Origin of the sequence: Streptomyces anthophorae (genome assembly GCF_049310305.1) — a bacterium.
Taxonomy (GTDB): Bacteria; Actinomycetota; Actinomycetes; order Streptomycetales; family Streptomycetaceae; genus Streptomyces.
The window spans coordinates 1640769-1698439 of the sequence record NZ_JBLWQQ010000001.1 but is presented as its reverse complement, the minus strand read 5'-3'; the positions used below and the strand labels follow the sequence as shown (position 1 = coordinate 1698439).

The following is a 57671-nucleotide window of genomic DNA, read 5'->3' as shown; positions in this document are numbered from 1 at the left end:
GGCCGGGCGCAGACCGCAGGGGCGGGGCCAGTACGACGCCTCTGCGGTCTGCACGCCCACATTGATGCGCCGGGGTCCAGGGCGTGTTGGGGGAGGCTAGGCCGCCCATCGGACGGCGTCGAGGGTCATTCGGCCTAATCTGCGCCCGCACGGTGGCCGGGATGCGCTGAGCACGGCAGTGTCGGGCGACCCATGAATCCCGCTCGCCCAATGATCGAAGCCGCACTCGCGATATTTGTACGAGGAACGCTACTGCCGATGATCCAGTTCATGGCAGCCGCAGTGGGCCGCACTCTACGAGGGAAGGCGGGCGGTCTGACGGCATCGTCGAACGCGGGCGGACGGTGGGGACTTCTACCGGTCCCCCCCCCCGGTAACCGCAGTGCCAATCGCTGGCATATGCGATACGTCAATGACGCGCTGTGGACGCATATATCTACCAGGTGACACGTCAACAAGCGGCATATGACAGCATGTTTGTGTTGCGGTGCGCGGGGTAGCTCATGCGCTCGTGGACCCCCAGCCCCCGGGTCATGCCGACCTGAAGTCGGCCGGAGCCGCACCGCCGACATATATGCGACTCCGGCGCTCCGCCGCGGACGCGGCCCTCGGGGCGAAGTCCGGATCGCTCCCTGGGTGCATGCCGCCGGGCGGAGAGCACGAGGTGTGCGCGGAGGGGAGCCGCGCTGCCTCGCAGGTGGCCCTCGCCGATGTTCTCTGCGATTTCCGGCGGGGGTCACCCGGCACTTGCCCAACGCTCGCACCGCCAACACGAACGCCCCGAACATCGTGGGCTTTCAGCCATGGGGGACGGGTCGGTTCACTCGGCCCGACAAGGCCGGCTGGCTTGCTGGGGGCCGTCCGGGGGGCGGCGTCGCGTGTCGTTGTTGTGGAGTCGCACGGCCAGTGTCACCGTGCTGCCGGTGGCATCGGTGCTGATCTCCATGTCATCGCTGAGTTCCTGGCAGATCCACAGGCCTCGCCCGTTCTCGTCCAGGGCGTCAAAAGGACGATGAGGGAGCAGGTTGTCCTGCATGCCCGGCCCCTCGTCGGAGACTTGGCAGTGCAGAACGCACCCTTCCTGGACGACCCGCAATCGGCCGCGGCCACCGCCGTGCACGATGGCGTTGCAGGCGAGTTCGTGAACGGCCAGTACGACTTCGTTGCGGCGGGGCTCGGCCACGCCGCAACGGAAAGCGCAGTCATTCACGGAATGCCGTACCTTCTTCAGATCCTCCTCGGTGAACTCGATGTTCACAAGGGCGCGGCCTGTCAGCAGCGGTCGGTCGTCCATATCAGGACCTCGCCGTCTCGACCAGAGCCAGCTGTTCGACGGCATCCGCGCCAAGGCGTCGCAGCAGCGATGCGTGGAATGCGCTGCAATGGATCTCCACATGGGTGCGGCCCGAACCGGAGGCGATCATCCGGAGCAGGCCGGTCGCGCATCCGACATCCAGGAAGCACAGATCTGTCAGGTCCAGCAGCACCCGTGGGGCGGCGGCATTGGTCGTCAGGCACGTGCGTACGGCGTCGGTGAACGGTGCGCGGTTGACCAGATCCGCGTCCCCGGCCATCCGCAACGCGGTAACGCCATGGACGCACGAGAGGCCGCCGAGACGCTCTACCAGGGACACCGGATGTCCCTGGCGCATCGCCTCGATGACCGCCGGGGCGAAGCGTCGTCGGTCGTAGGCGCAGATCTCCGCGTATCGGCGGTTCTTGAAGAGGGCGTCGGCGTGCGTCTCGCGGTGGACGACCGCCGTGACATCCGTCCCGAGGTCCTGCACCCAGCCCATGTCGATCACCGTCCGGAGGCCGCTGTAGCCCTCGAGTCCGGCGCGCCGGGTCTCTTCCCACAGTCGGCTCACCTGGCGCTGCGCGGTGAACTCGGTGTGCGGGGCGATGAGTTCACGCATGCTCGTGTACTTGAGTTGGGCCGGGTCGTTGCGGGTCGCCCAGTCCGTCGTGTCGGTGGTGATCCGTGCGCGAATCTCTTCCTCGGACAGCTTGGGATCGGCCAGGACCGAAACCTTCTCGCCACGGCGGAGCCCCTCCTGGACGAATGCGGCAAGCACTTCCCACCGTGCTTCGTCATCGTCGTAACTGACAAAGGCGTGGTCGCCGGGGCGCATCAGCTCGACAGGGAGGACGCGAGGTGGCGACGAGTACATGGTGGGCAATGCGGGCTCCAGGGCCGATAGGGATATAACGGCTGGCAACAGCGACGCTACGGCCTGCCGCTGGGGTTCTTTGCGCATGTCCTCTATTGGCCCCGGGCGGCCGACTCTGAAGAGTGTTGGTCAGGCTCTGTCGTGAACGGGGGCTGTGCTGACTGGGGACGGGCACTGTCGGGCCGACGCGCCGGATTGCGGGTGCCGAAAACCCCGGCTGTCGTAGTTGCGGACAGAACGTGGTCGTCGCGGTACTCCGTTGTTATGAGGTACGCGCAGGGTGGCGGTGGCGCAGGACCTGGGACAAGCGCGCCACGCGGGCCCTGCGGTCGGCCGGCGCCTCCGAGGCTGAGTGAGACCCCGGTTCGCCCAGTTGGCGGGGGAGTTGGCCAAGAGCCTGCCGCCGGTTTTACGAGAGCTACACCCTGCAAAGGGTGCGCAAGCTGCTGATCCGGCACGTGTTCTCCTGCCAGGTGCCGGCCAGGCGTGCCGTCGAACGCGATGAGGAGCAGGCCACTGGCTGGAGGAAGGCGGCCTGGCCGCAGGTGGAAGCAGCGCGGCGGCGCTCGACGCGTCGCAGCCAACCAGTCCCGGTTCGCGGCCCGTTGTGCGGGGAGACCACCGAGCCCCGATTCGATCCACTCGCGCAGGTCGGGCTGGCAAGCCGGATGCCGCCGTTACAGCATGCCGGTCACGCGGAACCTCCCATCCGATCGAGCGGATGGGCTGCCTCCCCCGAGTCCGCCCTGGGGCTGTGCGCGCCCAGGGCCGTTCCGGCCCGAGTCCGGGACGGCCGCCGGCCCCTTCTGTATCTCGGCATTGCCGTGCGCGAGACAGGCCTTGCAGCATGCTCCACTCGTGTCAGCGCACGCGACCCGCCCGGGAAACCGAGGCCCAACCGGCCTGCCACGGTCATTCGGGAGCGGCGTGCAGCGGGACGGCCCAGTCGAGGGCCACCCCGGACGGGCTGCCCGGAGTGACGGTGCAGGTGCCGCCAAGGCTTCCCGCGCGTGAGCTCATATTGGCCAGGCCGCTGCGGCGTGTGACTGAGGGGGCCAAGCCGCGGCCGTTGTCAGTGACCCGGAGCCGCAGCCGGCCGCTCGTCGCGTCTGCCGAGATCTCCACCGCAGTGGCTTCGGCATGTCGTGCGATGTTGGAAAGTGCCTCGTGGAGCACGGCCAGCAGGTGCTCGGCGTGCTGGTCGGGGACGGCGGTGTCGAGCAGCCCGCTCATGCGCAGCGAAGGGGTGAAGCCCAGCGTCTCCGCTGCCCGGTTGACCTGGGTGACCAGGCGCGCGCGGAGAGAGGCCGTGTCGGACTGGTCCGCCTCGCGCAGCGCGTAGATGGTGGAGCGGACGACCTTGATCGTGTCGTCGAGGTCCTCCACCACGCGCCGTACGCGCTGGGCGGTGTCAGGTTGGTCCGTGAGGCGGTTGAGGACGGACTGTAGGCTGAGGCCGCTCGCGAACAGCCGCTGGATGGCCAGGTCGTGCAGGTCGCGGGCGATTCGGTCGCGGTCGTTGAGGACGAGCAACTGCTCTGCCTCGCGGCGGTGTTCGGCGATCTCCAGGGCGAGCGCGGCATGGTCGGCGAAGCCGCTGATCATGGCGATGGTGGCGTCGGGGAATGTCTGGCGGCCCGGCAGGTGGGCGACCTGGAGGACGCCACGTATCCGGTCCGGTGTGCGGAGGGGGACCAGGAACGCGGATGCGAGGCGTGGCGTCGCCGCGCGCTCCGAGTCGGCCCGTGTGTCGTCGGCGAGGGCCGGGCTGACGATGGTCTCTCCCGAGCTGAACACCTTGGCGAACAGGCGCGTTCCGCCGGGCAGGGCCAGGCCCTCCTGCTGCTCGGCGTCGACGCCTGCCGCTGCCTCGACGACGAGGTCCCCGGTGTCGCTCACCGGAACGGCGAGGGTGACGAGGTCGGCGGCGGCGAGCTCCCGGATGGTGGCGGTGAACGAGTGCAGTACCTCGCCGGGGTCCGCTCCGGACAGGAGGGTGCGGGTGAGCTCGCTGCTGGCCGACAGCCAGCGTTCGCGGCGCCTGGCGTCGTCGTACAGGCGCGCGTTGTCGATCGCCATGCCGGCCCCGCGCCCAGTGTGCGCAGTATCGCCTCGTCGTCCTCGTCGAACTGCCGGCCGCCGCTCTTCTCGGTCAGGTACAGGTTGCCGAAGACCTGGTCGCGGACCTGCACGGGAGTGCCGAGGAACGTCGTCATCGGCGGGTGCCCGGCGGGAAAGCCGACCGAGTCCGGGTGGTCGCTGAGGACGGGGAGGCGCAGCGGGCGCGGGTCGCGGATCAGCAGGCCGAGAATGCCCTCACCACGAGGGTAGTGCCCGATGCGCGCGATGGTCTCGTCGTCGATGCCGACGGTGATGAACTGCTTGATGCCGCCTTCTTCTCCGACGATGCCGAGCGCCCCGTAGCGGCAGTCCACCACGTGGATCGCGGACTCGACGATGCGGTGGAGGACCACGTCGAGATCCAGGTCGCTGCCGATGGCCAGGACCGCGTCGAGGAGGGTGTGCACCCGGTTCTGGGTGGCCCGCACCCGCTGGACCTGTTCCTGCAGCTCCTCCAGGAGCGTGTTCAGGCGCAGTTGGGGCGTGGATGAGCCGGGGCGGCCGCCCCCGCCAGCGCGAAGCCGACGAGCAGCGTGCCTGCCCGGCCGACAGCCACCCGCCGGTCCTCAAGGAGCGCGGGCATGCGGCCGGCTGTCGTTCTACGGCGCGAGGGAAAAATAGTTCTCTTCCTCCTGGGTGAAGTGCAGACGCAGGACGGTGTTCAGGCCGTAGAGGCATGAGCGCAGGTCGTCGAGTTGTTCGGGGGCCAGCCCCCCGTTGGTGTCGGCGAGTTGGAGGTGGGTGGCGATGCGGCGGGAGAGACGTTCGATCTCCGTGTGGGCGCGGCTCATGGTGGCGGTGGCTTCGGGGCCGCCGAGGGAGGGGGCGAGTGCGGGGTAGAGATGGTGTTCTTCGGCGTATTCGTGGGGCAGGAGTCGTTCGCTGAGCAGGCGGTGGGTTTCCTCGACGGCGGCCAGCGCCTCGGAGGCGGTGGTGTCGCAGAGGCGGTCGGCGGCGTCGCGCACGGAGTCGAGGACGTCCTGGAGGTCGTCGTGTTCGGCGGCGAAACGGTGGATGAGGGCCTCGGCGGCAGGGGTGAGGGTGGGATGTGTGGCTTGGCCGACGTGCAGGGCGCGCAGGGCGTTGAGGATGACGGCGACGTCGATTCCTTCCTGGAGCAGCGCGCCGACGGCGGGCGGGAGCAGGCCGACGGCAGCCGCGGCCATGGCGGCCAGGGACATCAGTAGGCCGCCGAGGGCGCTTTGGACGGCGATGCGGCGGGCGCGTTGGGCGATGGCGACGGCGTCGGCGAGGCGGTCGACGCGGTCGGTGGTCAGGACGATGTCGGCGGCTTCGGAGGAGGCGGTGGAGCCGCGGGCGCCCATGGCGACGCCGATGTCGGCCGCGGCGAGGGCGGGCGCGTCGTTGACCCCGTCGCCGACCATCGCGGTGACGGCGTGTTCGCGTTCGGCCCGCACGGCAGCGACCTTGTCGGCCGGCGTGAGTTCGGCTCGTACGTCGTCGAGACCGAGCACGGCGGCGACTTCGCGAGCCGGTGCGGCGCGGTCACCGGTCAGCATCAGCACCCGCTCGATGCCGCACGAGCGCAGGTGGCGCAGGGCGCGTGGGGCATCGTGCCGCAGAGGGTCGCGCAGCAGGACGGCCCCGGCCGGCTGTCCGTCGACGGTGAGCCAGGCGACAGCCGCGCCGTCGAGAAGGGCGCGGTTCTCCATCGCCCCGGCCCAGGCGGGGCGTGCGGCCGCGCGGCCCAGGCGACCGATGCAGACATGGTGTCCGTCCACGGTGCCGATGGCGCCCTGGCCGGGTTCCTCGGTGACATCTGTCGGAACCGACAGCTCCAACTGGCGTTCCCGGGCGGTGTCGACGATGGCCTGGGCCAGAACGTGCGGCGAGTACTGGTCGAGCGAGGCCGCCAGGCGCAGCACCTCCGCAGGCTTCAGGCCGGGGACCGCGACCACGTCGAGAACGCGGGGGCGGCCGCGGGTGAGAGTGCCGGTCTTGTCCAGCAGGAGGGTGCGAGCGCGGCCGAGGTTCTCCAGCGCGCCTCCGTCGCGGATGACCACGCCGAGGCGGGAGGCGCGCGAGAGGCCGGAGACGATGGCGATCGGGGCGGCCAGCAGCAGGGGGCAGGGGGTGGCGACGACCAGGACGGCGACCGCGCGAACCGCGTGGCCGCTGATCAGCCAGGCCAACCCCGCCACCACGAGGGACAGGGGGAGGAACCAAGCCGCATAGCGGTCGGCCAACCGCACGACCGGTGCTGTCTCGGCGCCGGTCTGCTGGGCCAGGCGCACGATGCCGGCGTAAGTGCTGTCCTGCTCGGTGGCGGTGGCGCGCAGTTCGAAGGCACCACCCGCGTTGACCACACCGCTGGGCACACTCTCGTCCCGGACCCGCTCGACCTGGAGGGGTTCACCGGTGAGTACCGACTCGTCGAGGACGGCGGCGGCACTCTCCACACGGCCGTCGACGGGCACGACCTCACCCGGGCGGACGACCAGCAGGTCGTCGCGGGAGACGTCGCCCAGGGGCACTGTGGCCGTTCCGGTGGCGGTGCGGCGATGTGCGGAGCGTGGGGCATGTTCGAGCAGAGTACGCAGATCGTGGGAGGCCCGCCGCTGGGCGACGGCTTCCAAAGTGCGCCCGGTGGCGAGCATGAGTGCGATCAGGGCACCAGCCAGGTACTCGCCCACGGCCAGAGTGCCACCGAGGGCCAGGACAGCGATGAGGTCGACGCCCGCGTGTCCGCGACGCAGGGCGGCCAGCACCCATCCCACCGCAGGAATGACGGCGGACACGGTGCCCAGAGCCCAGAAGAGTTCCGCGAGATCAGTGGCGCTCGTGAACCGGGCGACGCCGCCGGCGATCAGGGCTGCCGTCGTCACGGCCAGAAGGACCGTTTCCAGTCGTGGAGTTGCAAAGGCGGCAAGCAGACGGCGCGGCCGTGCTGCCGTGGGGGCGGGATGGACCACGGCGTACCTCCGTCCCTCCAGGGCGACCACCGTCGGGGCGGTCTGCCTCCATCACATCGCGGTAGCGGAGCGGGAACCAGGGGACGACCGGCCTCGCTTCCGCCATGGGGTGGGTCCGGCGGCAACGGTACGGCCGACGTGGGCGCTCAGAGGAAGCTGAGAACTTCCGGTGCCAGGCTTGGCATGGCTCTTTGACACATCGCGTGCGACCGACCTGCTGGAGGAACTCTCATGGGCCTGATCAACGGCCTGCCCGCGCATGTTTTGATCGTGCACTTCGTCGTCGTGCTCGTTCCGCTCACCGCGCTGGCACTCACGGTCTGCGCGATCTGGCCGCGTGCGGCACAGCGCATGGGCGTGGTGCTGCCGGCGCTGGCCCTGGTCACGCTCGCGAGCGTTCCGCTGGCCACGGGGGCCGGGGAGTGGCTGGAGGAACACGTCGACAGTGATGCGCTGGTGCGCCGGCACGCCGCCCTCGGCGATGGTCTGTTGCCCTGGGTCGGGGGCCTGTTCGTCCTGACGGTCCTCGTCTGGTGGGCAGCCCGTCGTACTGCCGCGTCCGGGGACGACAGCTCGCAAGGCACCCGACGGCCCATGGCTGTGCTGCGCATCGTGGTCGCGGTCCTGTCACTCGTCGTGGCCGTGGGAGCCGCTGTGGACGTGTACCGCATCGGCGATTCGGGGGCGAAGGCGGCATGGCATGACGGCTTCTCCAAGACTGTGTCGGGCGGCGACAAGGACGCCGACTGAGCACGTACGGCGGCAGCGGGGTGCCCCGTGACTTTGAGCAAGGGGCACCGACCGGCCCGCCGACACGCGCTGTTCGCCGGGGCGCTCGCGTGGTGCGGGTGGTCCGCACGCTCAGATCGTCACGGCGCGAGATACTGAGCGGCCGCGTTCAACAGGGCTTCCCAGGCGGCCAGGTCGTCCGCGTCGAGGGCGTCAGTGGCGTGGGAGCGCAGCTTGGCCAGGCAGATTTGGGCGTAGTCGTTCAGGGCCGGCCCCGCCTGGGCGCGGCCGAGACGGATCTCGAAGGGGCGCCGCTCCTGGAGGGCGAATCCGGCTGCCGTCAGTTCGTCGTTCGGGGCGGCTCGGTGGCCTCGGGAGGTCGCTGGTGCCGGGCACGGTGCGGCCGATGCGTGTGGTAGCGCCGGGTGAACTCGGCCAGTATCCGTGTGGCGCGGGCCTCGGTAAGGATCAGGGAGTGGTCGAGGGCTTCGCGGCGGACGGTGTCGATCACTCGCTCGCAGTGCGCGTTCATCCGTGGCGCGCGGGGTGTGCTGAGCAGCACCTCGGCCTCCTCGGTTTGGAAGACGGCGTCAAAGACGGCGGTGTACTTCGTATCCCGATCGCGCATCAGGAACCACGGTGGCCGGTCGCGTTCGCCGAGGCTGAGGGTGGCGTTTCGGGCCTGCTGCACCGCCCACGAGGCCGCCGGATGCCACGATGCCGTCGGCTTGCGCGGTCAGGAACTTGCCGGGACCATCCGGAAGGCGGTCCCCTCGGTGCTCTCTCCCCCGTCGTTCATGCCCATCCCTCTTCGGCACGTGCCGACATTATGGGCCCGGCGGGGCGCCTTGGACAGGCGCCGGGCACACTGCTTCCCGCGCATGTGTCCTGGGGGAGAACCCGTCAGGAGTTGCGGTCCCGCGTCGCTGTCAGTCACCTGCCCCGTCACATACCCGGCCACCTCCGACACCAGGAACGAGCACGTCGCCTCGATGTCCTGCCGCCCGACCGGCCCGCCGCACCGGAGTCACCTTCGCGATGTCGTCCACCGCGTTCCCCAACAGGCCCCGCTACGCCGAACCACGCAGCATCCGCGTGTCCACGAAGCCCGGCGGGGGGCGTTAACGGTGAAGACCTTGGGGCCGAACTCCAACGCAAACGACTTCGTCTACAGAGGTAGAACAGGCCGTTGAGGTTCAGGACAATGATGGTGTCCCAGGGCCTCGGCGGCGTCCTTGTTCAGATCCAGGACGGCGGACGCGAAGCTGCGGGCCGGTCAGGTGACGAGGAATCCGCTGACGGTGGCGGCGATCGTGTTCATGTGCTCCTCCGCCCGCCTACGCGGAGACGTCACGTATCGGCGTGGCGCCGTTGTGCCGGGCGAGTGCGATGTCGAGGTCGGCCGCGATGTCGAGGACCTCGTCGAGTCGGGTCAGCCGGAGTACGCGCAGCTGGAACGGGTTGTCGAGGACCAAGGTCTGCCGCCCGTGCCGTGTCCTGAAACGGTGCTGGAGGCGCACGAGCATCGACAGGGCGCCGCAGTCCATGAACGTCACAGCGCGCAGGTCGAGGACGACGGAGTGACACCCCTCGGGAAGCAGGGGGAGCATCCGGTCCGGTACCTCATGGGCGGTGAGGATGTCGAGTTCGCCCCACACCTCGACTATCGGCACAGCGCGTCCCAGGTGGATTCTCAGACCGAAGGTGACGGAGTCCTCGGACATGGCTTCCTCGCAGTGGTGTGGCGCGCGGTGCCCGTGCATCGACGGGCATGCGCGGCGTCCACCGGGGTCCGGGGTGGGGCTGCATTGATGCCCCTGGCATACCCGTTGCGGGTGCCGCGTCAACCTCTCGACTGTGTAACGTGGTTGAGGGGTGCAACTGGCGTGGCCTGCCAGGGGAGGCCCCACTTTACGTGCGCACGAGAGGGCGGAGTAGCGCCGCTCGGCCCTCGTATCGGGCCGAGCGGACCGGCCTGTTCGTCAGCCGGTCTCAATGGTGCTCTTCGGCGGACTGTCCAGGGTGTTGTGGACCGTGCAGTGCCGCTGAGGCGGACGGCGGCGACGCGGGCCGGCCGGTCGGGTCCGCTGGTTCACGGCTGGGCGGACCAGCGGTGGCCCCTGGCACGGATCAGGACGCTGATCGGCCGGCTCTTCCACGTCTCCTGCACAGTCGAGGACACCTGGCGGCTGCTGAAGCGGCACGGCTGGAGTTGGCAGCAGCCCACCAGACGCGCGATCGAGCCCGATGACGACGCGGTTGAGGTCTGGAAGAAGAAGGCCTGGCCGAGGACAAGAGCACCGCGGCGGAGCGCGGCGCCTGGATCGTCTGTGAGAGCGAGGCCGGGCAGTCGATGACTCCGCCGTGCGCCAGGGCCTGGGGCCGGATCGGCCGGACCCCGGTCGTGAGGGTGAGGGGCCGGGGCTCGGGACGCGTATCGATGGCGGGTATGGCCTGCCGCAAGCCGGGCCAGCGGTCCCGGCTACTACGCAATCCGCGAGTACCGAGGCCGCAAGGACTCGCCGAAGGGCTTCGGCCAGCGTGACCTCCGCGCCCTGATCGTCCGCGCCCGTATCCAGGTCACCTCGCCGCGGCCGACCCCGGCCAGATCACTCACGCCGTGAGGCGCAAGCTGCACAGGGTCAGCCGGACGGAGAGTACGGCGGGTCGGTGCCGGGTGGGTTGAGGGCGTAGGTGACGCCGGTGGCCGTGTCGGTGTCGTAGCCGGTGTGGAAGGCGGCCTGGTAGGCGTCGTCGCCGATGAGGCGGCGGGCCTGCTGTTCGCACGCTTCACGGGCGGCGATGAGTTCGGGCATGCCCTTCTGGGGCGGGCCGAGGGTGTGCCAGGCCTGCTCGGCGGTGCCGAGGAGCCGGGCGGCCCGCTCGGCGTGCCCGGTGGCGATGGCCGTGGTGGCGAGCAGGTCGATGGCCATGGCGATGCCGATGCGGTCGTGAAGACGATGCTTGCAGTCGAGAGCGGTGCGGGCATGGATCGCGGCCTCTTCCGTGCGTCCCACTCCCAGCGCGGCGAGGGCGCGCAGGTAGTCGCCCCACGCGCGGCACCAGATCTCGCCGCGCCGGTCGCATTCGGCGCACAGCTCGTCGGCGACGGCCGCGGCCCGGTCGAACTGCCCGAGGTGGAAGTGGACGAAGGCCCGGCTGCCCAGTGCCATGAACCACGCCCCGCCGTAACGCCCTTCTGGCGGCGGCAGGTTCGGTACCGCGTCGAGCACCTCGGCCGCCCGTAATTGGCGACCGCTCTCGGTCAGGCCGATGCCCTCAAGGCAGATGGCTGCGATAGGAGCGGTCTCGTCGGTGTCCTCGGCCACGGCCTGCCTGAAGGCGGCGGTGAGGCGGCGGCGGGCCTCGTCGTCACCCTGGATGGAGGCGGCGCACCCGCAGGCCCACAGGGCCTTGGCTCGGGCCGGTCCGGCTTCGGTGTCGATCGCCAGGGCCCGCTCCAGGTAGTGGCGGCCTTCCCGGATGAAGCCGCAGGCGATCCAGAGGAACCACAGTGCCCCGCCGATCTCCAGCGCGGTGTGCCCGTCTTCCTCGGCGAGGCAGAAGTCCAGTGCTGCGCGGAGGTTGTCGTGCTCGGTGGTCATCCGGTCGCGCCAGGCAATCTGGCCGGCCCCCATCCAGGCGGCATCCGCGCGATGGGACAGTGCATGGAAGTAGTCCCGGTGCCGGTGGCACAGGGTGCGTTCCTCGCCCAGGCCGCGCAGCCAGCCCGCGCCGTACTCGCGGATGGTGTCCAGCATTCCGTAGCGCTCACCGTCCCCGGTCCGCTGCCGGGTCAGGAGGGAATGCGCGGTCAGCCGGGACAGCAGGGCCGGGATCGTCTCGTCGGGCAGCCGCTCGTCCGCACACACCCGGCGGGCCGTCTCCGCGTCGAAACCGCCCGCGAACACTGACAGTCGTGCCCACAGCAGCCGTTCGTGCGGGGTGCACAGTTCGTGGCTCCAGCCGATTGCCGTGCGCAGGGCCTGGTGCCAGGGAGGGTCGGCGTCGGGCACCACCTCTTCGGTGGTGCCCAGGACGGCGAAGCGGTCTTCCAGCCGTGCGGTCAGCTCGGTCACGGACAGCTCGCCCAGCCGTGCCGCGGCGAGTTCGATGGCCAGGGGAAGCCCGTCAAGGCGTCGGCACAGGCGTATCAGATCTGCCCGGTCGGCGTCGGTGACCGCGGCCCCGGGGGCGGCCTCGGCGGCCCGCTCGCTCAGCAGGACCACCGCGTCGGACTGCCACGCCGCCGTGTCGTCGTAGCAGCCGTCGCCCTCGGGCAGCGGCAGTGGGTCGATCGTCAGCACCCGTTCTGCGGGCAGGCCCAGCGGGAGGCGGCTGGTGACCAGCACGTGCAATCCCGGCGCGGCCGCCAGCAGCAGCTCAACGGTCAGGGCGCAGCCATCGATCAGGTGCTCGCAGGTGTCCAGGACCAGCAGCAGTTCGCGGTCGGCGAGGTAGCCGGCGAGTACGTCGATCATGGGGCGGGTCGTCTGGTCGGCCAGGGGCAGGGCCTCGGCGATGGCGTGTGCCAGCAGCGTGTCCTGCCGCAGCGGTGACAGCTCCACCAGCCAGGCCCCGTCCCGGAACCGGGGCTGCATCGCGCGCGCCGCCTCGAGGGCCAGGCGGGTCTTGCCGACCCCGCCGACGCCGGTCAGGGTCACCAGCCGCCCCCGCCCGCACGCCTCCCGTACCTGCGCGAGCTCCGGCCCGCGGCCGACCAGCCGCGTCGTCTCAGCGGGCAGATTCCCGATCCCCTGGTGCAGCTTCGTCGTCTTCATGACCGTCTCACGCCAATTCGATCCGGCCCCGTGGTTCATGCCACGGGCCTGTTCCGGGGAGGAGTCTCCCGAGGCACCGCACGAAGCATCAGCGGAAGGACGAAAGTGCCCAAGAGCAGGTGATGGCGGATGTTGGCGCAGTAAGGAGGCGGTCATGCCGTGCAAGGAAGCGGACAGACCGAGTGGTAATTCGGTCATGGCCGACATGCACGACGCACGGACCGCAAGGGGGCCCGACGTCACTGCCGGACCGAGAAGGACCATCACCTCGCGATGGTCTCGCCACCGGCCGCCCCGTTTCGGTGTTCGGTCCGGGAGTAACGACTCAACCCGCGCACTGCGCGTCAGTCAACGCCACACCGGACCAGCGATCAGATGATCCGAACGAAACGGCCCAGTGGTGCTTCGTCAGGTCTGGTCGTTGGGTCTGATCAGGAGCATGTTTGGGTGTGTGGGCGCACATGAAGTGAACTGTCTGCGGGCTGGAACTCTTCGTTGCGGATGTGTTCGCGTCGGTGCCGCGCGCGGACCAGCGGGGCGGGGCGAGTGCTATCTGCGCGGGCTGATGCTGGACTGGCGGCGCAAGTCGATCCAGCCGATGGCCTACCGTCTGCCAGACGGGAACATGCAGGCCCTGCTATCGCGAAGACGCCCGGCCCCTGAGGGACTTGATCGATGCCACTACACCGTTCGAGCAGGTGACCTGGCGGCGCGGCAGCAAGGGCCCGCTGACCTCCCGCTTCGCTGTCCTCCAGGTCCGGCCCGCGGGCGGAATCGCCCGCCGCACCGCCCAGGAACAGGTCGGCGGACGGGCGCGCTGGGACGGCGTGCTGCCCCTGCGGACCCTGCTGGTCGAACAGGGCGACGGTCCCAGCGGGCCGACCGGCTACTGGATGAGCAACCTGCCCGTCACCACACCGATGGCCGACCTGGTGCGCTTCGCGACGCTGCGCCGGCGCAGCGAGCACGACTACCGCGAACTCAAACACGGCCTGGGCCTGGACCACTTCGAGGGCCGCACCTGGCGCGGACGGCACCACCACGTCACCCTCGTCACCGCCGCCCAGGGCTTCCTCACCCTGCGACGGTACGACCCCAAAGCCCCGACCGAAGCCTCAGCTTCTACCACGCCCTCAACACCCTGCGGGACCTCCTGCGGTGCTGGACCGGCATCTGAGCCACCTGCGGCCAACCACTCACCAAAGCCAGAACCTCACGAAGCACTACTAGGCGGTCGCCAGTCGGGGGTAGTTCTCAAGAATGAATGTGTGGAGGAGGGCGTGGGCTGCTTGCAGGTCGCGCAAGGTCTCCTCCAGGCGATCGACCGCCGTCTCGACGTCCGCCACGGGAGCCTCCCCGAGTCGGGACAGAAACCGGCCCCTGTGCTCGGTGATCCAGGTCGCACGGTTCGACACGGCTTCTTCGAATGCGCCCAACAGGTCAGGGCAGTAGATGCGCAGCATGCTGCGGAGGGTGCGTCGAGAGGCGGCCCGATTCCGCGAACGCCGCCATCGCGTCCACCAAGGAACCGCAGGATCGACCACAAGGTCGATGTCCGCCGTGGTGATCTCGATGTAACCAGCCGAGAACATGCCCGGTGTCGTCGTTTGGGCAAGGACCGGCCCTGCCATGCGGACCGGCCCCTCGAATCCGATCCGCCGCGCTTCGAGCACCTGGCGAGCGTATGCGTTGGTCACTTCCGCGCTCTTGCACCAGTCGTCGAGGATGACGAACAGCTCCATCAGGCCTTCGCGTGCGTCGGGCCAGCTTCTTTCCGGAGGAGCGAGGGTGCTTTTGATGCCCTGCACGATGCCGGTTCCGGCTTTCGCCACTGCTGAAGCTTCCGGACCTGTCAACACGGCTTCCCCCAACTCTGCGTCCACTTAGGTCACTTCCAACCGTCTCGTGGTGTGTCCGGGGCGTCCAGAGCAGTGCCGTACTCGGTGCGACCCGGAGTCCGCTCTTGACGGGCTGATGCCGGAAAAGTGGTTTCCCCTAAGGGAAAAGGTTCTGTCAGGGCAATGAGTGGATGGCCCCATGTCCGAGCCTCACGAGCCCACAGCTCAGGAGGCCGCCGAGGGGACAAGGCGCTCCGGAGCATCGAGCAGCGCCGCGCCCAGGCCCACGACGGCGCCGGTGCGGCGCGCTGGGGGACGCGGTGTTCGGCGTCGCGATCTTCGTGATGCTCGCCGCAGCGGACTTCTTCGGTTCCGGCGTCACGGGCTGGGTCACCCCGTGTTCGCGGCGCTGACCGTCGTCTACGTCGTCATGCTGAACACCCGCCCTGGCTCGGCGGTGCTCGGGCATCGCGCTCGCCCTGCCCCCCCCGCACCTCGGCGTGCACGCGTCGTACTGGCGGACGGCGACGGGCGTTGTGCTGGGGGGGTGCGCTGATCCTCTTCGGGCGACGGATGCAGCGTGCGCTGTCCTCGGTGGCGACACGTGAGCGGCACACCGCGGGAAGTGCTCTCAGTGGCCGCACTTGAGGGGGTACGTCGGCAAGCGGCCGCGCACCTGGGTGAGCCCGAACGATGCGGGCCGGGGAGCGCTGGAGAGCCATGTCGCCGCCCTGGAGCGGGTCGTCGAGACATCCCGCCGCCTCTCGGACGACGCCGGGAGCTGACGGCGGACGGGCTGGAAGCCGTGGTGGCACACTTTCGATCTGGCACATCGGCGCGAGGGGCGTCCGGGGACAGGGGCAGGGGGAGGTGTGGCCGGTGCGCGGGCGAGTGCATGACGTGGTCTGGGGGGCGGTGCGGGTGGTGTTGGCCGTCGTGCTGCTGGGGGCGGCGTGGCAGCTGGCACGGAGCGCGGAGCGTGACCGCTCCGCCGACCTCGACTTCCCACGCCTGGCGATACACGACGCCCAAGGGCGGGACACCGGCAGGCTGAAGGTGTGCGGGGACCGGTACCGGGAGCCGTTCTGCATGCGGGCGGAGCAAGTGGCAGTGGACGAGGTGCTGCTGAAGCTGAACAAGAAGACCGGGGCCCGCTACGAGTTCGAGTTCGGCCGGTCCGGCGGGCGCACGCTGGCCATCAAACTGGACATCGACTCCGCGGACCGGGACCTTGTCGAAGCCGCCGACGGTCGCGGAAGGGCAACCCTGTTCTGGTGGCGCGATTCGGTGCGGCTGCTGGATGTGTCGGCGGGCGGTGAGCAGCTGACGCTGCGCACAGCGCACTACCCGGGCCGGGAGTTCGTGCTCCCCGCCGCGTTCGGGGCGGCCCTCGCCGGGCTGGGCGCGGCGTTCCTGTGGTCGGGCCTGTGGCGGATCGGACGTGGGGGCGTGTCCCGGTTGAACTGGCCGTGGCAGACGGTGGTGCCAGGGGCGACGTTCATCATGGCAGGGCTGGGCGGGGCCCTCGGCGCGATGTTCGCGGAGAACCGGCCCTGGACGATGGCGTGGACCGCGGGTGCCGTGGGTGCGGTGAGCGCGATGGGCATGGCCTGCTGGGCGATCCGGTTGATGCGGCGGAAGCTGCCGGCACTGGCGCGGATGGAGCCCATCGCGCCGGTGGCCGAGCGCCGCTTCCAGGGCACCGTGTGGGGTCCGGGCCCGTGGCAGCTGCTGTCGATGGGATGGCTGCGGACCGGGCCGCAGGGGCTTGCCGCCGTATCCGGACCGGCCGCCGGCACCGGCAGTTTCGGGATGCGGCTCTTCCCCGGCACTCTGCGCCTGGTTCGGGTGCGGCCACCGCACCGTGACGATCCGCTGCGGCTGCGGTTCGGCCGCTACGGGCGCACGGACGGGGCGGAGGAGGCGCAATTCGGGCTCGTCGCCGAGTGCGAGGCACTGGACGGACCGGTGCCCGGCGCGCGCATACTGATCGGCGCGGGCAGCGAGGACCTGCCGTACGTGCTCGGCGCCCTGTCTGCCGCCACGCCCTCCCCGCTCTCCCCGCCTTCCGCCTAAGGTCCGTCCCATATCTGCCCGGGCGTGGGTGGTCCATGGGCAGTCCGTCGCTCTCAAGCGGTGAGTTGAGAGACTCCTGTCATGGGATCTTGGGGAACCTTGGGGCCGGCGCTGTTGTCTCTGGCAGGCGTTGCGCTCGGTGCAGTCGGGTCACTATTCGGCCAGTACCTGGTGTCGCGAGCAAGCGGCCGGCAGCTTGAGATGCAGGAGTCGGCCGCGCACCGTGCGGAGCTGAAGAACGTGATCCTGAAGTTCGTGAGCATCGCGTCGCAGGTGGAGAAGGCCGCGTTCACGCTGCCGTTTAATGGCGGGACCGTCGCGGATCCCGTGCTCGACCAACTCGTCGATGACCTGTGGCTTGCGCAGGCGGAGATCGACCTGACGGCCAGAAGCGAGTCTCTGCGGGGCGCTACGCATCGTTATGCGGCGCGCCTCGCTGAGGCGGCCCGAGGCGAGATAGCCAACGTGTCGTCACTGCGTGGGCCGCAGGTGCAGTTCATGGACGCCTCGTATGACGACCTGTGGCCCGGACAGCGACGCGCGGCCGGGGATTCCCCGGCACCTCCGTGAGGCGGGACGGCGGGTGAGACGATCTTGCCGTTGCTGGTGTGATCACGGCGTCGGAACCCTCCTGGACAACCCCGTTTTCCGGGCCGAGCCCGTCCTGCTTCCGCAAGCTGATCACGGCGTTGCGCCGCGAAGGCGTGGAGCCGGTGCGCAAAGGCCGTCCCTGGAGCCTTCCGCTGGAAGACCGCGTGATGCTGGTGAACGCATACCGGCGCACGAACTTGACGCTGCGCCAGCTGGCCCCGCCGTTCGGCATCTTGAAGTCCACGGCCGACCGCATCATCGACCATCTCGGGCCGTCGCTTGCGCTCCGGTCCCGCAAGCGGTTCCGTAAAGACACGGTGCTCATCGTGGACGGCACTCTCGTCCCTACCCGAGACCACACGCTCGCCGAACAGGCCAAGAACTATCGGTACTCCACCAATCACCAAGTCGTCATCGAAGCCGACACCCGTCTGGTCGTCGTGGTCGGCCGGCCGTTGCCGGGCAACCGGAACGATTGCAAGGCGTGGCAGGAATCCGGGGCAAAGGCCGCCGTCGGCAACACCATGACGATCGCCCATGGCGGCTGTCCGGACACCGGACTCGTGATGCCGCACCGCCGCAGGGCCGGTGAGGAGCTGCCCGACTCGAAGAAGGAACACAACCGTTCGCACAGGCAGCGACCTTGTCGAGGATCTAGTTGGCTGTCGTGGCCCGGATGGAGGTCTGCGGTGCGGCTCGGCGTCGGCGCGTAGGGCGGGGCCATGCGATGGGCACCGCCCGGGGCCGTCGTGGGGCCCGGGGATGTCACGGCAACTCGGCCGGATGTCAGTGGCGTTGGTTAGTGTGTACGCAGTTGACGAGACCCTTGAAAGGCACGGTGCATCGGTGCGGACGGCGAACCGTCGAGGCGCGGCTGCAGAGTACCTATAGGGGCGCCTGGCCGGCGCTCTCCTGTGGCGACGCCCATCGGGCGGCGACGTCGTGACACGGCCCCGGCAGCGGGACGACTCCTGCCCCGGTATCCGTGACGGCGCTCTGACGATGCCGTGGAGGGCCCTTCTTGTCCGCAAACACTTCCACCTGCGACCACCGCGTGCACCACGTAGTGGTCGTCGCTCTGATCTCCGTCATCATCGGGCTCACCTCCGGGATCGGTCTTGCCGCTCTCGGACAGTCCCCGCTCGCCGCTGTCGCTTCAGGTGGGGCGGTCGTGCCGGTCGTCTTCTCCGCCGGCATGATCGCGGTCACGTACGTGAAGCGGCAGGCGTAGCAGGCGACTTCGTGGGGTGTCTTCTTCAGGCCACCCGGTGGTCCGGAGCGTGACCAAGCCGGGAGTGCGGGGTTGAGCAGGCGATGTCCCGTCGTCGTCGAAACAGGGAGAACTCCCAGATGCACATCCGCTCCGCCACCGGCGCCCTCCTCCTGGCCCTGGCCGCCTCCGTCGCCTGCTCCACCCCGGCTCCGGCCGCCGACCCCGAGCCGGGCACCGGCACGGTCGTCCTGTCCAACGAGGCGTACGACAGCCTTGTCCGCGCCGATGAGGACGAGCAGGAGCTGATCCTGACGAACCCGTCCTACCGCGAGGCATGGCTCTTCTGCCTCGGCTCCACGGAACCCAGTCACGTGGAACGGAACGCATGGGGCCAGGGGTACGTGTGCATTCCGGACGGCGCGGTGCAGTAACCGCGCCGTCCGGCTGACGGACACCGTGGGGGTTGTTCCACTTCCGGCCGACCGATGTCCACCCGGAGGTCCACCCATGGGTCCAGGTGGTCGAGGCATGGCCGCAGCAGTCTTATGGGCATGACTACGACCGAGTGGATCACCGACATCGCTCTCCTCCTTGTCGTTTTCCGGCAGCTGCGGGAGGGCCGGCTGGACTGGCGGACCTTCCTCATCCCGCTGGGGATCGTGGCCTTCGTGGCCCACCAGTACCTCGAATCCGTACCGACCGGGGGCAACGACCTGGTGCTGATCGGCACCCTGGTGGCCACGGGCGCCGCACTCGGCATCGCCGGCGGCGTCTACACCAGGGTCCGGGTCTCCGGGGAGCACGTCCTGATCAAGGCCGGCGCGGTCTCGGCGGTGCTCTGGGTGATCGGCATGGGCGCGCGCATGGGATTCCAGCTGTGGACCGAGCACGGCGGCGGCGACTACGTCGCCCGCTTCAGCATCACCCACCAGATCACCAGCGACCAGGCGTGGGTCGCCGCGTTCGTCCTCATGGCCCTCACCGAGGTCGTCACCCGGCTGGCCACCATCTTCGTACGCGGCCGCATGGTGGCCGGGCGGCCGGCGCCGGAGACGCGTCCTGCCCTGAGCGTCGATCGCAGCGCCTGATCGTGGGCTATCGTCGCGCCGTGCCAGTACCTGAGCGCCGTCCGGACCCCGCGCCCGCCCCGGAGTCCGGGCACCCGGCGCTTCCCCGCAGAGACCCCAGGATGCACTGGGCCGTCACGCTCGTGGTCATCGCCAGCGGCTTCCTGACGGTCCGCCCCCTCGGCCTCAGCGGCCGGGGCCTCGCGGTCGCCGCGCTCCTCGTGCTGTGCTCGGCCGCGCTGCTGGTCCGTCAGCTGCCCGAAGCCAGGTTCTCCCCGCGCGTCGTCCTCGTAGGGATGTCACTGGGTGTCGTCGCGTCCGCCGCGTTGATCGGGGTCAGTCGCACCGGCTCCAGCTATCTGTTCGCCTACTTCCTCGTCGGCCACATCGGCTACCGCTTCCCGCTCAAGTGGTCCCTCCCGCTGGCCGCGTCCAGCAGTCTCCTGTGCGCCGCGGTGCTCCACTTCCACTTCGGCCCGGGACACCACCAGCTGGCATGGGGCCTGGGACTCACCACGGGCCTTCCTGTGGTGGCGGGCATCCTCAGCCGGAGCAAGCAGCGCGCGCTGGAGGCGGTGATCGTCGCGGCCGAGTCCTCCGAGCGTGCCGCACGAGCCGAGGCCCGGACCGCCGTGCTGACCGAGCGCAGCCGGATCGCCCGAGACGTGCACGACGTGCTGGCGCACTCGCTGGCGGGGATCAACATGCAACTGGAGCTCGCCGACGCGCTGCTGGAAACCGGCGACCTGGACAAGGTCCGCGAGGCGAACCACAAGGCGCACAGCATGGTCAAGGAGAGCCTCAAGCAGGCGCAGTGGACGGTGCACGCGCTGCGCGAGGACGCACTGCCGCTGGTCGCGACCCTGACCGCGATGCTGGAGTCGTCCGGCCACCGGGACGCGCTCACGGTCATCGGCCCCGTCCGGCCGCTCTCGGCGGGAGGCACCCAGAATCTGCTGCGGATCGCGCAGGAGGCCCTGACCAACGCCGGGCGGCACGCCCCCGGCGCGACCGTCGCGGTGCGGCTGACGTTCGCGGAGGCGTCGACGACGCTGACGGTCCGCAACGGGCCGGCCACCCGTGAAGTGACCGCGGGACTCGGCAGCGGGATGGGGCTGATCGGGATGCGCGAACGGGTCGCCCTGCTGGATGGCACCCTTACAGCGGGACCGGTGCCGGAAGGACCGGACGCAGGCGGCTGGCAGGTGGAGGCAGTGATCCCGGATGAGAGTGTTCCCCGATGAGTGAACAGGCCGATCAGCAGAGCCGGTTGAGAGTGATCGTCGCCGACGACCAGGCCGCCGTCCGTGAGCCTCTGGCCGCGGTGCTCGCCCTGTCCGAGGACATCGACGTGATCTTGGCCGCGGCCAATGGCACCGAAGTGCTGGCCGCGGTGGCGGCCGGGCCGGTCGACGTGGTGCTGATGGATCTGCGGATGCCTCAGATGGACGGCATCGAGGCCACCCGCAGGCTGAGTGAGGAACACCCCGGTGTGGCGGTGGTCGTGCTGACCACCTTCGCCGACGACGACTCCATCCTGGCCGCCCTGAGCGCCGGAGCCCGCGGGTACCTGACCAAGAACGCCGGGCGGCAGGACATCCTCCGGGCGATCCGCGCGGCCGCCGCCGGTCAGTCCGTCCTCGACCGCGAGGTCCAGGACCGGCTCCTGGCCACGGTACGCACCACCGCGCCGGCCGCCACCCAATCGCTGCCCGCGGACATCACACCGCGCGAGCGCGAGGTCCTGACGCTCATCGGCCAGGGCCTGCCCAATCGAGCCATCGCCGAGAAGCTGTTCATCAGCGAGGCCACGGTCAAGACCCACATCAACAACCTGTTCGCCAAGGCCGACATTCGCGACCGCGCCGACGCCGTCCGCCGCGCCATCGCCGCGGGTCTGGCCTGACACGCCCGTACGGAGGGCCACGCCACAGGTCCGACCGGGGCCCGCCGACACGCGCGGGCCTGTCCTCGCCGAGGAACTTCGCCGCCTGCCGGACGATCCCCAGCTCGGTCTCCAGCTCGCGGATCCGCCGGCGCGCGGCCCGCAGCTCGGCCGACTCGCTCGACGGCGTTCCCGGCCGCCGCCCGTGGTTGATGTCGTCCTGCCGCAACCACTTCGACAACGTGACGGGATGGATACCGAGTTCGACCGCGGTCTGCTTGGCCTGCTTGCCGGCCCGGACCAGGGCGATGGCCCGCGCCCGGAACTCCGGAGGATAGGGACGAGGCATGTTTGAGGATTTCCCACAGGGTGGAGATGGTGCGACTCGGATGCCGAAGAGGGCGAATTCGCCGTGGGTGCGACGGTATCCCCGGCCAGGGTTCTCGGTGGCGAGGCGGAGTGTCAGGCGGCGGATCGAGGCGTGAGTGCGGGGGCGGCCGGGGCGTCGCCTGATACATGCGCGGGCGTGGCGGTGCTTGAGTAGCTCGCGGTGCCAGCGCAGGACGGTGTCCGGGCTGACCAGGAGCCGGAGTCGGCGCAGCGTTGCGCGGGGGAGCGGATTGTGCGGATGTAATTTCCGGCACGCACAGGTGCAGGAACAGTCCAGCAGGACGTCCACTCCCTGATGCCGCTGTAGATCGGCGGCGAGTCGGCTGCGGCGACATCGACAACTGGCGCGCCGCCCCGCGCGCTTCGTTGCCGCCTGCCGCCTGCCGCCTGCCGCCTGCCGCCTGCCGCCTGCCGCCGAGCACGGGCCGTGACGGCATGTCATGAGGCCTGATCCTGTGGGCTCGAATATTCATCGCCGCTGCGGTGGGCGCGGTGCGCGTTGTAGCGCCTCTGTATTCGGCTCGGACCTGGCGCGTATCGGCCTCGTCGAGGACGAAGACGTGATGGAGGACCTCTCGACGGAGGGTGCCGGTGGCTCTCTCGCAGTGGTGTTCGCCTCGGTGCGCGGACCGGCGTCTTGATGATCTCTAGGTTCTCGTCCTGGAACACGGCGTCGAAGGCGGCGATCGAGTGTCCGAGCCGGGCCGGTTCGCGGCCGTCCTGGACCGCGGCGCTACTGGGAGTGGTCCCACCGACGGGCGACCAACTTGCCGTGCCATGCGAGCAGTGTGCCGGTCGTGACCGGGAAGACGTGCGTCCAGAGGCGGAGAACCGCCCGTTGGAGGCGATGGCGATCACGCTGTTGGGGAGCGGGGAGCGGGGAGCGGGGAGCGGGGAGCGGGAAGCCGGTGTTTCCTCCGGAGGTATGGCGGAAGCGATCAAAATCGGCCATTTGGCTGTTTATGGATTTATGGATTCCGTTTTCCTTGTCCTTCTGGCTGTGTGAAACCGGTGTTCAGCCTGTTAAACATGTGTCTCTTCTCGCTGTTTTCGGCCAACCCTTTAATGCCTTCTGTGGATTCCCGAGGGGTGTCGTTACGCTCATTTGGGAGCGCGACGGGGGCGGCCTGGCGCGCCGTATTCTGAGGGAGGGAAAATGCGCGAGTCGAACGACGAGCAGAAGATCCTTGAGGAGATTGAGGACCTCGACTCTCTGGAGGTTCTGGAGGCGGAGGACCTCGACGACAGCGTCGCGTTCCACGCGTTCCGTTTCAGGAGCTAGCGCCAACGCCAGTCAGGCGTGATGCCGGTGGGCGGGACGGGCGACCGGCCCGCCCACCGGTGCGGTGAGATGGTGCGTACAGCGCTCGGCGCGTTCTGCCAGAAAGGTTTCACGGCCCCGGTGGGAATTTATTTTCGGTTGTTCCGGCATCGGCGTTTCGCCGGCCTCTGTTCCGGTCAGATTGTTTCTCTTATCGGCGACGCGTTTTTTCCCATCATTGTCGTGGTGGCCGCCGCGAAGGCGGGAACTCCCGCGGAGACCATCGGCGCGGTGTTCGCCGCGCGTTTTGTCGCACTGGGGGGTGTCGTCCTCTTCAGCGGTGCGCTCCTGGACCGATTCGATCCGGTGCGGGCCGCAGTCGTCGCGGACTCCACGCGGGTCGTCGCCCTGGCCGTACTCGCCCTTGTGTGGGGCGGACGGCTGGACGCCGTCGTCGTGGCCGTCGCTGTGCTCGTCGGTCTGTGCGAGGCGGTGAGCGAACCCGCCCTGCTGGTCATCGCGCCCCGCGTCCTCGACGGGACGGGCCCGACGGCCACGGACGGGACCGCCGAAGGCCCCGCGCCCGCCGAGGACGCCGAGGTCACCGCCGCCTACGGACTCCTGGAAGGCCTGCGCAACGCCTCGGGGATGGTCGGCCCGGCCCTGGCCGCGGCCGTGGTCGCCGGGCTCGGCTCGTCCGCCGGCGCCGTCCTCGCCGCGGTCGCCTTCGGCCTGTCCGCCGTCGCCACGCGCTGGGCGGGCGCGCACCTCCTCGCGGGTTCCCGGGCCGGCGCCTCGGCGGAGAAACCGGACCCCACCCGCGAAGAGCCGGAGACATCCCGCCCCGATGGCGACGGCCCGGGCGAGCCCGAGCCGTCCCTCCTGCGCTCCGCCCTGCAAGGGCTGGCCGTCCTGTGGCGCATCCCCTGGCTGCGCAGTGTGCAGCTCCTCGCCGTCGTCCACGTGGTGTTCGCCGTCGGCCCCTGGATGGTCGCCCTGCCCGTCTTCCTGGTCGAGCGCGGGCACAGCGCGACCCTCTACGGATTCGTCCTGGGGGCCTTCGCCATCGGCAGCGCCGTCGGAGCGCTGGTCGGCGGCAGGATCGGCGGCCCCCGCCGAGGCCTGTACGCACTCGCCCTGCTCGCGCTGTACGGCCTGACCGTGCTGGCGCCGGTGGCGAGCGGCTCGCTCGTGTTGCTGACCGCCGCCTTCGTCGCGGGCGGCATCGGGCAGCAGGCGTTCGACGTGGTCAAGATGACGGGACTGCGCAGGGACGTTCCGGAGGAACTGCACGGCCGCGCCTTCTCGGCGGACTTCTTCTTCTCCTTTGCCTCCCTGCCGCTCGGCCAGCTCCTCGGCGCTGCCCTGCTCCGCTTCACCGACCCTCGCACGATCATGCTGTGGGGCGGCGCCCTCGTACTGGTCTCGACCGCCGCGGTGATGCTGCGCCCGGACGTCCGCCGCTTCTCCTCCGCGCCGGCGGCCGCATCCGTCCCTGCCGCTCCGGCACTCCGCGTGGAACGGTGATCGGATGCCGGTGGACGTCGATCTCTTCGAGGAGCACGGCGAGGTGGCGGCGCTCTGGCCCGACCGCCCCTACCACGGCCGTACGGTCGTGTGCTTCGACCGCCATCTCGACCTCAAACCACTGGCGCCGGGCGGCGAGGAGGCGCTGCGTGCCACCGCCGACAGGGGCGCCTCCCCGGCCGAACTGGTGCGCAGGCTCCCGGTCCGCGGGGTGCCCGGTGCTTTCGGTCTGGACGACTTCTGGTCCGCCGCCGCGATCGTCGCCGGCCTCACCGACCTGGTGTGGGTGCCCAGTTGGCGGTCGTACCGGGGCTGGCAGGCGCACGCGGTGGACGCCGTGTCCCTCATCGCGACCGGCGGCGTACCGACCGAGCCCAGGACGCGGCAGTGCTGCCTGACGGTCACCCTGTGCGGCGTCCGGCTGGCCGTCGTACCGCCTGATCTCCTCGCCCGGCACCTGGACCGGCACGTGCACACGGACGTCGTGACGGACATCGACCTGGACTGGCTGGTCGACGAACACGGTGGGTTCGAGCACACCGCGCAGGATCTGGCCGCACTCGTCGGCGCCTGCGGCGGCGAACTGGCCGCGATGACCTGGTCGACCCGGTCCGGCTTCCTGCCCTCCGAGTACCGGACCGTGGGAGCGGACATCGCCGCCCGGCTCGGACTGCGCGCACGGGAGTCGTCCTTCCTGCCCGCCACCCCCTGGCCGGAGGACCTGATGCTGCGCGTCCACCGGGGCACCGCGGCCCCCGGACCCGGCCCGGCGGACGAGGACGGGGGGCCGGAGCAGGGCATCGCCGTCGCCCTGCACGGCCTGGCCCAGGCCGCCCTCAGTCCCGACCGGGCACAGGAGTGCTTCGAGCGGGCGGCCGCGTACGGCTACCACTCCAGCTGGCTCGCCTACAAGATCGGCGCCGCCCATTACGCCAGGGGCGACCATCGCACGGCACGCGAGTACCTGCGGGAGGCCGTCCGTCTCGACCCGCAGGACACCCTCGGCGCACACGCCCGGATCATGGGCGCCCGAGCCACCCTCCGCCTGGAGGGAACGGCCGCCGCCCTGTCCGAATTCCGTTCTCTGGGCGCCGAGTTGCCGCTGCGCAGAGGGGTCTGGAAGACGGTACGGGTACTCGCCCGCGCCGAGGGCGACGCGGACACGGCACGGACCGCCGAGGGACGCCTGCGGCTGCTGGACCGGCTGACCGGGCCAGGCGCCGCCGAACCGGACGGGGAGGGCGCGTGATCGACGTACTGCTCGTCATGCCGCCCGTCAGCGAAGCCGTGCAGTTCCCCTACCTGGCCCTGCCCCAGCTGACCGCGGCCTGGACCGCCCGCGGCCACACGGTGCGCGCCCTCGACCTCAACCTGGAGTACCGCGACGCGGTGCTGGGCCGCCGCGGGCCTGCCCGGGAGCGGCCGGACGACGCCCCCGCGCGGACCGCCGGGGACATCTACCGCAGCGTCAGCGAGCGCTACCGATCGGATCACGGCGCTCTGCTGCTGAGCACCGCCCGGGACCGCTCTGCGGGTTTCGCCCAGGAGACCGCCATCCAGGCGACCGGTCGCTATGTGGCCCAATGGGCCGCCCGGGACGGCTGGATCATCTCCGGGGCGCCCCGGCTGGGACAGCTCGACAAACTGGTCGAGGCCGCCCGAGACACCTGGTCGGCGCGCTGGTGCACCGACCGGCTTGAGGCGGTGCTCGACGAGGAGCGGCCACGCGTGCTGGCCTTCTCCGTCCCCTTCTTCAGCCAGGTCGTTCCCACCCTCGTCCTGACCAGCCTGCTCAGACAGCGCCGACGGGACCTGAGGATCGCGCTCGGCGGGCCGACCGTACAGATGTGGGCGGCCCTCCTGCGGCGCCGGACCGAGGCGGCCCGCTCCGTGGACCACTGGTGTCTCGGCCACGGCGAGGACTTCCTCACGGACATCCTGCCGCCGGGGCCCGCAGGCACGGCGGCTCCGGTCCGGGAGCGGGGGCCCCTGCCCGAACCGGCCGCGGAGGGCCTGCGCGACGCGTTCGTGCTCAACGACCAGTCGATGCCGGACTTCGGCCAGTTCGACTTCGCCGACTACAGCAATCAGGCCCACCAGTTCCCCTACCGCCTCACCGTCGGCTGCTACTGGGGCAGATGCACGTTCTGCTCGTACGGCAACCGCTACCGCGACGCCCAGGCCTTCCAGCAGATCCACCCCGACACTGCGGCCGGCCACCTGATCGCGCTCTCCGAACAACTCGGCATCACCGATGTGGCAGTGGCCGACGAGAACACCGGGCTGCGGCATCTGCTGCGGGTCATGGAGGCGGTACGCCGAAGGGGCGCCGAGCTGACGTTCCGGGTCCGGGCGCGGCTGGAGCCGGAGCTCGCCGACCCCGACTTCTGCCGTCGGCTGCGGGACTCGGGCTGTGTGCAGCTCTCGACGGGATTCGAGACCGCCCGTCAGGAGATCCTCGACTCCCTGGGCAAGGGACAGGACGCGGCCCACGCGGAACGAGCCGTGCTCAACCTCACCCGCGCGGGCATCGTCACCAACCTGTCCTTCATGGACGGCTACGACCATCCGCACGCCGTCGACGGCCACCACGACACCGTTGGGGTGATCCAGCGGCACCCGGCGGAACTGGGCTTGGACACCATGCAGTTGATGGTGGCCGAACCCGGAAGTTATCTGTGGGCGGACCGGGAGCGCCCCGACGACGAGCCCCTCGTCACCAACGACGGTCTGGCGTTCGCCGCGGGACGGGTCGGGGGAGCGGTGCTCGACGACACCGCGACCGAGGCTGCCCGACAGCGGTTGCTGCGGATGACCGTCGAGGCGGTACCGGACGCAGAGCGGGCCGGCCGGCCGGACCTGCCGCACCGCGCCGGCGGGCCGCCCTTTGACGGCCCGCCCGCCGACCGGCGGCTCGCCGCGGAGCCGGCGCCGCCCGCCCGCCCGCGCTTCGCGGTCGCCCTGGAGCAGGTGGGCGGCCGCTGGTACCTGGCCGACGTGGCCTGGCCTCGGATGGCGGCCGTGCCCGCCGCCCTGGCCCCCGACCGGGACGGCCGGTTCACTGCCGACGACCCGGCCTCCCGCCGCTGGCTGCACCGGATGCTCGACAAACGCCTGCTGGTGGCGGAGCCGCCGGTACCCGACGCCCTCGAAGGGGGGAGTGCGTGATGGAGAAACTCGGACTCGGGCTGGGGATGGACCTGGTCTGGGGGGAGCGGATCGGCTTCGACAAGACCGGCTCCGGCCGTCCGACCGACCACGTGGCCGCGTTCCTCGAGCGCAACGCCCACGCCTACGACTACATGTTCGTGGCCTTCCAGCCCATCGACTACGGCCCGCTCGCCGCCGAGCGCTACGTCCCGGCGTACGACCGGCTCTTCGAGCTGTTCGGCGCACGGCGCCCGCGCGCCTTCCACCACACCCTGCTCAACACCGGCAGCCCGGAGCACTACGAGCGGGCCGCGATCGCGGACTTCACCAACGCGCTCATCGAGCGCTACGGATTCCGCTGGGTCATCGAGGACCTCGGCATCTGGTCCCTGGCCGGCCGCAGCCTGCCCTACCCCATGCCGCCGGTGCTCACCACGGAGGGCCTGCGGCGGTGCGTGGAAGGCGTCGCCGACTGGGTGCGGCGACTGCGCGCCCCGCTGTCCGTGGAGTTCCCCGGCTTCACCGAAGGAGGCAGCTTCCTCGTCGGCGAGCTGGACGCGTTCGCCTTCTACGACATGGTGATCCGCGAGACCGGTGCCCTGGCGACCATCGACATCGGTCACATCCTCGCCTACCAGTGGCTGAGGGGACGCACCGGGGAGCGGATGTTCGAAGGGCTGGAGGGGCTGCCCCTGGACCGCTGCCACGAAGTCCATCTGTCGGGATGTCAGATCGTCGACGGGCGCTTTCGCGACCTGCACCACGGCGTGCTGCTCGACGAGCAGCTCACCCTGCTCGAGCACCTGCTGCCGCTGATGCCGAACCTGGCCGGAGTCACCTACGAGGACCCCAAGTCCACCGCCGAGGGAGAGCTGGTGCCCAAGTCGCGCCCCAACGCGGAACGGCTGTTCGCCCTCGTCCGTTCCTGGAAGGAGGATGGCGCCCGTGCCGCATGAAACCCTCAGGCACGACCGCATCCTGCGGGTACTGGACCGCCTGCTCTACGACAAGGACTTTCGCACCGCGTTTGCCGAGGACGGCCCCGCCGGCGAACGCGTCGCGCTCGACGAGGACCTCCGTGACGCGTTCGGCCGGGTGGACGTGTACGAACTGGCACTCGTGGGACGCAACATCCGCTCCCAAGTGGTCTCCGGTGGCGCCGGTACGGGGCCCGGGCTCAAGGTGTCCTTCCCCCGGACGCTGGACGCGCTGCGGCAGGGGCGCGGTGTCCCGGTCAACGAGGTGGCCGAGGCGTTCATCGCCTCGCCGGCCTTCCAGGAGTTCCGGGACGTCCCCTTCTCGCCCCGGGGCAGGGGCACGACCCTGCCCGAGTGCTTCCACCGCTTCCTGGCCGCACGGCCCGTCGCCCTCGACCCGTCCGGCGAACTGGAGCCGCTGGTCCACCACGAGGCCGCCGCCGCCGTCACCCGCGCGGTCGCCACCGGCGCCCACGCCACCTTCGATGTGGGGCTGCGGGACACCGCGTTCCACGGGGACGTGCTGTGCGGGTTCCGGGAGTACGCCGAGGCGCCCGCCGAATGGCAGCTGAAACCGACGATGTTCCTGGCCGGCGCCGGGCGCTGCGTGATCGGCCCCGCCCGCCGCCCGCTGTTCGACGCCCTGACCACCCTCCTCGACGGCCGACCGGACGCGCTCACGCCGTCCGTCCGGGCCTCATTGGAGGACCGCCTGCGCTCATGGGGGCTGCGATGAACGAGCCGGCGCAGATCGACACCGTGACCATCGCCGGACGGCCCGACGAGAGCGACCGGTTCGAGCCGGAGCGCTTCTACCGCGACCACTGGCGTCGGCGCCCCCTCGTACTGCGCGGCTGCGGCAAGGACTTCCTCGCCCCGGCCCTGGAGTGGTCCGACGTCGAGGCGCTGGAGGCGCGGCTGGACGGCGACACCTCGGGAGCCGGTGTGAACCGGCGGCCCGACGGCACGGTGCTCTTCGTCAACCAGGCCCAGCACACCATGCCCGAACTGGCCGCATCCTGCGCACGGTTGGCGGACCTCATGGGCTGGGACGAGTGCACGGCCGACCTGTCCGTCACCCGCGGCAGCGGCGCGGGGATCGGCTGCCACTTCGACCACAGCGACAACTTTGTCGTGCAACAACAGGGCTCGAAGAGCTGGCTGGTCGGTCGCCCGGAACACACCGGCCGCGAACGGCAGCGCAAACGCATGCTGGAGACCAAGGGGTTCGTCCCCTCCGGACGGTTCCCCGAGCCCCCGTGGCAGGTGGTGCTGCACCCCGGCGACGTCCTCTACCTCCCGCTGTTCGCCCCGCACGAGGGCGTCGAGGGCCCCGACGGCTCGGCGCAGGGCTCGATCAGCGTCTCCTTCTCGTACAACGCGCGCAGTGCGCTGGGCAGCCACCTCAAACCGCTGCTGCGTGCACTGGCCGCGGAGGACGCCTGGTGGGAGCCGCTGCCCCTGGCCGGGGTCGACGTGGACCGACTCGAAGAGGCACTGCTGCGGGCACTGCGCAACGTGACCCGCTCCGCGAAGGGGGAGACATGAGGCTGAAGGAACTCGCCGCGGACAGGTCCGCCCAGGGACTGCCCGACCTCTCGCTGATCGTCCTCGCCGGGGACGCCGAAGCCGTCGCCGCCAACGAGCAGCTGCACCGGGTCGTCGCCCGGCAGTACCTCGTGCGGCTGCTGCGCGGAGTGAAGCGGCTGCGCGAGGACCGGCCCGGCGCTTCCGAGCCCTCCCGGGTGCTGGAACTGGTGGACGGCTGGGACGTCGACGAGGCCCTGAGCTGGGCCGTCCGCCCCGATGTCACGGGCTGGACCTGGCGCAGCACCATGGCCGACGCGGACCCCGCGCAGCTTCTCGACCAACTCGGCAGGTGCCTGGCCGCGGAGCAGCCGAAGGTCTCCGTACACCTCGGCCCCTGGCGCACCGCGGCCCCGGTGATCACCACCGGCGTCGGAGCCCGCTCCGCTCAGCTGTTCGCCTGGGCCTGCGAGGGCGACGAGGATCCGCTCGACCTCGCCGCCGAGCGAGCCCGGGCCTTCGCCGCGAGGGTGCGGGCCGGGGCGGACGCCCTGGCCGCCGTGTGGCCCGAGGGCCGGGACATGGCTGCCATCGACATCCAAGCGTTCGCGGCACTGGGCAACCACCGCGGGCTGCGGCCGCTGAACTTCAGCATTCACGGTCTGCGCGGGCTGGTGCTGACCAGTGAGCGGCCCGCCTACATGCTCGCCCAGACGCTGGTCCACGAGGCCACCCACCAGCGCTTCAGCGGGATCCTCGACAGCGTGGCGGTGGTGCGCAATCCGCAGGCCACGCATCATTCGCCGTTCGTCGACGCGGAACGCCCGCTCGGGCACATCCTCCACGGGATCCTGTCCTTCATCAACGACGTCCATGCGGCCGACCGCCATCGGCGGACCGAGACCGACCCGGTCGAGCGGGGGCGCCTGGAGCGCTACTGCGCCCTGAAGACCGATCAGCTGCGCGTCGCCGAGAAGAACCTTCTCGAAGTGGCGGAGCCGACCGAGCACGGGGCCCGGATCATCGCGGGGTGCCGGGAAGCGATCAGCCGGCTGAACCATGCCTGACGGCACCACCGGCCTGCCCGCCGTCCCGCACTCTGCCGGGGAACAGGCCCTGTCCGAGGCACTTGAGACGGCCCGCACCCGGCTCGGCCCGCGGGCACGCATCGTCCACGACGAACCGGACGGGCTGTGCCGGGTGCGCATCACGCTCGGACCCGCGCAGCACGGCCGCACGCCGCAATGGGGCGTCGCCGCGTACGACCGTGCCTATGTGGCCGGCGAAGTGGCCTCCGGGACAGGGCATTTGCTCGACGACCGCGCGCTGGTGGCTCGACGCCGCCCGCTGCCCGGACCGGTGTCGGGCCCGACGCTGCTCACGCCGTCGGCGGCCGGAGTGCTGGTGCACGAGTGCTTCGGGCACACCAGTGAGGCCGACAACTATCTCGTCCACCGCAAGGCGCTCGGCCTGGGCCTCGGCGACAGGTGGACCCGGGCCCCGCTGACGGTATGGGACCGCCCGACGGCACATCCCTACGCGGGCAGCTATGTCCGTGACGACGAGGGAATCCCGCCCCGTACCGTCCCGCTGGTGCGGGAGGGCCGCTGGGCCGGCCTGCTCACCGACCGCGCCACCCGTGCGCTGAGCGCGGGACGCAGTACCGGGCACGGTCGGGGTGCGCCCGGAGCGGTGGTGCCCCGGTGCAGCGTGCTCGAGGTGGACCCGGGAACGCGGTCCGAGACCGAACTGCTCGGAGGGATCGACGACGGCTGGGTCCTGGGGACCGCGATCGGCGGCTTCTCCGTTCGCGAACACCTGATCATCGAGGCGCTGTGGGCCCGCCGGGTGCGGGGCGGCCGCCGGACGGCGGAGGTCGTCGGGCCGGTGGCCGTCTGCGCACCCAAGGTGGCGCTGGCCCGGCAGATCACGGCAGTGGGGCGCGAGATACGGGTGCACAGCTCGCCGTACGCCTGTGTCAAAGACGGCCAAGAGGTCGGTTCGACCTTGATCAGCCCCTCCCTGCTGCTGGGCCGCTGCGTCCTCCGGCCGCTCGGGCAGGTGGAGCGGCTGCTGGCCCGGACGTCCGCCCCGGTGCGCTGAAAACATCCCATCCACCACCAGGCGCTTGAGTTCGGCCGGTTCCAGCGCTTGGACCTCCCACTGGACGGGGCGCTTAAGGTGGAAGCCCAGTGGCGGGCGAACCCGGGCCGGCGTGGATCGTCCCTCTTCCCCTCGGGCGGCGGCAGCTGGTACTTGAGGACCTACCCGTCCGCCAGCAGCACGCGTTCCACCCGCTCCCAGCAGTCGGTGCGTTGCACCCCGTCGCCTTCGACGGCGGAGCCGCTTGCGTCGTAGTCGCCGAGGTAGAGCAGCGCCGCCGGCCGAGCGGGGCCCGGTCCGGAGAACGACCCGGTGCCGGGCGGTGGGGTCGCAACCATCGGACCCAGCTCGCCAGCAGGTGGCAGGCGGCCGGATTGCGGGCGATGCCGGTGGGCTGGTCGCCCGATCCGCCGTCCAGCCCTCGTGCGGGAAGTCGCCCCAGCACTCGTGCGGTTCGAAGACCCGGACCGACTCCCGCCAGAACGGCACCGGGAGCAGCGGCAGCGGGGCGTCGCTCGCCCGGTCGGCCAGCAGAATCGCCGTCCTGCCGGACGCCACGCGGTCGCGCACCTCCGGCGTCCACCTGGTGGCGACGACGACCGCGGCCGGGCCGTCGGTGGTCGGGCAGCCGGTCGACGTCAGACCGGCGAGCCGGTCTCCCGGGTCGACGACCGCGACCGGGGCGACGCCCTCCCACGGATCCCGCGGGAACACCCACAACGACCAGGAGTTGGCCGTCTCCGTGCCCGCCCCCCCGGGGCGGTGAAGGCGGCGATGCCCAGCTCGCGCACCTCACCCACCGCCGCCGTCGCTTCGAGAGCGCCCTCGGCGAACGGCGGCCCTCTGCCTGCCTGAAGACCTCGAGGATCCGGTTGACCGAAGGAGTCCGCCGGACGCCCACGCACGCCAACACCTGTCGCGATTGCAGTGACGATGTGCGAGGGCACCGGACGCCGCAGCCAGGCGTTTCGCCGCCGGGCTGAATCAAGGCGTCACGGTCCTGCACTCGAACATCCCGGGAGGGCACCAGCCCGCTACAGAACGTCCTTAGAAACGGATTAGGCGTTGACCGCCACCCAGTCGGTGGGCTTGTGCACTCCGGGGCGGGCGACCAGGACGGAGCAGGCGCCGCATTCCCCTTCGGCGCAGCGCAAGCGACACAGCAGCGACAGCAGCGGTGGCATGCCGGAAGGCGATGAAAAAGACGTGAAGGTCGAAGCTGGGGCGGCGGCTAAGCAGCCCTGCGCTGAGCGTGGCGGGCGAGGTCGGAGTAGTGATGCATCCGGGGTCGCCTCCTTCGCGCGGTCGTCATGGATCAGATCAGCAGTCGCCGCGAACTAGCTGCTGACGAAGCGGAGATCAAGAGGTGGGCTCGGCGCTCGCCGCAACAGCCGTACGCCACGAGGGTGACGGACAAGGACGAGCAGTGACCATGAAGTCGTGATCACGCTGGATGCCGGACGGCCACGCCCTGACCGAGGCGGCCTGCGCGGAGGCAATTTCCGGCACGCACAGGGCCGAACCGGTCTGCATGGGAGTTTTCACGTAGCGGGTCCGACGGCCGGGCCGAGCGGCTTCAGGATGGCCGCCCGGGTCTCCTCGAGTGGTTCCCGCTCCGCGGAGAGCAGTGCGTGCATGATCATCCCTTCCAGCAGTGCGTCGAGGCGCGGAGCCGTCTCCGGCCCGGTGAAGCGGGCCAGTACCGCCTGGCTGGACCTGGTCCGTTCCTGGGTCAGGGCGCGCAGGGCGGGATCCCGCAGCGCGGCCAGGTGCAGAGGTCACCTCGGCGAACAGCGCCTCGTACGCGGCGTTCCGCTGCTCGACGTACCAGGAGAACGCCTGGGTGCACAGTTCGCTCACGCTCGCGAAGTGGTACGTGACGGAGCCCAGCGGTACGTCCGCACGGGCGGCGACCTTGCGGTGCGTGAGCCCGGCGACCCCGTCTCCGACGAGCACGTCCAAGGCGGCGTCGAGCACGCGCTGCCTGCGCCCTGGATCGTGCCGGCGCGCGCCGCACCTCGCCGTCGGGAACGGACGTTCCTATCTGCTCCTGTGTGATGCCGTGCAGCCCGCACCCGCCGCTCCGCGCGAGTCGCCGCCGGTTCAGGCCGCGGTGAAGCCGCCGTCCGCGGCGAGCACGGCGCCCGTGACGAAGGAGGAGCGCGGCGAGACCAGGAAGCACAGAACCTCCGCGATCTCCCGCGGCTGCGCCACCCTGCCCAGGGGATGGGCGTCCGCGAAGGACGCGAGGTACGCGCGGCTGTCGGCGCGGAAGGTGTCCAGGAAGTCGGTTTCGACGACACCCGCCGCGACAAGGTTCGCGCGGATGCCCACAGGGCCGCCCTCCAGCGCCAGCACCTTCGTCAGCTGGGCCAGCGCGCCCTTCGACGCGCTGTACACGACTCCCTCGGGCAGGCCCACCGCAGACGCGTAGGAACCGGTGCTCACCATGGCGCCGCCGCCATGCTTCTCCATGGCGCGGAAGGCCTCCCGGGCGAAGAAGAAGGCGCCGCGGGCGTTGACGCCCATCACGCCGTCCCAGTCCTGCGCGGTGGTCTGCGTGAGGGGCTTGTTCAGCGTGCGTCCCGCGTTGTTCACCAAGATGTCCAGGCCGCCGAACGTCTCGACGGCGGACTCCACGGCGAGGATGGCGGTCTCCTCTTCGGTGACATCGCCGGTCACCGTCACGACGCCGGGGAACTCCGCTGACAGCGACGCCAGTTCGGGCCGGACGTCGAGAGCGACGACGTGCGCACCGCGGGCGTGCAGGAGTCCCACGGTCTCCTTGCCGATGCCACGGGCGGCGCCGGTGACGAGAGCCGTTCTGCCGGCGAACTCGGCGGACGCGGTGGACTCGCGGGTTGTGGTGACAGCGGTGGACGGGATCGTGGATGACATATGAATGCTCCCTGGTGAGCCGAGGGTTGGGCGCCAGTGCGACGGCGCGAGACAGAGGGGGGAAGCAGGAGGAGAGGGCAGTGGTCGCGCCGTCACCCGTCCCGATCGCCGGTCCGGCGTCGGATGAGGAGCGTCGCGGCCAGTCCCGCGAGCACGGCGGCGATGACGACTGTGGTGCCGGGGCCGTATCCCGCCAGAGGGTCACCACCCTTCGCCCGCTGTCCGGCTTCCACGACCGCGGTGACGAGGGCGAGGACGACGGCACCGCCGATCTGCATGAACGTGTTGAGCAGGGCGCCTGCCAGACCCTGGTCCCGGTCGGGCACCCCGGTCACCGCGCTCATGTTCAGCGCGGGGAAGGTCGCCGCGGTGCCGATGCCGTTGACGACCATGACCGGCAGCACCACGCTGAGGAAGGAACTGTCCGGGCCGATGCGGAAGAACAGCGCGTAGGACAGGGCGAGAAGCAGCATGCCGGTGGCGATCGTCCGGTGCAGACCGAACCGGGTGGCGAGCCGTCCCGCGAAGGGCGCCAGCGCGCCGTTGGCGAGGCCGAGCGGTACGAAGGCGCCGGCGGTCTGCAACGGCGTCCAGCCCAGCACGTTCTGCAGATACAGCGTGGCGAGGAACGCGAAGGACGTGTAGGCGCCCCACATGGCGAAGATCGTCAGATTGGTGCCGACGGTCCTGCGCCGGGTGAGGAAGCCCAGGGGAACCAGCGGCTTGGGCGAACGGGACTCGACCCGGACGAACACGACGAGCATGCCGGCCGCCGCCGCGAAGAGGACGAGGGTGCGCACGGACAGCCAGCCGTGTGCCGGAGCCTGCGTGACGGCGTAGACCACGAGTACGAGCGCTCCGGTCGCCGTCAACGCCCCCGGAATGTCGATCCGCTCGCGGGCGGAGCCCCGGCGGTCGGCAGGGAGCAGCCGTGAGCCCGCCAGCAGCGCCGCGGCGGCGATGGGCACCGGAAGCGCGAAGACCAACCGCCACGACAGTTCGGTCAGTACGCCGCCGAGAACGAGCCCCCCGATGAAACCGCAGGCACCGGCGGTGGCGTACCACCCGAGGGCACGGCCGCGCTGCGGGCCCTCCGGCCAGCCGGTGGTGATCAGGGAGAGTGCGGCCGGTGCCAGGAAACCCGCGGCGATGCCCTTGACCAGGCGCGCCGCGATCAGCAGACCACCGGTCGGCGCGAGCGCCCCCAGCACGCTGACCACGCCGAAGACGGCGACCGCTGTCAAGAAGGCGCGTCGCCTGCCGAACAGGTCGGCGACCCGGCCGCCCAGGAGGAGGAACCCGCCGTAGCCGAGGGCGTAGGCGGACACGATCCATTGCAGGGAACCCGGTGACATACCGAGGTCACGCTGGATGGCGGGAAGGGCCACGCCGACGTCGGACAGGTCGATGGCGTCCATGAAGTGCGCCGCGCACAGCACCAGCAGGGCCCAGGCGCCCGGCGCCGCGCGGCCCTCCGCGGCGGCACCGGTCTTGTCGGTTCCGTCGCCGGCTTCAGCGGCGATCGCTTCGGTCTGTTTCACAGCTCTGCCTTCCTCGGGTGACGCTTGAACGGCTCGGGGTCCGCGCCGCGGCGGGCTCCGAGCCCGCGGGCGTTGGGGACGGTGGCGCTGCCGCGCGCCCTCATGACGGCCTCTGGGGTCGGTCGTCGCGGTAGAGCACGAGGTGCTCGTGGTGCAGGACGCCGTCCCGGATGTCGCCCGTGGCGGTGAAGCCGGTGTCGTCGACGTAGTCGAGATGGTTGCCGCTGACCGTGTACCGGCCCGTGTAGGCGCTGCGCCGGTCTCCGCGGGCCTCGTCATAGCGCCCGTCCGGCAACAGCTCCTGACGGATGTGGCCGTCCGCGGTCACCCACATGCCGACCACGTCGGCGTTCTCGGTGTCGCGGTCGCTGCGCGATGCGCCTGTCATTCGAGACTCCCCTTCTCGGTAGGGCTCAGATGTCATGCCCGACCGAGTCTGCGCAGCTCAGAGTGGGGGTGCCAGGGTGTTCTCTGCCTGGGTGCGGCACACCCAGGCAGCCTGCCGGACCACCGCCTAGCCTGGCGGGCATGAAGGATGCGGCCACCGACGACAACCACCTCGGCGAGTTCCTGCGCGCACGCCGCGCCCGAGTGCGGCCACAGGACGTCAACATGGCGAGCCACGGCGTGCGCAGAGTCGCCGGACTGCGTCGCGAGGAGGTCGCCGTCCTCGCCGGAGTCAACGCCGACTACTACACCCGCCTCGAGCAGGGACGCGAACGTCACCCCTCACCCCAGGTGCTGGACGCGCTCGGCCGTGCCCTCCTGCTCGACCTGGACGCCCGCGAGCACCTGCACCGGCTGGCCGGAGTGGCACCGGACGGGCCGGGCCCCCTCCACGCCACCGAGCGGGTCAGCCCCGCACTGCGTGAGCTGATGGACGGCTACGCACACACCCCGGCGTTCGTCATGAGCCGCACCCTGGACCTTTTGGCCTCCAACGCCTTGGCCGACGCGCTCTACGCCCCCTTCGCCCCCGCGGACAATGTGGCCCGCATGACCTTCCTCGACCCGGCCGGCCGGCAGTTCTACCGGGACTGGGACCGGGCCGCCCAGGCGGCCGTCGCCAACCTGCGTCAGGCCCACGGCTTCGATCCCGGGAACCCGCGCCTGCACCGCCTCGTGGACGCCCTGAACGAGCACAGTGCCGAGTTCAGGCGGTTGTGGGCGCAGCACGCCGTACGCGGCAAGACCCAGGACGCCAAGCAGCTTCTCCACCCGGACGTCGGCCCGCTCTCCCTGACTTATCAGTCCTTCGACGTCCGCGACGCGCCGGGCCAGCAACTCGTCATCTACCACGCCGAACCGGGCAGCGCCTCCGCCCAGGCGCTCGCCCTCCTCGGCTCCCTGCACGCCGGCGCGGGGCGGACTCTGCCCGGCCGCGCCGGGCAATGAGGAACGACGGGGCTGCCCGCCCGGCCCTCGGGGACCTCCGCGATGCCGACGCGCCGTCATGCGAGACCGCGCCGATCGGAGTGGACCCTTCCGCGGAGACGGATGAGAGTGGCCTCCATGACTACTCCGCTGCCCTCGGCCGTCCGTGCCTTCTTCCTCGTCAATGAGGGAGTCGCCTTCCTGCTGGAGGTGCTGACGCTCGGGCTGTTGGCCTGGTGGGGCTTCACCCGCGACGTCGGATGGGCGGGCTCCCTCGCCCTTGCCGCGGCCGCGCCGCTCGGCGCTGCCGTGCTCTGGGGGATGTTCGCGGCGCCGAAGGCGCGGTTCGCGATACCGTATGCCGCCCAACTCGGTGTGAAGGCCGTTGTGTTCGGCGCCGCCGCATGGGCGCTCCTCGCACTCGGGCAGCGGCTTCCATTTCTCTGGTTCACCGTGGTCGTCGTCCTCAACACCGCCCTGGCCTCGTACTACCGCACACGTTCGTGAGGCCGGAAACGAGGTCACGTACAGGGCGGTCACTGAGACCGAACCGGCAACGGGATCACGGCTCAGCCCGCATTGTCCGGCAGCAGGAATGCGCGGCGCTCCTCGGCGCTGAGCGAGCGGAAGACTCTTCTGCGGGCGCGACGGAGCAGGCCGTCGAGGTCGTGCTCGGCCAGTGTCCAGATGCGTACGGTCCGGTCGCGGGAGGCGGTCGCGAGGCGTGTGCCGTCGGGGTGCCAGCTGAGGCCGTTGGCCCAGTCGGCGTGGACGCCGACCACGGCGATCTGGGTGGCGCTGTCGGGGTCCCAGAGCCGGACGGTTCGGTCCCGGGACACGGACGCGATCGAGGTGCCGTCGGGGGACCACGCCAGGTCCTGGACCGGGCCCTCGTGGCCGGTCAGGACGGCGAGTTCGGTGCCTTCGAAGGGGTCCCACAGACGGATCGTGCGGTCGCGGGAGCCGGTGGCCAGGCGGCGGCCGTCCGGTGACCAGTGGACCTTCCAGGCGTAGTCCAGGTGGCCGCGCAGGGTGGTGACGGCGGTGCCGTCGGTGGTGTCCCAGACGATGGCGGTGCGGTCCGTGCTGGACGTGGCGAGGTAGCGGCTGTCCGGTGACCAGGCCGTACCGCCGATCCAGTCCTCGTGGCCGCGCAGGATGTGCACGGTTGCTCCGGTGGCGGCGTCCCAGATGCGGGCCGTGCCGTCGCGGCCGGCGGTGGCTGTCCGCGTGCCGTCGGGTGACCAGGTGACGTTGGACAGCTCCTCGGTGTGCCCGTTCAGGATGATGCCGTCGTCGCTGGCGTCGGCCCTTCGCACAGCGGCGGCACCGTCGCGCAGGGCGGCGACCAGGCGGGTGCTGTCGGGGGACCAGGCCACGTCGGACACTTCACCGACGTGGTGATCGCGGCTCTCTCGGCCGGTGACGAGGTCGCGAAGGGTCAGAGTGCCGTCCTGGCAGGCAGAGGCGATGCGCGTGCCATCGGGCGACCAGGCGACGTGCAGGACCCCATCGGCATGGCCGCCGAGAAGGGTGGTGGATCGGGTGACGTCCCAGACAGCCGCGGTCCGGTCGCGGGACGCGGTCGCCAACCGCCTTCCGTCGGGGGACCAGGAGATGCCGTAGATGGTGTCGGTGTGGTCGGTGAACCGGACCTCGCCGTCGGTACCGTCGAGGTTCCATGCATAGGCTGTACGGCTCGCGTCACCACCGGCGAGGCGGGTGCCGTCCGGGGACCAGGCAAGGGAGTTGATGACCTCCGGGCCCTCCAGCGTTCGCAGCGTCTCCCATGTGTCGGTGTCCCAGATCCGTACGGTCCGGTCGCCCGAGGCCGAAGCGAGCCGTCGGCCGTCCGGGGACCACCGGACCGACTCGATGTTGTTCTGGTGGTCGGTGAGCACGGTGACGATGCTTGACGTGGTTGCGGCACAGATCCGTACCGTACTGTCCTCTCCGCCGCTGGCCACGTGTCTCCCGTCGGGCGACCAGGTCACGCTCCAGATCATGTGCTGGTGGCCGCGCAGCACCGCGGACACGCTGTACGTGTCGGTGTCCCAGATCCGCACGGCGCAGTCGCTGCCGACCGACGCGAGGCGGCCTCCGTCCGGCGACCAGGAGACGCCGCCGACGCCCTCTTCTCGCTCGCCGACCGTCTCTGTGTGGCGGAGGACGGCCTGTTCGGTCCACGTGCTTGTGGACCAGACGCGGACGGTGGAGTCCCTGCAGCCGACGGCGAGCCTGAGTCCGTCGGGGGACCAGGCCACCGCCTGCATCCAGGCGCCGTTGCCCTCGAGCACGGTCGGTTGGTCGCCACTTTCCGGGCGCCACACCCGGACGGTGCCGTCGTCGCTCGACACGGCCAGCCGCTGGGCGTCCGGTGACCAGGCCACTCCGGATGCGCCGCGTTCGAAGCCGCGCAGCACCGCGAGCAGCCGTGAGGCGCTCAGCGCCGTATGCAGCGCCTGGACGGCAGCCGGTGTGGCCGCGCATTCCTCCACCGCCGCAAGCGCGGCGAGCACAGCGGGCTCCGGCTCGGTGTCGATGCGTTCGAGCACTCGGGCGGCCACCCGCTCCGCCGTGCGTTCCATCGTCTCTCGGCGAGCTCGCAGCGACTGGTCCACGAGGTCCTCGACCAGTGGCGTGGTGCCGAGTGCCCGCGCGGAGTCGGCCACCCAGCGCTGGGCGGAAGCGAGTCGCTCCCCGGTCAGGAGATAGGCGTCCTGACGCCCGGCCCGGTCCCAATCCTGCGCCCAGCGCTCCAACTCCGTGCGGCGGTGCAGATCCTCACCGCGGGCATCGACTGCCCGGCGCAGCGGCGCCCACTGGCGGAACAACGCCTCGTGCGCCACGTCCAGGACGCCGCCGTCGCTTGTGAGCAGGCGTCCCGCGACGAAGGCGTCGGCGACTTCCTGCTCTTGGAGAGTGAGGTCGTCGCGACGGGTCCGCCGACGAGTGGGCTCGTTGCCGTCGACGGTGACGAACTGCAGCAGGGTGGGGATCACGGGTGCGTCCGCGAGCTCGGCGGCGATCTCGTCGGCCTTCTCCGACAGCGCTCCGGCTACACCGCCGAGAGCTCGGTAGGTCTCTTCGGTCACCGTCCCACCCGACCCTCCGGCGCGCAGATACAGCTCCTGGAGGGTGTAGGCCAGCAGCGGCAGGGCGTCGCCGCCGCCGCAGTCGTCGACCATGCGCGCGACGACGCCCGGAGCGAAGGTCAGGCCGGCCTGCTCGGCGGGCTTCTCGATGACCTCGTGCAGCGCCTCCCGGGCGAGTGTCCCGACAATCATCGGCTCGCGCACCAGCTCCGCGAAGCCCGCCTCCAGGAACCCGGTGAGGAAGTCCGATCGCACGGTGGCCACCACCCACAACCGCGGGTCGCGGCGCAGCGCGTCGCGCACGGTGGTCAGGAACGCGTCACGCTCCTCGGGCCCGGACAGGGTGAGCAACTCCTCCAGTTGGTCGATCACGATCAACGCAGGGCGCTCAGCGGGAAGTTGAGCCAACCGCTGTCGCAGGGTGCCGACCGGGTCCAGCCCCGGTGAGAACGGTGCTGCGACGGCCCAGCGTCCCCGCCGCCGGGCCAGCGCCGGCAGCAGCCCGGCCCGCACCAGGGACGACTTGCCACTGCCGGAGGGCCCGACCACGGCCACGAATCGCTGTGCCCGCCGCGGCGTTACCGGGTGCAGGCGCCCGACCAGGCCGGTGATCTCCCGGTCCCGTCCGAAGAAGACCGCCGCGTCATCCTCTGTGAAGGCTTCGAGCCCCGGGTACGGCAGCTGACCCCTGTCCCAGGTCCGGCGCACAGGCGACGGCCGCTCGAGGAAGTGCAGCGTGACCTGTCCCCCGATGAGCACCGCCAACGCAACGCCGATCAACGGCACCGACCAGTCCCGCAACAGCCGCATAATCAGCGGCACATGATCCGTCTCGCCTGTCGCGTAGTTCGTGGCCATCCCCAGCAAGGCCCCGACCAGCATGAGCAGGACATCGAGCATGAGCTTGAGGGGACGTCGATCCATGGATCGACAAACTATCTTGAGGAGAAGGCCAATTGGCCACGTGCCGCCTCATGGCGGGCAACGCCCGTCGCCCCTGAAGCCCGCGCATCGTGAAAACGTGCTGGTGAAGTGGGCTGGCGTGGGGGCGAGTTGCCGTCCGCACCGACCCGAGGTGGGCGACCGCCCCGGCCCGGGCCAGGGCGGTCGCCCACCTCGGGGAGCGTCCGATCATCTCCCGCGTGTCGTCCGGGGTGACCTCACGTGCGGCCGCCTGATGTGCTGCGCCCGGCCCGACCGCGATCGTCGGAACCGCGCAGAGCAGAAGGCCGGGATCGGTCGTCGGGTACCCAGACCCGTGCCCCACCTCCGGGAACGGTCTCGGCGTCTAGGCATGAAATCCGCACCTGGTGCGCGACCGGCGGATCGGCATACCGGCCGTCGCCATCGTCCTGATGCCCACGGCAGTCTTCGGGTCGCTGTTCATCAATGGCTCTACCTCTGATGGCCCGTCACGGTACACGCCGGACAACGTGCGTCGGCCTGGCCGCCACGGATCCCGACGCCGGCATCGCGCACCTCACCGTCAGTCATGCATCCCCCCTGACGGCTGCCGGCCGGAACGCGGCGACGACCCCGGGGTCATGGCCGGTGAACGTGAAAGACCCCGCCGTGGCGGGGGCCCGCGACGCCTGAGGGGTCGTTGCGATCTTCGTGTTGGTTGGTGGTTCGGTTCGCTGCGGGCCGGCGCGATCTCGGTGAACTCGCCCGCATGGTGGGCTGGTTGTCGCCCCGCCCCGAGGGGGCACGTGGCGCGCGCTGTACGCCGCCTCCTGCGCGTCGAGTTGGTCCCACGGGTTCATTGCGTCCGGATTCTCCGAGGCCCCGGCCCGGGCTCACCGTCGCCCAACGGTGATCTCCGCATCGAAAGACCGCTTGTGTCGCATCCGTTGACCTGGGACCCCGATGTGGCTACGTTCCCACATGGCATCGATGCCACACCGGTTCAAGCCGTCCCACAGGCCGACGTGGCGCGTTCAGTGCTGCCCTCCACGCACTGCTGCCCGGCATGCCGTTGCCCGTGCCCCATTTCTTACCGAGGGAGATGATGTGGTGCCCTCTGCCGCCGCCGAACCCGTTGGCACGCCACACCAGGAAACTGCCTCCGTGCAGTCGGCGTCGCCCGAGGCGACCCCGCCACGGGCCCGCCCCACGCGTCGCGCCCTGCTCGCCGGGGGTGTCGGCGTGCTCGCTGCGGCCGCGCTGACCGGCTGCGGCAGCGCCGCCGGCAGCGAACGTGCGCTGCGTGTCGCCTATCCCTTCTGGGGCGCCGACGACATCGTGCACCGGCAGATGACCGAGACCGCGGCCGCGTACGAAAAGGCCGCGCCCGGCCGGAAGGTCGAGCTGGTGCCGATCCCGGACCAGCAGGGCAACTTCGCCACCAAGATCGAGCTGATGCAGCGCTCGGCGCCGAGCGCGCCCGACGTCGTCTTCCAGGACACGGTGATGACCAACGCCGACGTCCAGGCCGGCTATCTGCAACCCCTCGACCGGCACCTGGCAACGTGGCCGGACTGGCACCGGTTCGACGCGACCGCCCGCTCCGCCACCCGCGCCGACGACGGGCGGATCTACGGGGTGCTCACCGGCACCGACGTCCGCGCGATCTTCTACGACAAGCGCGTCTTCGCCAAGGCCGGACTGCCGGCGACATGGTCCCCGCGCGGCTGGGACGACCTGCTGCGTGCGGCCCGCACCATTCGACGGCGCGTGCCGGACGTCGTGCCGATGAACGTCTACGCCACGAAGGCGCTCGGCGAAGCCACCACCACCCAGGGCCTGTTGATGCTGCTGCACGGCACGCGCGACGGCTTCTACGACGCGCGCGCCGACCGGTGGGCGGGCGACACCCCGGGGCTGCGCGACAGCCTGCGCTTCGTCGACACGGTTTTCCGGGAGAAGCTCGGGCCGAGCCCGCAGATGTCGTTCAACCCGACCATCCGCGACAAGCTCGTCTCCGAGATGCTGCCCGCCGGGCAGATCGGCATCGCGCTGGGCGAGGGCTCCTGGACACCCAAGAAGTGGATCAAGAGTGGTTCCGCGCCCTGGCCGGAGTGGACCGAGCACATGGGTGTGACCGCGATGCCCATCCAGCACGGCCCCGGCACGGTCAGCCTGTCCGGCGGCTGGATGCTGTCGATCGGCGGGCACAGCACGGTGCCCGACGAGGCCTTCCGCTTCATCGCCCTGGCCACCGGGCGCAAGCGGGCGCTGCAGTACGCGGTGGAGAACGCCCAGATCCCGGTGCGCCGCGACGTCCTCGACGTCCCCGCCTACCGCGACGCGCTGGCCACCAACGGCTTCTTCTCCGACCTGCTCAAGGTCACCAAGTTCCGCCCGACACAGGCCGAGTACCTGATGGTCTCCAGCCGGGCCCAGATCGCCATGGAAGACGTGATGACCGCCGACGCCTCACCGAGCGCCGCCGCCCGCGCCTACGCCGCCGGACTCCGTGACGACCTCGGGGCGGGCCAGGTGAGGGACCGTGTCTGAACTGACCCACGCCGCCGGACACCGCCCCGCCACCACCCCCCGGACCGCCGGCCCCGGTGCGGCGCCGCGCCGCCCGGCACCCTCCGCCCGCCGTCGCAGTGTCACCCGCTCCCTGCCACTGCTGCCCTCCCTCGTCCTGCTCGCCGTGTTCTTCGCCGGCCCGGTCCTGTGGTGCGTCTACGCGGCGTTCACCAACACCGCGCTGACCGGATCGGCCGCCCGCGACCCGCAGTTCGTCGGTCTGCGCAACTTCACCCGCCTGCTGGGCGACCACCAGTTCACCCTCTCCGTCCTGCTCACCCTCGTCTTCGCGCTCGCCTCCGGCGTCCTCGGACAGAACGGCCTCGGGCTCACCCTGGCGCTGCTGATGCGCGGCCGGGCCCGCTGGGTGCGCACCACGCTCGGGGTGCTGCTGGTCGGCGCGTGGGTGCTGCCGGAGATCGTCGCCGGATTCACCCTGTACGCGTTCTTCTCCGACGGCGGCACCCTCGACACGGCCCTCACAGCCTTGCACCTGCCCGCACCGGACTGGCTCGTCGACCACGCGATGCTCACCGTCGTCCTCGCCAACGTGTGGCGCGGCACCGCGTTCTCCTGGATGGTCTACACGGCCGCGCTGGACGAGATCCCGCCGGAGATCGAGGACGCCGCAGCCACCGACGGGGCCACCGGTGCCGCCCGGCTGTGGTGGGTGACCCTGCCGATGATCCGCCGGTCGGTGTTCACGAACCTCATGGTCGTGACCCTGCAGACGCTCGCCGTCTTCACCCTGATCTTCGTGCTGACCGGCGGGGGACCCAGCGGCGCCACCGAGACGATCCCGCTGTACATGTACCAACAGGCCTTCAAGTTCTTCCAGTTGGGCCAGGGAACCGCCATCGCCCTCGTGCTGCTCGCCCTCGGCGGCATCTTCTCCTTCCTCTATCTGCGCGTCCTGAAGCCGGAGTTGAATCAATGACCTCCACACAGCCCTCGCCGCTGTCCCTGACCCGGCTGACCGCGCCCGGCCGCTCCGCCTCCACGGTGCTCGTGTACGCGGTCCTCGGTGCCGTCGGTGTCCTGTTCGCGGCGCCCTTCCTGTGGCTGCTGCTGGCCTCCGTCGACTCCGAGGCCACCGCGAGCGCCGCCGTGCCGCACCTGACGACCGGGAACTTCCGCGCGGTCCTGCACTGGAGCACGAGCATCCGTCCCATCCTCAACAGCCTGCTGCTGTGCGGGGGAGCGGCCCTGATCAACATGTGCGTCTCGGTGCTCGCCGCCTACCCCCTGTCCCGCTACCGGCTGCGGTTCAGGCGGCCGTTCCTGTACGGGGTGCTCTTCGCCACTGGACTACCGGTCACCGCCATCATGGTTCCGGTCTACGAACTCTTCGTACGCCTGGAGCTGGTGGATTCGCTGTGGGGCGCGATGTTCTTCCTCGCCACCGCCACACTGCCGTTCTCCCTCTGGCTCACCAAGGGGTTCATGGATGGAGTGCCGGTGTCCCTGGAGGAGGCCGCCTGGGTGGACGGGGCTTCCGGCCTACAGTCGCTGCGGTACGTGGTGCTGCCATTGATGGCGCCGGGCATGGCGGTGGTCGCCGTGTTCACGTTCATCGGGGCGTGGGGCAACTTCTTCATCCCGTTCGTGCTCCTGCAATCACCCGAGAAGGAGCCCGCGGCCGTCGGCCTGTTCACCTTCTTCGGCCAGTACGGGACCGTCGCCTACGGCCAGTTGGCCGCCTACTCCCTGCTCTACTCGCTGCCCGCCGTCGTGCTGTACGTCCTGGTCTCGCGCAAGCTCGGCGGCGGCTTCGGACTCGGGGGCGGCCTCAAGGGCTGAACCACCACAACTTCCCGCACCCGCGTGAGGGCACCACTGCCTCCCGACCGCCACGCGACAAGGAAGCCATGAGAAGAAGAGCACGCACTCTGACCGCACTCGCCGTCACCGCGCTCGGCACGGGTCTCGTCACCGCGCCGGCCCCGGCGGCCACCGCCCCGGCCACCACCGTGGTCGCGGCCCCGGGCGCGAGCACCGGAACTCCCGAGGCGCGGGTGGGCGTCGACGCGCAAGGGGCGCCGACGTTACGGATCGGCCGCGACGGCCGTGAGGTGCTGCGCCCCTCGGCGATGGGGCTCACCACCACCACGTCCAACTGGGGCGATGACTTTACGGGCCCCACAGGTAGAGAGCTGGCCATGATATGCGTCCAGACAGTGACGGGCTGGGGCGTCGACTTGCCTGCCCAGCCTTGCCCCTGGCTATGAGCGAGGTCCGGGAAGCCATGGTCGGAGCCACGGCCAACGCCTGGCCTCGCGCCGCTGCACTGCGTGCATCTGGTGTTCCCAGGTGAGCACAGGCGAACTGCGGTACGCCCGAGCAGCAAGGGTATTGATGCGATCTTCAAGCTGCCGGAGCTGCGATGCGATTCTGTACAGCTCCTGCAGTCCCTTGCGCCCCCAGTACGCACAGAAGAGAAGGACTCCCACACCTGCGTAAAGGTGCGGCGCACCAAGGGAGAAGGGTCCCTTGGTGGTGATGACCACCGCCACCACCCCCACGACTGCGGTGATCTGCACTCGCTCTGCGACGCGCTGCTTGATCTCGTCTCGGAGTGTTCGGTACTCCTCCAGAAGGAGTTGGATCACGTCAGCCTCGTGCCCCGGAGTGCAAGGTTCGCTGCCGGATGTCATGCGCTGAGCGTCCCACTCAGACAGCGCCCTGTCGTGGGTCTCCGACAGGGCTGTGCATGCCCCGTGCCGCCGAAGCTTGCGTGTGTGACACAGAACCTCAGCAGTTTGGCTGTATGTCCCGGATGTGCTGCCTACCGAACCCACTTGGGGCTGCTGCACGTTCGTGTGACGCTTTTGACCTGCCCCGCCATGTGGGTAGGGGGCTGAGGTTACGTGGAACTGGCCTTACTTGTGCGGTTCTTGAGGTGGCTGGTCAGGGTGTGGAGCGTTGTCCAGGCGTCGGCGCTGGTGTCGTCGCCCAGCGGATAGTGGAGGGATGGCGCCGCGGCGGTGCCGAGTTGTACCGGCTTGATCGCGAGCGGTGGGCGGCGGGCGTGGGTGCGGCCGATGGCGCGGACGTCGGTGGCGCCGAGGGTGAAGGCGACCGGGAGGGGTGGGGCGGTCAGGAGTGGTGGCAGGGTGAGGTCGGCGCTTGCTGTGCGGAGTGTGGTGAGCATCGTGGCCAGGCTGTGGGCGTCGACGAGTTCGGCGGCGAGGGGTTCGATCGCGTCCAGGGGGACGGGCTCGTCGGTGGCATAGCCGACCGTGAGGGTGATGTCCTCGGCGATGCCTGCTGTGGTGCGTGTGGTGCGGTGGGTGGCGATGGCCGGGCGGTCCGGGGTGCCGATCGCGAGGGTGTGGGTGGGGTCGGGGGCGCGGTCGCGGGCCAGGTCGGTCAACTGGCGGGGCGACCACGGGAGGTTGATGGGTTCGGCGGTGCCCCAACCGGCCGGCGGTGTGCCCAGCAGGTGGCGCCAGGCGGTCTCCAGTGAGGCGCCGAGCGTCAGGTCCGCGTCGGGTGCGTGGAGCGTACGGAAGGACACCGTCAGCTGGTGCTCATGCGCAGGGGCGGTGGCGCCGGACGTGAACGGTGCGGCGAGCGTGCCGTCGCCGGTCGGTGCGAACGTGCCCTCCCGCCACGTGAGTTCGGCTCCGGACAGGCCGTCGTAGTAGCCGTCCTCCGGGTGTTGGATGACCCAGCGGTTGGGGGCGCCGCCCAGCGCTGTCCGTAGCGGGAGGGTGAGGCGGGTGTCGGGTGGTGTCACGATGTGCAGGGCGCGGTTGGCCGCGGTCGTGATGCGCAGGACGTCGGCGAGCCAGGTGGTCAGGCCCAGGACGGGGCGGTCCGCGATGACGACGGCCGTGGAGTCGGTCAGGACGTCCACGATGGGCAGTGAGCTCGTCGCGGCGGGCGTTGGGGTGATGGCGTCCGGCGGTGGATCGGATGCCTCTACGACGGCCGTGGTGTGCGTGCCCCGTGGCCAGGTGATGCCACCCAGCAGCACTGTCAGGCGGGCGGCCACCGACTCGGCGAGGGTCTCCGCCTCGGGGGCGGCGGTGGATGCGCGGAGTTCGGTCCACCAGAACGGTGGTTCGGGGGCGCCGTTTTCGGGTCCGAGCAGGCGTTCCGCCTCGCCCGCCGTGTGGACGAGGATCGGTGCTTCGACAGAGACCAACGGGCGGCCCGCCGCGGTGCACAGATGGATGACCGCGTCGTCGTCGGTGCTCGTCAGGGTGAGGTCGGGGCCGCCGGCGTGCAGGGCCGCGAGGAGGGCCGCGGGGTCGGGCATCTTCGGGGTGAGGGCGATGATGTCCTGGGTCACGCCGGTGCCTCCTCGTGAGATTCGGCTTCGGGCGCGAGGGCGGTCTGGATGAGTTGGTGGCGGCGTCCGCGGCGGGCCAGGGTGCCGCGGCCGGGTGGCTGTGGTGAGGCGTAGAGGCCGGGCAGGAGTTGGCCCTCGCTGCGGTCGCCGGTCATGACCAGTGCGGTGGCGCCGGTTTCGCGCAGGGCCATCAGGAACGGGTCGTACAGCGCGCGCGAGGAGCCCGCGACGCGGCGCGTGACGACGAAGTGCAGGCCGATGTCCTGGGCCGAGGAGATGTACGGCAGGAACGGGTCCAGAGGGTGTTGTCCGGCGGCGGTGAGGATGTCGTAGTCGTCGACGAGGATCACGATCCGCGGGCCGGCGAACGACGGCTCCGCCTCCGTCGAGTCCGGGTCGGCGGCCTCCGGGAGGCGCTTTTCCAGTTCCGTCGCGATGCCGGTGGCGAGCGCGTTCGCCAGCTTGGCGTTGTGGGCGTAGCCGCCGCGGTACGGCTCGGGGATGACACCTCGTAGGCCGCGGCGCGGGTCGAAGACGCCAAAGACCAGTTCCTTGTCTCCGTAGCGGTCGACGAGGGAGCGGGAGACGAGGGTCAGGAGGTTGGTCTTGCCGCACTCGTTGTCGCCGAGGATCAGCAGGTGCTGGTCGGCGCCGAACAGGTCCAGAACGGCAGGGGAGAGGGTGTCCTGGTCGAGGCCGATCGGTACCGTGTGCGGCTCGGCGGCGGTGGACGGCAGGCGTTGCGCGGGCAGGTGTGTCGGCAACACCCGTACCGGGGCGGCGAGTTCGCCGTGCCAGGTGGCGCGGATGGTGCGGGCGGCCTCTTCCAGGGCGGGGCCGATGTCCGTCGTGGTGGTCCTGGCGTCGATGCGGGGCAGGGCCGTGTGCGCGAAGAGTTTGCCGTCGGTGAGGGCGCGTCCCGGGGTGTCGGCGGACAAGGTCTCGGAGAGTTTGCGGTCGACGGAGGAGTCGGCGGGGTCGTTGAGGCGCAGTTCGATGCGGCTGCCGAACATGGACTGGGCGGCGATGCGGACGTCGTTCCAGCGGAGCATGCCGGCCACGACGTGGATGCCGTAGCCGCTGCCGCGCTTGAGGAGGTCGGCGACGGCGTCGTCGAGGTGGGCGAACTCGTCGCGCAGTGCGCCGTAGCCGTCGATGAGCAGCACGATGTCCGTGGAGCCGAGTTCGGGCAGGCGTCCCTGGGCGCGCAGGGCGCGCAGTTGGTCGACGGAGTCGATGCCGTGCTCACGAAAGGCGGTTTCGCGACGGTCCAGCATGGCGCGGACCTCGGCGACGGTGCGTGCGGCGCGTTCGTGGTCCGCGCGGCCCGCGATGCCACCGACGTGAGGCAGGTCCGTCAGCGCGCTCAGTCCGCCGCCGGCCAGGTCCAGGCCGTAGAGGGCGACGTCGGCGGGGGTGTGGGTGAGCGCGAGGGACAGGGCGAGGGTGCGCAGCAGGGTCGTCTTGCCGGACTGCGGGCCGCCGATGATCGCGGTGTGTCCGCCGGCCGTGTTGAGGTCGTGGATCCAGGGGCCCTGCCACTGGCGGGCCGGGTCGTCGAGGATGCCGAGCGGTGCACGCAATCCGCCTTCTGGCGTGGCGAGTTGGAGTCCGTCGGCTGTCGCCTGGACGGGCCCTGCGGCCGTGTCCAGGGTGGTCGCCTGCGGGAGCGGGGGAAGCCAGATGCGGCGGACCGTCGGTGCGGCGTCGGTGAGTTGGGCGACGGCGGTGGACAGGACCGTCGGTCCCGTCTCCCGCTCCCTCATCGCCGCCGGCTCGGTGTCCTCTGGCGAACTTTCCAGCGCCTGAGGTGTGTTGAAGGCGGGGTACGGCCATACGCGGGGTGTGTCGTCGGCCGTCTTGTGGAGTGCCGGGCCGCGGTAGGCGCCGGAGACGTAGCCCGCCTTGAAGCGGGTGTACGTGGAGGTGTCGACCTTGAGGTAGCCGAAGCCGGGCAGGGGCGGCAGGTGGAAGGCGTCCGTGGTCTCCAGGACGGTGCGGGACTCGTCGGCGGAGAAGGTGCGCAGGCCCAGGCGGTAGGACAGGTACGTTTCCAGGCCCTTGAGGTTGCCGCCCTCGATGCGCTGGCTGGACAGCAGCAGGTGCACGCCGATCGAGCGGCCGATGCGCCCGATCGACAGGAACAGGTCGATGAAGTCCGGCTTGGCGGTGAGGAGTTCGCCGAATTCGTCGATGACGACGAAGAGGTGGGGGAGCGGTTCGAGGTCGGGCCGCTCGCTCGCGCGCAGGGCGCGGTAGTGGCCGATGTCGGCGATGTTGCCCGCGTCCTTCAGGACCTGCTGGCGGCGCTTGATCTCGCCGGCGAGGGAGGTGTGGACGCGTTCGACGAGTCCGGCCTGGTTCTCCAGGTTGGTGATGACACCGGCGACGTGCGGCAGGCCGGTGAACGGGGCGAAGGTGGCGCCGCCCTTGTAGTCGACCAGGACCATCGCCAGGTCGTCCGGGGCGTGGGTGGCGGTGAGGGCGAGGACGAGGGTGCGCAGGAGTTCGCTCTTGCCGGAGCCGGTGGCGCCCACGCACAACCCGTGCGGGCCCATGCCGAGTTCGGAGGATTCCTTGAGGTCGAGGAGGACGGGCTGGTGGTGGTCGTCGAGGCCGATCGGGACGCGCAGGAAGTCGCGCTCGCCGCGTGGTGCCCACTGGCGGGGCAGGTCGAGGGCGGCCATGTCTTCGATGCCGAGGAGGTGGGGGAAGTCGACCGGGCCGGCGACGGGGGCGCCCTCGGCGGCGGATTCGGCCGACAGGCGCAGCGGGGCCAGGACTCGGGCGAGGGCCTCGGCTGCGGCCGGACCCGCCTCGTCGGCGAGTCCTGAGGTGCGTACGGGCTGTTGGGGGCGCAGATCGTCGACGACGATCCGGTCCTCGTCGACGACGATGCGCACCGAGACATGGTCGGGCTCGTGCCGCTGGTCGGCCAGCAGGTGGACCACGGTGACACCCATGGCATGGAGCGGGACGGCGGCGTCGGGGCGGGGCAGGTCGGCCGCGTTCTCGCCGTAGGTGTCATGGACGACGAGGAGCCGGTCGGTGAGGGCGAGGGCCCGCTTGTCGGCGAGGCCGCGACGCACCTCGGCGGCGTAGGTGGCACGCTGCTTGAGGTCGGCACCGATCACCTGGGCCAGCTGGTTCAGGTCGGGTGCGATGCGGCGCGCCGGGGTGGTTCCGTCCGGGGCGGTGTCCGGATCGAGGGCGTGCGGGAGCCACTTGGCCCACTCCCACTCCTCGATACGTTCCCCGGGCACGGCGAGCGCGAGTGCCGCGTCGTCCGGCGCGTGGGTGGCCGCCACCTGCATGAGCAGGGCGCGGGCGACGCGCAGCACTCCTGCGCGGTCACCGATGACACTGACATTGCCGGCCCGGTCCAGGGGGACCGTCAGAGGGTGGTCGGGTGTGGTGGCGTAGCGGGCCTGGAGGGCGCGGGCCTCGTTGAGCATGAAGGGGTCGGGCGGGGTCATCGCGGTGCCGGAGGTGTTCTGCCCGATGGCCAGGTCCTGTACGGGGACGTCGCCGACGCCGATGCGGGCCTGGAGGAAGTCGGCGTCGGAGCGGCGGCGTTCCCACAGCCGGGCCGGATCGCGCACGATGTCGTGCAGGGCGGCCGGGTCCGGGTGCAGGAAGCGGGCCGCGCGGCGGCGGTCGCGTTCGGCGTCGGCCAGCTCGGCCCGCAGCCCCTCCAGATACTCCAGGTACCGCTCGCGCTGGGTGCGCCGCTGGCGCTGTGCCTTGCCGCGCTGGGACAGGAACAGGGCCACCGCGCCGAGCAGCGCGATGACCAGGACGACGGCGCCGAGCCCGGCGAACTGGCTGGAGCGGATCACCGTCATCATCACGACCGAGCCCATGACACCCGCCATCGGCAGCAGCGCGGTGGCGGCACTGCCGGTCTTGCCCTCGGGCAGATTGGGCGGTGGCTCGATGGTGCGGGTCTCGATGGGCGGCAGCGGGCGGTGCGAGCGGGCCGGGCGATGGACGAGGTGCTGGGTCACCGGGTGCGCACCGCCGTCCGGTTCAGGTGGTGGGTCATCGGACGCGCACCGCCCGCTGCATCGCCTCGGCGGACAGTTCGGTGGCCGCGCGCCGGGTGGCCTCGCCGAGCCGGTCGGTACGGATCGGCCCGCCGCCCGCCAGATGGCGGTCGTAGGGCAGGTGCACGACGGTCACGCCCGTCTCGCGCAGATGGGCCATGGCCGCCTTCAACTCCAGGCTCGGATCGGTGCTGTTGGTGGTGAGTACCACCACGGTGGCGGCGAGCGCGTCCTGCGGCAGCTGGGCCAGCCAGTCCAGGACGATCCGGCTGCCGTTGACACCCTCCGCGGTCTGCGGCGCGACCACCACGCGTGCGTGGGCGGTGGCCATGGCGGTGCGGGCGATCTCGCCGGGCAGCGACTCGCAGTCCACCACGGTCACGGCGAAGTAGCGGCGCAGCGAGAGCGTCACCTTGCGATACGTCGGGATGTCCAGCGGTGCGACGCCGAGGCGTCCCTGGCTGGCCGGCAGCAACCAGCCACCGCCGCCGATGGGGGACAGGTAGCCGGTCACGTCGGTCAGTTGCATCGACGGGGTGAGGATCTGGGCGAGGTCGGTGGCCGACCAGCGCACCGTCTGGGCCCCCAGGCGTACTGGGAGTGTGCCCAGCGCGGAGTCCGCGTCCAGGGCCAGGACCGGGTCGTGCCGGTAGTGGCTGAGGGTGCGGGTGAGGAGTGCCGAGGTGGTGGTCTTGCCTGCGCCGCCACGGATCGACGTCACCGCGATCACGCGGCCCGTGGTCACCGGCTGCTGCAACAACCCGGCGAGCCGGGTTTCCTCGCCCACGTCGCGCGCGGCGGACGAGGCCAGCTTGCGCAGGCCGCGTCCGGTGCGGCGGACCATCGAGTCGCCGTGCTGCGGGGTGCCCAGGGCGTAGGCGAGACGCGGGTCGAGGGTCGGTACGGACTCGGGTGAGGCGACCGGGGGCCTGGGCGGGCCGGGTGGTGGCGCGGCGGGGGAGGGGACGGTGGGGTGAGGCTGGTCGGGTGCGGGTGCGGGTGCGGGTGCGGGTGCGGGTGCGGGTGCGGGCGGGGTGGACGGTGCCTGGTGAGGCGGGACGGCCGGAGGCGGCGCCGCTTGCGGAAGCGGCTGCGGCATTGGCTGTGCGCCGACCGGAGATGCCTCCGGCCGGGACGGGGCATGCGGCTGCCCCGGGTGGGGACGCTGCTCGTCCGGGCTCCGCACGGGCAACGGCGAGCGACCGTCGTCAGGTGCGGGTTGCTCGGCGGACGCGTTGAGCTCTCGCAGTACGTCGTTCTGCCACCGGCCGGATGTCGTCATCACCGCCCCCTTACGCGAACGTGCCGAGCAGCCGCCCGTACACCCCGAACACCCCGAGAACCAACGGGAACAGAGCGATCACCCCGACCGACTCCAGCACGTCCCCGACCTTGCGAAGCCGCACGCGCACGTGCTCGGCCGGCTCCACGGCGAGCACACCGAGCGGCACCAGCGCCAGCACGACCAACACCCCGAGCGGACCCGCAGCGCCCTGCTGCTCCAGCCACAGCCACGCCAGCCGCGCCACGACGACGCCGGAGGCCAGCAGCAGCGCGACGACCTCGGCCACCAGCGGATACGCCCTGGCCCGCAGCGCGAGAACGAGGGCGACGGTCACCGCGAGCAGCACCGTCCACACCGTCACCGTCCGGATGACCATTACCCCGGCGAGCGCCCCGGATGCCGCCATCACCACCGTCGCCAGGGCCAGCCCCCGGTGCGTAGCGGCCATGGCGGTCCCCACCTGGAGCCGGCTCACCGACGTGCCTGCCGACCGCCGGTCGTCGAGCCCGGACAGCCCCGACGCCATCAACGCAATCCGCGGCAGAACTCCCGAGGCCACCACGGACACCACGGCGAGCAGCGCCGCCGCGCGAGCCGAACCGACGGCCTGCTCGCCGCCGGACTGCAGAGCGAGCGCGACCTCCCAGCATGCTCCGACCCCGGCAAGCGCACCGGCGCCGACCAGAGCACCGCGCCCGAACGGCGTGAACCCACCGAACAGCAACAACGCCACAACCACCACCGCGACCACGGCGCCCCACCGCACCGCTGCGGACCACCCGTTGGCGTCGGCGAACGACCACGCACCCACGAACCCGACAGCGGCACTCGCGCCGATCAGCGCCGTGGCGAGTCCCTTGCGCCCGGACCGACCGAGCAGCACACCGGCCACTGCGGCGACGACCGCGGCGATTGCCAAGGCACTGCCGACGGTTCGCGCCTCGTACCCGTCGCGGGCGACGAACGACGCGGCCACGGCCCAGGCAACACAGGCCCCGGCAGAGACGATCCTCCGCGCTCGCGCGCCCCACCGCCAGGCCCGCACATCCAGATCATCGGCCGCTTCGTCGCTCACGTCATGCACGACGGGGGCGGACGGCGCATGCTCGATGCGCACCAGTCGCAGCACGGCGCCATCGGGCACGCCCGAGGACTCCAGCGTGGCGTCCTGTTCCAGAGCGCTGCCGTCGGCCGTCACCAGGTGCCGGGCCTGCGGCCGTTCACCGATCCGGTTGTCCAGCAGCCGCATCACCTCAGGAAGAAGCAGCCCGATCGGCTCCTGCGACGGCAGCACCAGATCAATACGGCGCCGCTCACCGACCAACGTGATGCGGCTCAACGCCGTACGACTCACAGCCCCCTGGGAAATCACGCGTTCGAACCTATCATCGGGCGGAATCCCCACTCTGGGGCGATCCGGAACCGGAAACAGAAGGCGCCGACGGCGTCGACGCGGGTGCGGACGTCCCGTATCCGGTCTTCCCGATCACCCGATGCGAAATGAACGACCAGCCCACGCACCCGGCGCACAACACAGCGGCGATCACGACACCCGCGAACGCCTTACCCAACCGCTCATCCACGGTACGTCGTTGCCGCTGCGCACCGAACAACACAGCATCGCGGAGCCGTCGGCGACGGACCGCCACCGACTCGAGGAGCTGACTGTCGTAATCCTGGGCTGACATGACTCAATTCCGGTGGGATTCTCAGGTCTCGAACTCGCCGGCCCACGCACCCTGCAGGAGTGCTCTGGGAAGGTAATCAGATTCTATGTCGACGGGGAAACCCGCATCGTAGGCGAAGCACGCCATGGCGAGCGGCCCGGCTGCGACAGCTCCTGAACTGAGGCGGGAGCGATCTACGTCCGCCGACCAGTACTCCCGGTGCCACTGGATGGCCTGAGCAAGCGTGCTGCTGAATCGAACGTGGTCCTGGCGGAGGAGTTGATGCAGCAGCTCCATCGGGGGCCACACAATCTTCGACAACAGATCAGAGGGAGCGAGGCGTGCCATAGGTGGTGTCGTGCCCCGGACTGCGGCCACGAGCTTGTCACTCAAGCCTGGCCGACCGAGCCAGTAAGCTTGGAGCGCTTCAATCCAGTCATAGATGTATTCGTCGTATTCGGCGCCGGATGCGCGGAGCAGGGAGACCGGAACCTGGCACAGCTTGGTGAGACGGTCCTTCTCGCGGCAGATCACGCAGAGCCAGAACGCGGTGGTCCAGTTGACTGCGTTGACATGTGGCTGGGCACCTGTGGCAGGTATGGTCCGCAGCTCACGTGCGATGCGCGTCTGCACCGTTCCACTACTGAGCATGGCGGCATCGAAGAGCGCGGCGCCCGCCTGCATGGCGGTGACCCAGGCATCCCAAGTCTCGAACCGATCTGCCAGCGGATCCTTGATGCAGCAGGTCTGTGCGCGGGTCAAGGCCGAGTGCAATGCGTCGCTGACTGCCTGGGGCGCCTCGTCAAGGTCTTCAAGCGCCCATGCCACGTTGCGGTTGAGTACCTTCAGGTCTGCCGCCAGATTCTCTCGGGGAATGTTGTGGCGGGAATCAACGAGGGGAACGCCATCTCCTTCCACTTCTTGGCCCCTCTGTCAGTGGAACCAGTTCGTCAAGTCAGGGCCCAGGCCGTTCTCGTCCGCGTCCGGATCTGCGAGGCCGTCTACGGTAGCTGCTCCGAAGTAGGTCGGCTCTCCGGGCTCTGGAGGCATGCCCAGCAGGTTCGAGAGATCGTTCAGTGCGGCGGTGAATCTGGGGGCATTGTTCTCACGAACAGCGGGGTGGGGCCTCCCCGTGAAGTCGTAGTGGCCCCAAATGTCGTGATGCACGGACAGCTCGGCGGAGAGGCCGGTGGGAGCGGTGCACAGGGACAGGTCGACCAATCGGTACTCACTCCGGGCTTCGCCCCCTTCGTTGATCCACGTGCCCGTGCCGAGCACATCGAGGAACGAGATATGGGCGGATGGGTGGGAGGCAGGACGGCTGCCGCGTACCCGTTCCGGAAGGTCCTGGCTGCCAAGCGATGTCTTGGCGAGGTCAAGTGTGGTGGTGATTCCGGTGGTCCCCATGCCTGTGACGTTCCAGACGTATTCCAACTGGAGTGGGGTGAGGAGTTCGTGTCGGGTCAGCACCTCAGTCATCCGCGCACCGAGAGACAGTGCAGACTCCAGGCCCGGCGTATCGAATTCGTCGAGATCCCAATACCAGGAACCGCGTTCCCTCGGCGAACGCATCAAGGTCGACATATTCATTCCTTACGGGAAATGCTGGGCGGTTCTGCGGCACGGCAAGGGGTCGTCGGTGAAGCGGAGA

General features: G+C 70.6%; 44 protein-coding genes and 7 pseudogenes. 28 read left to right on the top strand and 23 right to left on the bottom strand.

What is annotated here, in order from left to right:
* Positions 1-820 precede the first annotated feature (820 nt).
* Together ACNYS0_RS07645 and ACNYS0_RS07640 are read right to left on the bottom strand one after the other, a co-directional pair.
* On the bottom strand, positions 821-1294 hold the full coding sequence (locus ACNYS0_RS07645; protein ID WP_422471908.1) for an ATP-binding protein: 474 nt from the start codon (positions 1292-1294) through the stop codon (positions 821-823).
* A gap of 1 nt (position 1295) precedes the next feature.
* Entirely contained in the window at positions 1296-2258 is a 963-nt protein-coding gene (locus ACNYS0_RS07640) for an MEDS domain-containing protein (RefSeq protein ID WP_422471907.1), read from the bottom strand.
* A gap of 326 nt (positions 2259-2584) precedes the next feature.
* Here ACNYS0_RS07640 and ACNYS0_RS07635 point away from each other — a divergent pair.
* Positions 2585-3151 (top strand): annotated as a pseudogene (locus tag ACNYS0_RS07635) (helix-turn-helix domain-containing protein); the annotation flags it as partial.
* Here the strand turns inward: ACNYS0_RS07635 and ACNYS0_RS07630 are convergent.
* Together ACNYS0_RS07630 and ACNYS0_RS07625 are read right to left on the bottom strand one after the other, a co-directional pair.
* Positions 3084-4768: pseudogene (locus ACNYS0_RS07630) on the bottom strand (sensor histidine kinase). The pseudogenes ACNYS0_RS07635 and ACNYS0_RS07630 sit on opposite strands and share 68 nt — an antisense overlap.
* Before the next feature lie 123 nt (positions 4769-4891).
* A complete protein-coding gene (locus ACNYS0_RS07625; protein WP_422471906.1) occupies positions 4892-7225 on the bottom strand; it encodes a heavy metal translocating P-type ATPase in 2334 nt (777 codons plus the stop codon).
* 231 nt (positions 7226-7456) lie between these two features.
* Between ACNYS0_RS07625 and ACNYS0_RS07620 the strand changes: the two genes are divergently transcribed.
* The gene (locus ACNYS0_RS07620) at positions 7457-7975 is read left to right on the top strand and encodes a DUF2231 domain-containing protein (protein ID WP_422471905.1); all 519 of its coding nucleotides are present in this window, start codon (positions 7457-7459) and stop codon (positions 7973-7975) included.
* Positions 7976-8294: 319 nt separating this feature from the next.
* On the opposite strand, the gene ACNYS0_RS07615 is transcribed toward ACNYS0_RS07620, so the two are convergent.
* The gene (locus ACNYS0_RS07615) at positions 8295-8582 is read right to left on the bottom strand and encodes an integrase core domain-containing protein (RefSeq protein ID WP_422471904.1); all 288 of its coding nucleotides are present in this window, start codon (positions 8580-8582) and stop codon (positions 8295-8297) included.
* Positions 8583-9291: 709 nt separating this feature from the next.
* Positions 9292-9678, bottom strand: coding sequence for an STAS domain-containing protein (locus ACNYS0_RS07610; RefSeq protein WP_422471903.1), 387 nt, complete (start codon positions 9676-9678; stop codon positions 9292-9294).
* Between the two features lie 357 nt (positions 9679-10035).
* On the opposite strand from ACNYS0_RS07610, the pseudogene ACNYS0_RS07605 reads away from it, so the two are divergent.
* Positions 10036-10545, top strand: a pseudogene (locus tag ACNYS0_RS07605) (winged helix-turn-helix domain-containing protein); the annotation flags it as partial.
* 51 nt (positions 10546-10596) lie between these two features.
* Here ACNYS0_RS07605 and ACNYS0_RS07600 read toward each other — a convergent pair.
* Positions 10597-12735, bottom strand: a complete 2139-nt coding sequence (locus ACNYS0_RS07600) for an ATP-binding protein (RefSeq protein WP_422471902.1) — start codon at positions 12733-12735, stop codon at positions 10597-10599.
* A 689-nt stretch (positions 12736-13424) separates the two neighbouring features.
* Between ACNYS0_RS07600 and ACNYS0_RS07595 the strand changes: the two are divergent.
* A pseudogene (locus ACNYS0_RS07595) lies at positions 13425-13886 on the top strand (IS701 family transposase); the annotation flags it as partial.
* Between the two features lie 75 nt (positions 13887-13961).
* Here the strand turns inward: ACNYS0_RS07595 and ACNYS0_RS07590 are convergent.
* A complete protein-coding gene (locus ACNYS0_RS07590) occupies positions 13962-14618 on the bottom strand; it encodes a hypothetical protein (protein WP_422482920.1) in 657 nt (218 codons plus the stop codon).
* Between the two features lie 599 nt (positions 14619-15217).
* Between ACNYS0_RS07590 and ACNYS0_RS07585 the strand changes: the two genes are divergently transcribed.
* The 9 genes and pseudogenes from ACNYS0_RS07585 (at position 15218) to ACNYS0_RS07545 (ending at position 21426) form a co-directional block, all read left to right on the top strand.
* Entirely contained in the window at positions 15218-15358 is a 141-nt protein-coding gene (locus ACNYS0_RS07585; RefSeq protein ID WP_422471901.1) for a hypothetical protein, read from the top strand.
* A gap of 94 nt (positions 15359-15452) precedes the next feature.
* Positions 15453-16649 carry a hypothetical protein gene (locus ACNYS0_RS07580; RefSeq protein ID WP_422471900.1) on the top strand — a complete coding sequence of 399 codons (1197 nt, stop codon included), beginning with the start codon at positions 15453-15455 and terminating at the stop codon, positions 16647-16649.
* A gap of 81 nt (positions 16650-16730) precedes the next feature.
* A complete protein-coding gene (locus tag ACNYS0_RS07575; protein WP_422471899.1) occupies positions 16731-17219 on the top strand; it encodes a hypothetical protein in 489 nt (162 codons plus the stop codon).
* A gap of 38 nt (positions 17220-17257) precedes the next feature.
* Positions 17258-17878: pseudogene (locus ACNYS0_RS07570) on the top strand (transposase family protein); the annotation flags it as partial.
* 383 nt (positions 17879-18261) lie between these two features.
* Positions 18262-18471 carry a hypothetical protein gene (locus ACNYS0_RS07565; RefSeq protein ID WP_422471898.1) on the top strand — a complete coding sequence of 70 codons (210 nt, stop codon included), beginning with the start codon at positions 18262-18264 and terminating at the stop codon, positions 18469-18471.
* 119 nt (positions 18472-18590) lie between these two features.
* A complete protein-coding gene (locus ACNYS0_RS07560; RefSeq protein ID WP_327660063.1) occupies positions 18591-18884 on the top strand; it encodes a hypothetical protein in 294 nt (97 codons plus the stop codon).
* Between the two features lie 120 nt (positions 18885-19004).
* Positions 19005-19541 carry a hypothetical protein gene (locus ACNYS0_RS07555; RefSeq protein ID WP_422471897.1) on the top strand — a complete coding sequence of 179 codons (537 nt, stop codon included), beginning with the start codon at positions 19005-19007 and terminating at the stop codon, positions 19539-19541.
* Positions 19542-19642: 101 nt separating this feature from the next.
* Complete coding sequence (locus ACNYS0_RS07550) at positions 19643-20764, top strand: sensor histidine kinase (protein ID WP_422482494.1); 1122 nt, start codon at positions 19643-19645, stop codon at positions 20762-20764.
* Positions 20761-21426 (top strand): response regulator transcription factor, encoded by a 666-nt coding sequence (locus ACNYS0_RS07545; RefSeq protein ID WP_399231958.1) that lies wholly within the window; start codon positions 20761-20763, stop codon positions 21424-21426. The genes ACNYS0_RS07550 and ACNYS0_RS07545 overlap by 4 nt, the downstream gene beginning before the upstream one ends.
* A gap of 61 nt (positions 21427-21487) precedes the next feature.
* On the opposite strand, the pseudogene ACNYS0_RS07540 reads toward ACNYS0_RS07545, so the two are convergent.
* Positions 21488-21754 (bottom strand): annotated as a pseudogene (locus ACNYS0_RS07540) (transposase); the annotation flags it as partial.
* A gap of 1197 nt (positions 21755-22951) precedes the next feature.
* Here ACNYS0_RS07540 and ACNYS0_RS07535 point away from each other — a divergent pair.
* The 9 genes from ACNYS0_RS07535 to ACNYS0_RS07495 are packed head-to-tail and all read left to right on the top strand — an operon-like array spanning position 22952 to position 32340.
* On the top strand, positions 22952-23077 hold the full coding sequence (locus ACNYS0_RS07535; RefSeq protein ID WP_267884975.1) for a hypothetical protein: 126 nt from the start codon (positions 22952-22954) through the stop codon (positions 23075-23077).
* A gap of 21 nt (positions 23078-23098) precedes the next feature.
* Positions 23099-24583 (top strand): MFS transporter, encoded by a 1485-nt coding sequence (locus ACNYS0_RS07530; protein WP_422471896.1) that lies wholly within the window; start codon positions 23099-23101, stop codon positions 24581-24583.
* A 4-nt stretch (positions 24584-24587) separates the two neighbouring features.
* Positions 24588-25832, top strand: coding sequence for a tetratricopeptide repeat protein (locus ACNYS0_RS07525; protein ID WP_422471895.1), 1245 nt, complete (start codon positions 24588-24590; stop codon positions 25830-25832).
* Positions 25829-27751 carry a B12-binding domain-containing radical SAM protein gene (locus tag ACNYS0_RS07520; protein ID WP_422471894.1) on the top strand — a complete coding sequence of 641 codons (1923 nt, stop codon included), beginning with the start codon at positions 25829-25831 and terminating at the stop codon, positions 27749-27751. The genes ACNYS0_RS07525 and ACNYS0_RS07520 overlap by 4 nt, the downstream gene beginning before the upstream one ends.
* Positions 27751-28689, top strand: coding sequence for a multinuclear nonheme iron-dependent oxidase (locus ACNYS0_RS07515; protein WP_422471893.1), 939 nt, complete (start codon positions 27751-27753; stop codon positions 28687-28689). The genes ACNYS0_RS07520 and ACNYS0_RS07515 overlap by 1 nt, the downstream gene beginning before the upstream one ends.
* Entirely contained in the window at positions 28679-29446 is a 768-nt protein-coding gene (locus ACNYS0_RS07510; protein WP_422471892.1) for a hypothetical protein, read from the top strand. Before ACNYS0_RS07515 ends, ACNYS0_RS07510 begins: the two co-directional genes overlap by 11 nt.
* Positions 29443-30258: a JmjC domain-containing protein gene (locus tag ACNYS0_RS07505; protein ID WP_422471891.1), complete on the top strand. Its 816-nt coding sequence runs from the start codon at positions 29443-29445 to the stop codon at positions 30256-30258. Before ACNYS0_RS07510 ends, ACNYS0_RS07505 begins: the two co-directional genes overlap by 4 nt.
* Positions 30255-31304: an aKG-HExxH-type peptide beta-hydroxylase gene (locus ACNYS0_RS07500; RefSeq protein WP_422471890.1), complete on the top strand. Its 1050-nt coding sequence runs from the start codon at positions 30255-30257 to the stop codon at positions 31302-31304. The genes ACNYS0_RS07505 and ACNYS0_RS07500 overlap by 4 nt, the downstream gene beginning before the upstream one ends.
* Positions 31297-32340, top strand: a complete 1044-nt coding sequence (locus ACNYS0_RS07495) for a metallopeptidase TldD-related protein (RefSeq protein WP_422471889.1) — start codon at positions 31297-31299, stop codon at positions 32338-32340. Before ACNYS0_RS07500 ends, ACNYS0_RS07495 begins: the two co-directional genes overlap by 8 nt.
* 161 nt (positions 32341-32501) lie before the next feature.
* Here the strand turns inward: ACNYS0_RS07495 and ACNYS0_RS07490 are convergent, their stop codons facing one another.
* The 6 genes and pseudogenes from ACNYS0_RS07490 to ACNYS0_RS07465 form a co-directional block, all read right to left on the bottom strand.
* Positions 32502-32678: a hypothetical protein gene (locus ACNYS0_RS07490; protein WP_422471888.1), complete on the bottom strand. Its 177-nt coding sequence runs from the start codon at positions 32676-32678 to the stop codon at positions 32502-32504.
* 720 nt (positions 32679-33398) lie between these two features.
* Complete coding sequence (locus tag ACNYS0_RS07485; protein WP_422482919.1) at positions 33399-33524, bottom strand: hypothetical protein; 126 nt, start codon at positions 33522-33524, stop codon at positions 33399-33401.
* Positions 33525-33980: 456 nt separating this feature from the next.
* Positions 33981-34076 (bottom strand): annotated as a pseudogene (locus ACNYS0_RS07480) (TetR/AcrR family transcriptional regulator); the annotation flags it as partial.
* Between the two features lie 367 nt (positions 34077-34443).
* Positions 34444-35238 (bottom strand): SDR family NAD(P)-dependent oxidoreductase, encoded by a 795-nt coding sequence (locus ACNYS0_RS07475; protein WP_422471887.1) that lies wholly within the window; start codon positions 35236-35238, stop codon positions 34444-34446.
* 92 nt (positions 35239-35330) lie between these two features.
* Positions 35331-36779: an MFS transporter gene (locus ACNYS0_RS07470; RefSeq protein ID WP_422471886.1), complete on the bottom strand. Its 1449-nt coding sequence runs from the start codon at positions 36777-36779 to the stop codon at positions 35331-35333.
* Between the two features lie 100 nt (positions 36780-36879).
* Positions 36880-37167 carry an Atu4866 domain-containing protein gene (locus ACNYS0_RS07465; RefSeq protein WP_422471885.1) on the bottom strand — a complete coding sequence of 96 codons (288 nt, stop codon included), beginning with the start codon at positions 37165-37167 and terminating at the stop codon, positions 36880-36882.
* A 140-nt stretch (positions 37168-37307) separates the two neighbouring features.
* Here ACNYS0_RS07465 and ACNYS0_RS07460 point away from each other — a divergent pair, with 140 nt between their 5' ends.
* A complete protein-coding gene (locus tag ACNYS0_RS07460) occupies positions 37308-38174 on the top strand; it encodes a helix-turn-helix transcriptional regulator (RefSeq protein ID WP_422471884.1) in 867 nt (288 codons plus the stop codon).
* 117 nt (positions 38175-38291) lie between these two features.
* Positions 38292-38660: a DUF2568 domain-containing protein gene (locus ACNYS0_RS07455; protein WP_422471883.1), complete on the top strand. Its 369-nt coding sequence runs from the start codon at positions 38292-38294 to the stop codon at positions 38658-38660.
* A 62-nt stretch (positions 38661-38722) separates the two neighbouring features.
* On the opposite strand, the gene ACNYS0_RS07450 is transcribed toward ACNYS0_RS07455, so the two are convergent.
* Entirely contained in the window at positions 38723-42172 is a 3450-nt protein-coding gene (locus ACNYS0_RS07450; protein ID WP_422471882.1) for an NACHT and WD repeat domain-containing protein, read from the bottom strand.
* A 1143-nt stretch (positions 42173-43315) separates the two neighbouring features.
* Here ACNYS0_RS07450 and ACNYS0_RS07445 point away from each other — a divergent pair.
* The 4 genes from ACNYS0_RS07445 to ACNYS0_RS07430 all read left to right on the top strand — a co-directional run bounded on the left by ACNYS0_RS07445 (position 43316) and on the right by ACNYS0_RS07430 (position 46953).
* Complete coding sequence (locus ACNYS0_RS07445) at positions 43316-44704, top strand: extracellular solute-binding protein (protein ID WP_422471881.1); 1389 nt, start codon at positions 43316-43318, stop codon at positions 44702-44704.
* A 1-nt stretch (position 44705) separates the two neighbouring features.
* Positions 44706-45662, top strand: coding sequence for a carbohydrate ABC transporter permease (locus ACNYS0_RS07440; RefSeq protein WP_422482492.1), 957 nt, complete (start codon positions 44706-44708; stop codon positions 45660-45662).
* Complete coding sequence (locus ACNYS0_RS07435) at positions 45659-46525, top strand: carbohydrate ABC transporter permease (RefSeq protein ID WP_422471880.1); 867 nt, start codon at positions 45659-45661, stop codon at positions 46523-46525. The genes ACNYS0_RS07440 and ACNYS0_RS07435 overlap by 4 nt, the downstream gene beginning before the upstream one ends.
* A 68-nt stretch (positions 46526-46593) precedes the next feature.
* Positions 46594-46953: a hypothetical protein gene (locus ACNYS0_RS07430; RefSeq protein ID WP_422471879.1), complete on the top strand. Its 360-nt coding sequence runs from the start codon at positions 46594-46596 to the stop codon at positions 46951-46953.
* 635 nt (positions 46954-47588) lie between these two features.
* Here ACNYS0_RS07430 and ACNYS0_RS07425 read toward each other — a convergent pair.
* The 7 genes from ACNYS0_RS07425 to ACNYS0_RS07395 form a co-directional block, all read right to left on the bottom strand.
* On the bottom strand, positions 47589-49022 hold the full coding sequence (locus ACNYS0_RS07425; protein WP_422471878.1) for a DUF6177 family protein: 1434 nt from the start codon (positions 49020-49022) through the stop codon (positions 47589-47591).
* Entirely contained in the window at positions 49019-53029 is a 4011-nt protein-coding gene (gene eccCa, locus ACNYS0_RS07420) for a type VII secretion protein EccCa (protein ID WP_422471877.1), read from the bottom strand. Before eccCa ends, ACNYS0_RS07425 begins: the two co-directional genes overlap by 4 nt.
* A 34-nt stretch (positions 53030-53063) precedes the next feature.
* Positions 53064-54167 (bottom strand): nucleotide-binding protein, encoded by a 1104-nt coding sequence (locus ACNYS0_RS07415; protein WP_422471876.1) that lies wholly within the window; start codon positions 54165-54167, stop codon positions 53064-53066.
* Positions 54168-54360: 193 nt separating this feature from the next.
* Entirely contained in the window at positions 54361-55692 is a 1332-nt protein-coding gene (eccD, locus tag ACNYS0_RS07410) for a type VII secretion integral membrane protein EccD (RefSeq protein WP_422471875.1), read from the bottom strand.
* Between the two features lie 46 nt (positions 55693-55738).
* Positions 55739-56041: a hypothetical protein gene (locus tag ACNYS0_RS07405; RefSeq protein ID WP_422471874.1), complete on the bottom strand. Its 303-nt coding sequence runs from the start codon at positions 56039-56041 to the stop codon at positions 55739-55741.
* Positions 56042-56062: 21 nt separating this feature from the next.
* The gene (locus tag ACNYS0_RS07400; RefSeq protein ID WP_422471873.1) at positions 56063-56938 is read right to left on the bottom strand and encodes an immunity 49 family protein; all 876 of its coding nucleotides are present in this window, start codon (positions 56936-56938) and stop codon (positions 56063-56065) included.
* A gap of 15 nt (positions 56939-56953) precedes the next feature.
* The gene (locus ACNYS0_RS07395) at positions 56954-57604 is read right to left on the bottom strand and encodes a hypothetical protein (RefSeq protein ID WP_422471872.1); all 651 of its coding nucleotides are present in this window, start codon (positions 57602-57604) and stop codon (positions 56954-56956) included.
* Positions 57605-57671: the final 67 nt, after the last annotated feature.

Coding starts and splice junctions, on each gene's coding strand:
- ACNYS0_RS07645 (WP_422471908.1), bottom strand. CDS start 1,294: ATGGACGACCGACCGCTGCTGACAGGCCGCGCCCTTGTGAACATCGAG.
- ACNYS0_RS07640 (WP_422471907.1), bottom strand. CDS start 2,258: ATGCGCAAAGAACCCCAGCGGCAGGCCGTAGCGTCGCTGTTGCCAGCC.
- ACNYS0_RS07620 (WP_422471905.1), top strand. CDS start 7,457: ATGGGCCTGATCAACGGCCTGCCCGCGCATGTTTTGATCGTGCACTTC.
- ACNYS0_RS07615 (WP_422471904.1), bottom strand. CDS start 8,582: ATGCGCGATCGGGATACGAAGTACACCGCCGTCTTTGACGCCGTCTTC.
- ACNYS0_RS07610 (WP_422471903.1), bottom strand. CDS start 9,678: ATGTCCGAGGACTCCGTCACCTTCGGTCTGAGAATCCACCTGGGACGC.
- ACNYS0_RS07600 (WP_422471902.1), bottom strand. CDS start 12,735: ATGAAGACGACGAAGCTGCACCAGGGGATCGGGAATCTGCCCGCTGAG.
- ACNYS0_RS07575 (WP_422471899.1), top strand. CDS start 16,731: ATGGGATCTTGGGGAACCTTGGGGCCGGCGCTGTTGTCTCTGGCAGGC.
- ACNYS0_RS07560 (WP_327660063.1), top strand. CDS start 18,591: ATGCACATCCGCTCCGCCACCGGCGCCCTCCTCCTGGCCCTGGCCGCC.
- ACNYS0_RS07555 (WP_422471897.1), top strand. CDS start 19,005: ATGACTACGACCGAGTGGATCACCGACATCGCTCTCCTCCTTGTCGTT.
- ACNYS0_RS07550 (WP_422482494.1), top strand. CDS start 19,643: ATGCACTGGGCCGTCACGCTCGTGGTCATCGCCAGCGGCTTCCTGACG.
- ACNYS0_RS07545 (WP_399231958.1), top strand. CDS start 20,761: ATGAGTGAACAGGCCGATCAGCAGAGCCGGTTGAGAGTGATCGTCGCC.
- ACNYS0_RS07535 (WP_267884975.1), top strand. CDS start 22,952: ATGCGCGAGTCGAACGACGAGCAGAAGATCCTTGAGGAGATTGAGGAC.
- ACNYS0_RS07530 (WP_422471896.1), top strand. CDS start 23,099: ATGCCGGTGGGCGGGACGGGCGACCGGCCCGCCCACCGGTGCGGTGAG.
- ACNYS0_RS07525 (WP_422471895.1), top strand. CDS start 24,588: ATGCCGGTGGACGTCGATCTCTTCGAGGAGCACGGCGAGGTGGCGGCG.
- ACNYS0_RS07515 (WP_422471893.1), top strand. CDS start 27,751: ATGGAGAAACTCGGACTCGGGCTGGGGATGGACCTGGTCTGGGGGGAG.
- ACNYS0_RS07505 (WP_422471891.1), top strand. CDS start 29,443: ATGAACGAGCCGGCGCAGATCGACACCGTGACCATCGCCGGACGGCCC.
- ACNYS0_RS07500 (WP_422471890.1), top strand. CDS start 30,255: ATGAGGCTGAAGGAACTCGCCGCGGACAGGTCCGCCCAGGGACTGCCC.
- ACNYS0_RS07495 (WP_422471889.1), top strand. CDS start 31,297: ATGCCTGACGGCACCACCGGCCTGCCCGCCGTCCCGCACTCTGCCGGG.
- ACNYS0_RS07490 (WP_422471888.1), bottom strand. CDS start 32,678: ATGGTTGCGACCCCACCGCCCGGCACCGGGTCGTTCTCCGGACCGGGC.
- ACNYS0_RS07485 (WP_422482919.1), bottom strand. CDS start 33,524: ATGCCACCGCTGCTGTCGCTGCTGTGTCGCTTGCGCTGCGCCGAAGGG.
- ACNYS0_RS07475 (WP_422471887.1), bottom strand. CDS start 35,238: ATGTCATCCACGATCCCGTCCACCGCTGTCACCACAACCCGCGAGTCC.
- ACNYS0_RS07465 (WP_422471885.1), bottom strand. CDS start 37,167: ATGACAGGCGCATCGCGCAGCGACCGCGACACCGAGAACGCCGACGTG.
- ACNYS0_RS07460 (WP_422471884.1), top strand. CDS start 37,308: ATGAAGGATGCGGCCACCGACGACAACCACCTCGGCGAGTTCCTGCGC.
- ACNYS0_RS07455 (WP_422471883.1), top strand. CDS start 38,292: ATGACTACTCCGCTGCCCTCGGCCGTCCGTGCCTTCTTCCTCGTCAAT.
- ACNYS0_RS07450 (WP_422471882.1), bottom strand. CDS start 42,172: ATGGATCGACGTCCCCTCAAGCTCATGCTCGATGTCCTGCTCATGCTG.
- ACNYS0_RS07435 (WP_422471880.1), top strand. CDS start 45,659: ATGACCTCCACACAGCCCTCGCCGCTGTCCCTGACCCGGCTGACCGCG.
- ACNYS0_RS07430 (WP_422471879.1), top strand. CDS start 46,594: ATGAGAAGAAGAGCACGCACTCTGACCGCACTCGCCGTCACCGCGCTC.
- ACNYS0_RS07415 (WP_422471876.1), bottom strand. CDS start 54,167: ATGCCGCAGCCGCTTCCGCAAGCGGCGCCGCCTCCGGCCGTCCCGCCT.
- ACNYS0_RS07405 (WP_422471874.1), bottom strand. CDS start 56,041: ATGTCAGCCCAGGATTACGACAGTCAGCTCCTCGAGTCGGTGGCGGTC.
- ACNYS0_RS07395 (WP_422471872.1), bottom strand. CDS start 57,604: ATGTCGACCTTGATGCGTTCGCCGAGGGAACGCGGTTCCTGGTATTGG.